Source organism: Acidobacteriota bacterium, assembly GCA_035471785.1.
In the GTDB taxonomy this organism is placed as follows: Bacteria; Acidobacteriota; UBA6911; order RPQK01; family DATIPO01; genus JANQFM01.
The window spans coordinates 1-57,671 of sequence record DATIPQ010000049.1 but is presented as its reverse complement, the minus strand read 5'-3'; the positions used below and the strand labels follow the sequence as shown (position 1 = coordinate 57,671).

At 62.1% G+C, this 57,671-nt stretch carries 43 protein-coding genes (1 of these 43 running past the window's edge); 27 read left to right on the top strand and 16 right to left on the bottom strand.

Annotated features, from left to right (window positions below):
• Both VLU25_07550 and VLU25_07545 read left to right on the top strand, forming a co-directional pair.
• On the top strand, positions 1 to 292 hold the 3' portion of the coding sequence (locus tag VLU25_07550) for a hypothetical protein (GenBank protein HSR67780.1). 1,025 nt of this gene lie to the left of the window's left edge; the window shows 292 of its 1,317 coding nt (coding positions 1,026-1,317); its start codon lies beyond the left edge, outside the window; the stop codon is at positions 290 to 292.
• On the top strand, positions 285 to 2,264 hold the full coding sequence (locus VLU25_07545; protein ID HSR67779.1) for an alginate lyase family protein: 1,980 nt from the start codon (positions 285 to 287) through the stop codon (positions 2,262 to 2,264). The genes VLU25_07550 and VLU25_07545 overlap by 8 nt, the downstream gene beginning before the upstream one ends.
• A gap of 21 nt (positions 2,265 to 2,285) precedes the next feature.
• Here the strand turns inward: VLU25_07545 and VLU25_07540 are convergent, their stop codons facing one another.
• Together VLU25_07540 and VLU25_07535 are read right to left on the bottom strand one after the other, a co-directional pair.
• On the bottom strand, positions 2,286 to 3,437 hold the full coding sequence (locus VLU25_07540; GenBank protein ID HSR67778.1) for a Gfo/Idh/MocA family oxidoreductase: 1,152 nt from the start codon (positions 3,435 to 3,437) through the stop codon (positions 2,286 to 2,288).
• A gap of 41 nt (positions 3,438 to 3,478) precedes the next feature.
• Entirely contained in the window at positions 3,479 to 4,837 is a 1,359-nt protein-coding gene (locus VLU25_07535) for a glycosyltransferase (GenBank protein ID HSR67777.1), read from the bottom strand.
• Positions 4,838 to 5,203: 366 nt separating this feature from the next.
• Here VLU25_07535 and VLU25_07530 point away from each other — a divergent pair, with 366 nt between their 5' ends.
• From VLU25_07530 to VLU25_07515, 4 genes are all read left to right on the top strand, one after another.
• Entirely contained in the window at positions 5,204 to 7,240 is a 2,037-nt protein-coding gene (locus VLU25_07530) for a bi-domain-containing oxidoreductase (protein HSR67776.1), read from the top strand.
• Positions 7,228 to 8,970 carry an alginate lyase family protein gene (locus VLU25_07525; protein HSR67775.1) on the top strand — a complete coding sequence of 581 codons (1,743 nt, stop codon included), beginning with the start codon at positions 7,228 to 7,230 and terminating at the stop codon, positions 8,968 to 8,970. Before VLU25_07530 ends, VLU25_07525 begins: the two co-directional genes overlap by 13 nt.
• Complete coding sequence (locus tag VLU25_07520; GenBank protein HSR67774.1) at positions 8,970 to 10,199, top strand: glycosyltransferase family 4 protein; 1,230 nt, start codon at positions 8,970 to 8,972, stop codon at positions 10,197 to 10,199. Before VLU25_07525 ends, VLU25_07520 begins: the two co-directional genes overlap by 1 nt.
• Before the next feature lie 184 nt (positions 10,200 to 10,383).
• Positions 10,384 to 11,430 carry an MraY family glycosyltransferase gene (locus VLU25_07515; protein HSR67773.1) on the top strand — a complete coding sequence of 349 codons (1,047 nt, stop codon included), beginning with the start codon at positions 10,384 to 10,386 and terminating at the stop codon, positions 11,428 to 11,430.
• A gap of 199 nt (positions 11,431 to 11,629) precedes the next feature.
• Here VLU25_07515 and VLU25_07510 read toward each other — a convergent pair whose 3' ends face one another.
• Positions 11,630 to 13,204 (bottom strand): hypothetical protein, encoded by a 1,575-nt coding sequence (locus tag VLU25_07510; GenBank protein ID HSR67772.1) that lies wholly within the window; start codon positions 13,202 to 13,204, stop codon positions 11,630 to 11,632.
• A gap of 348 nt (positions 13,205 to 13,552) precedes the next feature.
• Positions 13,553 to 14,938 (bottom strand): O-antigen ligase family protein, encoded by a 1,386-nt coding sequence (locus tag VLU25_07505; protein ID HSR67771.1) that lies wholly within the window; start codon positions 14,936 to 14,938, stop codon positions 13,553 to 13,555.
• 104 nt (positions 14,939 to 15,042) lie between these two features.
• Here VLU25_07505 and VLU25_07500 point away from each other — a divergent pair, with 104 nt between their 5' ends.
• A complete protein-coding gene (locus VLU25_07500; GenBank protein ID HSR67770.1) occupies positions 15,043 to 16,227 on the top strand; it encodes a DegT/DnrJ/EryC1/StrS family aminotransferase in 1,185 nt (394 codons plus the stop codon).
• A 26-nt stretch (positions 16,228 to 16,253) separates the two neighbouring features.
• Positions 16,254 to 17,954, top strand: coding sequence for a CRTAC1 family protein (locus VLU25_07495; protein ID HSR67769.1), 1,701 nt, complete (start codon positions 16,254 to 16,256; stop codon positions 17,952 to 17,954).
• Positions 17,955 to 18,181: 227 nt separating this feature from the next.
• On the opposite strand, the gene VLU25_07490 is transcribed toward VLU25_07495, so the two are convergent.
• Positions 18,182 to 18,631: a nuclear transport factor 2 family protein gene (locus VLU25_07490; protein HSR67768.1), complete on the bottom strand. Its 450-nt coding sequence runs from the start codon at positions 18,629 to 18,631 to the stop codon at positions 18,182 to 18,184.
• Positions 18,632 to 18,724: 93 nt separating this feature from the next.
• Entirely contained in the window at positions 18,725 to 21,139 is a 2,415-nt protein-coding gene (locus tag VLU25_07485) for an ABC transporter permease (GenBank protein ID HSR67767.1), read from the bottom strand.
• Between the two features lie 138 nt (positions 21,140 to 21,277).
• On the opposite strand from VLU25_07485, the gene VLU25_07480 reads away from it, so the two are divergent.
• Entirely contained in the window at positions 21,278 to 22,138 is an 861-nt protein-coding gene (locus VLU25_07480; protein HSR67766.1) for a CpsB/CapC family capsule biosynthesis tyrosine phosphatase, read from the top strand.
• A 214-nt stretch (positions 22,139 to 22,352) separates the two neighbouring features.
• The gene (locus VLU25_07475) at positions 22,353 to 24,848 is read left to right on the top strand and encodes a PAS domain S-box protein (protein ID HSR67765.1); all 2,496 of its coding nucleotides are present in this window, start codon (positions 22,353 to 22,355) and stop codon (positions 24,846 to 24,848) included.
• 12 nt (positions 24,849 to 24,860) lie between these two features.
• Here the strand turns inward: VLU25_07475 and VLU25_07470 are convergent, their stop codons facing one another.
• Positions 24,861 to 25,778: a Kdo hydroxylase family protein gene (locus VLU25_07470; protein ID HSR67764.1), complete on the bottom strand. Its 918-nt coding sequence runs from the start codon at positions 25,776 to 25,778 to the stop codon at positions 24,861 to 24,863.
• Positions 25,779 to 25,936: 158 nt separating this feature from the next.
• The gene (locus VLU25_07465; GenBank protein HSR67763.1) at positions 25,937 to 27,130 is read right to left on the bottom strand and encodes an FAD-dependent monooxygenase; all 1,194 of its coding nucleotides are present in this window, start codon (positions 27,128 to 27,130) and stop codon (positions 25,937 to 25,939) included.
• 274 nt (positions 27,131 to 27,404) lie between these two features.
• On the opposite strand from VLU25_07465, the gene VLU25_07460 reads away from it, so the two are divergent.
• The 10 genes from VLU25_07460 (at position 27,405) to VLU25_07415 (ending at position 38,966) form a co-directional block, all read left to right on the top strand.
• On the top strand, positions 27,405 to 29,252 hold the full coding sequence (locus tag VLU25_07460) for an FAD-dependent oxidoreductase (GenBank protein ID HSR67762.1): 1,848 nt from the start codon (positions 27,405 to 27,407) through the stop codon (positions 29,250 to 29,252).
• Positions 29,239 to 29,742: a Rieske (2Fe-2S) protein gene (locus VLU25_07455; protein ID HSR67761.1), complete on the top strand. Its 504-nt coding sequence runs from the start codon at positions 29,239 to 29,241 to the stop codon at positions 29,740 to 29,742. The genes VLU25_07460 and VLU25_07455 overlap by 14 nt, the downstream gene beginning before the upstream one ends.
• Positions 29,743 to 29,766: 24 nt before the next feature.
• Positions 29,767 to 31,098: a cytochrome b N-terminal domain-containing protein gene (locus VLU25_07450; GenBank protein HSR67760.1), complete on the top strand. Its 1,332-nt coding sequence runs from the start codon at positions 29,767 to 29,769 to the stop codon at positions 31,096 to 31,098.
• Positions 31,099 to 31,109: 11 nt separating this feature from the next.
• A complete protein-coding gene (locus VLU25_07445; GenBank protein HSR67759.1) occupies positions 31,110 to 32,300 on the top strand; it encodes a c-type cytochrome in 1,191 nt (396 codons plus the stop codon).
• A gap of 31 nt (positions 32,301 to 32,331) precedes the next feature.
• Positions 32,332 to 34,191 (top strand): Sec-dependent nitrous-oxide reductase, encoded by a 1,860-nt coding sequence (nosZ, locus tag VLU25_07440; GenBank protein ID HSR67758.1) that lies wholly within the window; start codon positions 32,332 to 32,334, stop codon positions 34,189 to 34,191.
• A 579-nt stretch (positions 34,192 to 34,770) separates the two neighbouring features.
• Entirely contained in the window at positions 34,771 to 35,400 is a 630-nt protein-coding gene (locus VLU25_07435) for a hypothetical protein (protein ID HSR67757.1), read from the top strand.
• A gap of 9 nt (positions 35,401 to 35,409) precedes the next feature.
• The gene (gene nosD / locus VLU25_07430; protein ID HSR67756.1) at positions 35,410 to 36,774 is read left to right on the top strand and encodes a nitrous oxide reductase family maturation protein NosD; all 1,365 of its coding nucleotides are present in this window, start codon (positions 35,410 to 35,412) and stop codon (positions 36,772 to 36,774) included.
• Positions 36,771 to 37,688: an ABC transporter ATP-binding protein gene (locus VLU25_07425; protein HSR67755.1), complete on the top strand. Its 918-nt coding sequence runs from the start codon at positions 36,771 to 36,773 to the stop codon at positions 37,686 to 37,688. The genes nosD and VLU25_07425 overlap by 4 nt, the downstream gene beginning before the upstream one ends.
• Positions 37,663 to 38,124, top strand: coding sequence for a nitrous oxide reductase accessory protein NosL (locus tag VLU25_07420; protein ID HSR67754.1), 462 nt, complete (start codon positions 37,663 to 37,665; stop codon positions 38,122 to 38,124). Before VLU25_07425 ends, VLU25_07420 begins: the two co-directional genes overlap by 26 nt.
• Complete coding sequence (locus tag VLU25_07415; GenBank protein ID HSR67753.1) at positions 38,121 to 38,966, top strand: ABC transporter permease subunit; 846 nt, start codon at positions 38,121 to 38,123, stop codon at positions 38,964 to 38,966. Before VLU25_07420 ends, VLU25_07415 begins: the two co-directional genes overlap by 4 nt.
• A gap of 14 nt (positions 38,967 to 38,980) precedes the next feature.
• Here VLU25_07415 and VLU25_07410 read toward each other — a convergent pair whose 3' ends face one another.
• From VLU25_07410 to VLU25_07390, 5 genes are all read right to left on the bottom strand, one after another.
• The gene (locus tag VLU25_07410; protein ID HSR67752.1) at positions 38,981 to 39,745 is read right to left on the bottom strand and encodes a succinate dehydrogenase/fumarate reductase iron-sulfur subunit; all 765 of its coding nucleotides are present in this window, start codon (positions 39,743 to 39,745) and stop codon (positions 38,981 to 38,983) included.
• A gap of 31 nt (positions 39,746 to 39,776) precedes the next feature.
• Entirely contained in the window at positions 39,777 to 41,690 is a 1,914-nt protein-coding gene (locus VLU25_07405) for a fumarate reductase/succinate dehydrogenase flavoprotein subunit (GenBank protein ID HSR67751.1), read from the bottom strand.
• Positions 41,687 to 42,394: a succinate dehydrogenase cytochrome b subunit gene (locus VLU25_07400; protein HSR67750.1), complete on the bottom strand. Its 708-nt coding sequence runs from the start codon at positions 42,392 to 42,394 to the stop codon at positions 41,687 to 41,689. Before VLU25_07400 ends, VLU25_07405 begins: the two co-directional genes overlap by 4 nt.
• Before the next feature lie 100 nt (positions 42,395 to 42,494).
• A complete protein-coding gene (locus VLU25_07395) occupies positions 42,495 to 42,968 on the bottom strand; it encodes an EVE domain-containing protein (GenBank protein ID HSR67749.1) in 474 nt (157 codons plus the stop codon).
• Between the two features lie 91 nt (positions 42,969 to 43,059).
• A complete protein-coding gene (locus VLU25_07390) occupies positions 43,060 to 44,229 on the bottom strand; it encodes an acyl-CoA dehydrogenase family protein (protein ID HSR67748.1) in 1,170 nt (389 codons plus the stop codon).
• An 83-nt stretch (positions 44,230 to 44,312) separates the two neighbouring features.
• Between VLU25_07390 and VLU25_07385 the strand changes: the two genes are divergently transcribed.
• The 3 genes from VLU25_07385 (at position 44,313) to VLU25_07375 (ending at position 48,657) form a co-directional block, all read left to right on the top strand.
• The gene (locus VLU25_07385; protein ID HSR67747.1) at positions 44,313 to 45,299 is read left to right on the top strand and encodes an isoaspartyl peptidase/L-asparaginase; all 987 of its coding nucleotides are present in this window, start codon (positions 44,313 to 44,315) and stop codon (positions 45,297 to 45,299) included.
• A gap of 103 nt (positions 45,300 to 45,402) precedes the next feature.
• Positions 45,403 to 46,863 (top strand): sulfatase, encoded by a 1,461-nt coding sequence (locus VLU25_07380; protein ID HSR67746.1) that lies wholly within the window; start codon positions 45,403 to 45,405, stop codon positions 46,861 to 46,863.
• Positions 46,864 to 47,277: 414 nt separating this feature from the next.
• The gene (locus VLU25_07375; GenBank protein ID HSR67745.1) at positions 47,278 to 48,657 is read left to right on the top strand and encodes an MATE family efflux transporter; all 1,380 of its coding nucleotides are present in this window, start codon (positions 47,278 to 47,280) and stop codon (positions 48,655 to 48,657) included.
• Positions 48,658 to 48,663: 6 nt separating this feature from the next.
• On the opposite strand, the gene VLU25_07370 is transcribed toward VLU25_07375, so the two are convergent.
• Positions 48,664 to 49,575, bottom strand: a complete 912-nt coding sequence (locus VLU25_07370; protein ID HSR67744.1) for a hypothetical protein — start codon at positions 49,573 to 49,575, stop codon at positions 48,664 to 48,666.
• Between the two features lie 217 nt (positions 49,576 to 49,792).
• Here VLU25_07370 and VLU25_07365 point away from each other — a divergent pair, with 217 nt between their 5' ends.
• Positions 49,793 to 52,159 carry a PKD domain-containing protein gene (locus VLU25_07365; GenBank protein HSR67743.1) on the top strand — a complete coding sequence of 789 codons (2,367 nt, stop codon included), beginning with the start codon at positions 49,793 to 49,795 and terminating at the stop codon, positions 52,157 to 52,159.
• A gap of 553 nt (positions 52,160 to 52,712) precedes the next feature.
• Here VLU25_07365 and VLU25_07360 read toward each other — a convergent pair.
• Together VLU25_07360 and VLU25_07355 are read right to left on the bottom strand one after the other, a co-directional pair.
• Complete coding sequence (locus VLU25_07360) at positions 52,713 to 53,759, bottom strand: FtsX-like permease family protein (GenBank protein HSR67742.1); 1,047 nt, start codon at positions 53,757 to 53,759, stop codon at positions 52,713 to 52,715.
• Positions 53,756 to 54,085 (bottom strand): PadR family transcriptional regulator, encoded by a 330-nt coding sequence (locus tag VLU25_07355; protein ID HSR67741.1) that lies wholly within the window; start codon positions 54,083 to 54,085, stop codon positions 53,756 to 53,758. The genes VLU25_07360 and VLU25_07355 overlap by 4 nt, the downstream gene beginning before the upstream one ends.
• A gap of 130 nt (positions 54,086 to 54,215) precedes the next feature.
• On the opposite strand from VLU25_07355, the gene glpK reads away from it, so the two are divergent.
• From glpK to VLU25_07340, 3 genes are all read left to right on the top strand, one after another.
• A complete protein-coding gene (gene glpK, locus VLU25_07350) occupies positions 54,216 to 55,733 on the top strand; it encodes a glycerol kinase GlpK (protein ID HSR67740.1) in 1,518 nt (505 codons plus the stop codon).
• A gap of 15 nt (positions 55,734 to 55,748) precedes the next feature.
• Positions 55,749 to 57,164, top strand: a complete 1,416-nt coding sequence (locus tag VLU25_07345) for a trypsin-like peptidase domain-containing protein (GenBank protein ID HSR67739.1) — start codon at positions 55,749 to 55,751, stop codon at positions 57,162 to 57,164.
• Between the two features lie 114 nt (positions 57,165 to 57,278).
• Positions 57,279 to 57,581, top strand: a complete 303-nt coding sequence (locus VLU25_07340; protein HSR67738.1) for a hypothetical protein — start codon at positions 57,279 to 57,281, stop codon at positions 57,579 to 57,581.
• Positions 57,582 to 57,671: the final 90 nt, after the last annotated feature.

The window sequence follows — 57,671 nt, the reverse complement described above, 5'->3', positions numbered from 1 at the left end:
CGGCAACCCCCTGGGGAACGTCAGCCTGGACATCTGGGGCAGCTTGTGGTACGACTTCCGTTGGTGGAGTTTGGGCTTGCTGTTCGCGTTCGGCGGCTTCAGCCACCTGTTCTACGTGAGGCTGCTGCGGGGGCCAAAGCGCTTCATCCGCGTGGTGACGCTGAGCTACGCCGGATTCATCCTCGGCTTCGCCACCGATCTACAAGTGCTGATCCTTCACGGATTTGTCACCTGCCTGATATTCCTTGCCATCATTTGGGCCGTTCGGCAGGTGAGGCGGATCCGTGGTTAGCGACCTGCTCCACTTGGCCCGTGAAACCCGGCGCCGTCCCTTCTCTTTCTTGTTGCGAAAACTGCGGGACCGGCTCTTTGCCAAAGCCCGCAGCGTTCTGGAGGCGGTAGGAGGACGGCCTTACGCAACCCAACTTTCATCAACTCGCCAGCGATCGCAGATACTGATTCTCGGTACCCGCGGCTTGGACCGGGCCCTGACTCATCTGCGTCAAAACCGTCCCCAAGCCCTCGACAACCTGTTGCGGCAAGCGGAGCGCATCATGGGCGGCCAAAGCAAACTGCTTTCGGTTGATGTCGACCTGCGGCCCCCGATTGACTGGCACTACGATCCCGCGTCAGGCCGGCGCTGGCCCTTCCGTTTCCACACTCGCTACCGCTATGCAGATATCCTCGATTGGGAACATCCCAGTGACATCAAGGTGCCATGGGAAATGAGCCGCCTGCAGTACTTGCCGGTGCTGGCTTTGGCCGCACGCGTCTCGGGAGAGGAACGGTTCGCCGGAAGAGCAGCCGAGTTGATGAAGGACTTTCGCCGCAACAACCCGGTCGGATACGGCGTGGGATGGGCCATCGGCATGGAAGCTTCGTTGAGGGCCATCAGTTTGATTTGGACGGCTGAGATCCTCTCCGGAACAGCATGGGAGGATCGATTTGACGGCCCTGAACTACGAAACCTCCTCGCCGAGCATGGCCGCTTCATATATCGCAATCTGGAATACAGCGACATCAGCGGCAACCACTATACAAGCTGCCTGGTAGGGCTGCTCTACCTCGGACTCTATCTCCCTGAGGAGCGGGAGTCCTCCAAGTGGGTGCGCTTGGCGCAGCGCGAGCTTGAAGGCGAGATCGTGAGACAAGTCTATCCCGACGGGGTATGCCACGAAGGGTCGATCCCCTATCACCGCCTGGTTTTAGAGCTGTTTCTCCATGCTGCGGTCGTTTGCCGCCGACGCGGAATCGAACTGGAAGACAAGTATCTTGAACGGCTTGAGCGCATGTTCGAATTCGTGGCCGCCTACAGCAAGCCGGACGGATTGGTTCCAGTCTGGGGAGATGCTGATGACGGACGTGTGCTTTCAGTCGGCCATCAGCCAATCAACGATCATCGGTACCTCCTTGGCATTGGCGCCGCATTCTGCGGGCGGGCAGATCTGTGGGCCCATGCAGACGGCTTGTCCCTGGACGCGCTGATTCTCATCGGAGCACTCGAAGGGGAAACGATCAGGAAACTGCCGCCAACGACTGCGCCGAAAACTAAGAGCAAGGGATTCGAGCAGGGCGGATTCTACGTAATCCGCCGTAAGGATGATTACTGCATGATCGACTGCGGCGATGTCGGTTTGAAGGGGCGAGGAGGCCATGGGCACAACGACGCCTTGAGCGTCGAAGTCTCAGTGGGAGGGCGAGATCTACTCGTCGACAGCGGATGTTCCTCCTACACGCGATCCATCGATGAACGGTTGAGATGCATCGCCGCCTCTGCCCACAACGTGGCCATCGTCGATCAGACCGAGCCCGCTCCGCTGAGCAGGCAGAGATTCCCTCATGCAACAGCCTGCCCGGTGCAAGTTCTACTCTGGGACGCCGCCTCCCGGGTCTTCGTCGGTCGCCACTTCGGATTCGCCTCCCTGGGGGTGGACTACTATGAACGGAGGGTCGAAACGGGCCGTCGGAATGTGGCCTTCGTCATCTCCGACCGAATCGCCGGGAAGGGCTCGCACGAAGTGCACTGGCACTTTCAACTGGCCGCCGGCTGGGAGGCGGAGCTGAGAGGAGAAGAGATCCGCTGCGCCAGGGCAACAGGACCCGAAGTCCGGTTGCGCTGGAGTGGGGCGACGTTGTCCTGGTCGATCCGAGAGAACGCACGTTACCCCCAGTATGGGAACCCTCAGAAACACTGTCGGCTGCGAGCTTCCACCGGCCAAATGCCGCTTCCCCTGTATGCCCGCTTTGAGATCGAGGCACTGTGACAAGATGAGCAGTCATCCCGCCTAATCTGAGGGAAACGAGCGGCTGAATTCCTCGATCTGGCGGGATTGCTGTGTCTCCAGCGCCTCCCTGGTTTCCAGGAAAAGAAGTCCGGTTTCCCAGATGTAGGCCACGTCCTCGCCCTCGTTGTCGCCGCGCACCATGCGGTAGCTGGCCAGGATGCGGCTCTCGTGGCCGTGGTCGCGGAACAACCCTGACCGGTTGAGCTTCCGTTCTCCGATCTCGATCGTCAAGGTCTTGAAGTCGTCCATAGAGACCAGCACGTCTCCTTTGTGGGCCGCGAAACGCTCGCGAACCCCCTCGAACGTATGGCCCTTGGCGGAGAAGGTGATTGCGGCGATCGAACCATCTCCAAACAGGTAGGTGAAGGCGATGTCGCAGTCCGAGCGGTCCGAGCGAGTCGGTGTGATGATGATCGGAAAGCGCTTCTGAGCCGGAACCAAATGGTAGACGAAATCGGTCCAATGACAGAGATTGCCCAGCACCCGGCCTCCCTCCTGTTCCTGAAAATACCAATGATCGGGATCGATCTGATGGCCTGCCAAAAACCAGTTGAAGATAGCTGGCCCCGACTGGGCGTCGAGATACTTGCGGATTAGGGTGCCGATGCGGCTGCAAGGACGGTTAAAGCCCAGTGTGGCTTTGCCGTTCGTCTCCAGGAGCGCCCGACAAAGGCGGGTCAGTTGGTCACGATTCACACAGTGAGGCTTTTCGATGTGAACAGCTTTGCCTCTACGAAGTGCTCTGATCGCATATTCGGCATGGGACGCATGGTTGGAAGCAACGTACACGATGTCGATTGCCGGATCAGCGAGGATCTGCTCGGCATCGGTTGTAAAATATTGCAGCGCAAAGCTGCGGCAAAGTGACGCTGCCCGAGCAGGGTTGATGTCCATACAGCCGCGCAGAATCTTGGAACCGAAATTCTGGCGCAGGTAGTATGCAATGTTGCTGTAGGCGAAGTTGCCGCATCCTATCAATCCCACGTGTCCGCCAGCCGCTGGATCGGACGGCGGCCGGTAAGCAACTGGGGCACTCCTTTTCATGTGATATTGAGCCCGCACCTTAATCCAAGTCCGCCGAATTCCATAGAGAAGAACATAGCGCAGGACCTTGCGGATTCTAAAGAGCAGGGGTTGTTGAGTGTAGTCCATGGGATCGCGGTCGTCCGGGAGTCACCGTCACCGACTTCGTCTCAAGCCGTTTGTTCGTTGCGGGCGGCGTTGTCTAGTTGTCGAGCGAGGTCCGCGGTGAGCGTGCGCCGTTCGAAGCGACGGCGCTGCTCTCGCCTTTCCGTGGGCGTCAAGGGGCCGGAACCTTCCATGTGCCACCTGAAGATTCGCTCTAGGGCGCAGACGGTACCCCGGCAATCCCCCTGGCGCAGCACCAGCCCGCCGGTCTTGCGGACGATTTCGGCGGCGTCCCCGTCAGGGCCGATCATCAGGATCGGGGAGTCGACAGCCACGTACTCGAACAGCTTCCCCGGGATGGTGATGACATGCCGTGCGGGGTCAAGCTCTTTGATCAGCAGCAAGAGCGCCGAAGCCCCTTTCAAATAACTCAGGGATTCCGAATGGGGAAGATAGCCCAGCACCTCGGCACACAGGTCCGCACTAGTTTGCCAGTGGGAGATCTCCTCTCTAATCTCGGGATCGCAGCGCCCAACCAGCCGAAGGACGGCCCGCTGCCGAAAGTCCTCGTTATCTCGGGCCAGTCGACTCCATGCCTTGCAAAATGCCCTCAGGGCGGGCTTGTGGTGCGAATAGAGAGAACCGGAATAAACCATCAGGAACTTCCCGCCCGGCTCCTGGGCTTTGAGGCGGTCCAATTCCTGTGCGTCATAGCCATTGGTAATCACTCGGACCTTGTCCTCCAAACCAGGATGGACCGCCAGAAGACGCTGTCGCATGGTTTCAGAGATCACAACAATGCGGGCAGCTTGCTTCATGGTGGCGCTTTCCAGTTTGCGGTCAACCGCAGCATGCAGCCAAGTAGCACTCGGCAGATACGGATCCAGGGTCCAAGGGTCGCGCAGGTCTAGGACAAGCGGAAGGCTGCTGAGTCGGCTGACAATCAGTCCAATGACTCCCGAGGAGTAGCTGGGCGCGGTTGCATAGATGGCCGATATCTCCGCGTGTCGGATTTCGCGAAGTGCAGCCCAGACGGCGAAGGGAGCCCACAACATCCGATCATCTGGCACGAAGAGCCAGCGCCTCAAGGCTCTTCCCCATTCGCGGGCTTTGGAGCTGACGGCCTGATCGGAACCGGGCGCTGCTTTGCCCGCAGCACCGTTCTTCGGCCGCCGTGCCCGCCGAATCAGCCATAACAAGCGCCGCAGTTCCAAGGTCTCCGTCCGAACGATTCGCACCTCTTCCGGCACTCGGGTCAACAACGTAGGGTCCTTTACGGGATAGGCGACCTCGCGCACCGTTAGGACGACAGGAAACCAACCGAACTCGGGCAGGTACTTCGCAAAGAAAAGAGGTCTTTGAATTCCAGCACCTCCGATAGGCGGGAAATCGTTTGCAATAAAGAGCACTCTCTTTTCACTCATCAGCATGCCTCTAAATTTCCAAGGTCCTCTCGCGTCAGCCCGAGCCGCCGCCGTTGCAGCGCTGAGGATTGCGGTATCCTTGGGTCGTGGCTCAGAGTCCCCTCAGTCAAGCGGGGGTTCCGACTTCGATCCGGCGGTTTCACCGTGCTTGCCATCAAAGGCGCGCCGGACTCGATTATCATACGGTTTTTTAACCAGTTTCGTGAGAAAGTAGAGGCGGCGCAAATGAAGCAACTCGTTCAAAACATCCGAAACGGTCAGATCCGGCTGCTTGACGTTCCAGCTCCTTTGGCCGAGGCGGGGTATGTGGTTATCGCGAATCTCGCGTCTTTGATCTCTGCGGGCACGGAGAAGGCCCTCCGGGAGTTGGCCAAGAAGTCGCTGCTTCAGAAGGCCCGAGGACGGCCCGACCATGTCCGCAGAGTGCTTGAAAAACTCCGGCAGGAGGGTCTGATCGCGACATGGAAGCAGGTGCGCAGCCGGCTAGAGGAGCCGATGCCTCTGGGTTACAGTTCGGCAGGGGTCGTGCTGGCTTGCGGCAAGGGGATCGGGCACATCAAGCCTGGGGACCGGGTGGCTTCCAATGGTTGCCATGCCGAGGTGGTGAGCGTTCCCCGTCATCTCTGCGCTCGAATACCTGATGGAGTGGACGATGAACATGCAGCCTTTACCGTGCTGGGGGCGATCGCTCTGCAGGGTGTTCGCCTGGCGAGGCTTTCCCTGGGGGAAAGCGCGTTAGTCATCGGACTCGGACTGGTCGGCCAGCTCACGGTCTCGCTGCTCAAGGCCGCGGGCTGCCGGGTTGTCGCAACCGACCTGGAAAAATCGAAGTGCGAATTGGCCTTGCAGATGGGCGCCGACGTCGCACAGCCCGATCTGAGCGCTTCCGATGTTGAAGACCTGACGGGCGGTCTGGGAGCCGACGCGGTTCTGATCGCCGCGGCAACCTCCTCTGACGGCCCGATCACCCTCGCAGGAGAGGCGGTGCGAAAAAAGGGCCGGGTAGTCATCGTCGGTGCGGTGGGGACTCGCTTTCCCCGCGCTCCCTATTACTTTAAGGAAGCCGAGATCGTCGTTTCCAGCTCCTATGGACCCGGGCGCTACGATCCCCTGTATGAAGAGAGGGGCCGGGATTATCCTGCGGCCTATGTGCGTTGGACCGAACAGCGCAACTTGCAAGCGGTCCTCGACCTGATGGCTTCCGGTCGTCTCGATGTGGGCCCGCTGATCACACACCGTTTCCGTCTGGACCAGGCCGAGGAAGCCTACCAGCTCATCGAGAAAGGCTCCGAACCTTTCATCGGGGTGCTCTTAGGATACCCGAGGGAGATTCCGGACAAGTCGGAGCGGAGGATCGTGTTGCGGGCCCCGGCAGCCTCGGGGACCATCGGAATCGGATGCGTGGGAGCAGGCAACTTCGCCCGAGCGGTTCTGATTCCCGCTTTGCGGGAGGTGTCGGACTTCAAGCCTCGGGTCATCTGCTCGGCGGGGGGCCTGTCGGCGGCCGAGGCTGGCCGCAGATTCGGATTTGAAACAGTTACAACCGATGAAGAAGCCATCTTCACTGACCCTGAGGTAGACGCGGTATTCGTTGCCACGCCTCATCACCTGCACGCATCGCAAGTCATCCGGAGCTTAGAGGCCGGCAAGCATGTCTTTGTCGAGAAGCCGCTGGCGCTGAGGACGGAAGAGGTCCTGGCCATTGAGGAGCAGCTTGCAGGCCACGAGGGGCGGGGGCCCCTGCTGATGGTCGGCTTCAATCGCCGATTCTCGCCGGCGGCGCGGAAAGTGGCCGAGTTCTATCAAGAGCGTTCCGCCCCTTTGACTCTGTCCTTCCGCTTTAACGCAGGCCCGCTGCCCGCCGATCACTGGATTCAGGACGAGGAGCTAGGCGGGGGACGAATCGTCGGGGAAGCCTGCCATGCCATCGATTTGGTGACCTTTCTGACCGGTTCGCCTCCCGTTCGGGTATTCGCCGAGTCCATCGGGGGGAGCGACTCGTCAAAGGTCACCGACGACCAATGTTTCATCACTCTTCGCCACGCCGACGGGTCTGTTTCAAGCATTGGCTATCTCGCCGGGGGGGACCGTGCCTTTCCGAAGGAGCGTCTAGAGATCTTCGGCGGCGGCAAAGTCGCCGTGATCGACAACTGGCGTGAAGTGACAACCACGGCAGGCGGCAGGATGCGGCGGGAGAAGAAGTTTCGGCAAGACAAGGGGCACCGCGACGAAGTACGGGCATTCGCCCAATCCATCCTGACAGGCGGGCCAGCCCCCATCCCTTGGCTTCATCTGCGCAGCGTAGCCCTGGCCTCTATTCTGGCGGTGCGGAGTTTGCGGGAGGGGACGCCGCTTGATGTCCCTTCGAGCCCGGGGAGTCTCAGTCGACTATGCCCCAATTGAAACTTTTCGCCTTGCTACGCTTCCTGCGAACCATTCGGCATCTCAAGCCAAGCCAGTTATTCTGGCGGCTGAGGTATGCCCTGGAGCGGAGGACGAAGCCCCAAGTCGGATCTTGGCCTGAAGAGGTAGGCTCGAGTCTGCGGGACGATTTTCCCGAGTTGCCGCCCATCCAGCCTTCGGGACCATCCGGGACCGCTCTGGTTGAGAGGCTTGAGAAAGGAGTCTTCGAGCATCTCGGGCGGGCGGTTGAGATTGGCCGAGAGAATCCTCATTGGCATCTCGGGGAGGTGAGACGAGAACGGCTCTGGGTGATCACGCTCCACTACCATGGCTGGGCTTTCGCGCTGGCCCAGGCAACGAGCGCAACCTCCGCGGCTGCCGATCTCTTTTGTCACTACATTGACGATTGGATCACCCGTTGCGCCCCGCAACGGGCAGGAACGCCAGCCTTGGCCTGGAACAGTTATGCGATCGCCACACGGCTGGGCTGGTGGATCCGCTCATATCGTCTAGCAAGCTGCCGGATCTTCGCCCCTCAGCCTCAACTCAAAGAACGCTTTCTAAGCAGCATTTGGCAACAGGCCGAGCATCTAGCCCGGCATCTGGAGTGGGACCTTCGCGGCAATCATTTGCTGCGCGACGCGGTCGGTTTGGCCATGGCCGGACGCTTTTTCCGACACCCTGCAGCCGAAGCCTGGTTGCAGACCGCCACGAGACTCGCGTCCGATCAAGTCGCCGAACAAGTCCTGGACGACGGGGGTCATTTCGAACGCAGCCCCAAATACCACATCGACGTCATGGAAGATATCCTCCTGCTTTTCAACTTGGTGGAAGATCCGGAGGTCAGACGGACGCTGCGCGAACGGTGGGCCGAGATGGCCCGTTTTTTGACTTGGACTTGTCATCCTGACGGCCAGATCGCCCGCTTGAATGACGGCGTTCCCGGAGCCGCTTGCCCCCCGCAGCGGATGCTTGATCATGGCAGGTTGATCGACCAGCCAATACCCCCGCCCCCCAGCGGAGGCCGTCATTTCCCCGAGACGGGACTTGTGGTTTGGCACGGCAAGGCTTGGAGCGTTTTCTTCGATGTGGGACCGCTTGGCCCAGATTACCAGCCGGGCCACGGACACGCGGATACGTTGACGGTGGAGGTATCGTTTCGGGGGTGCCGTTTGGTCGTCGACCCGGGAACCTACGGCTATGACGACGATGACCGGCGATGCTATGACAGGAGCACTGCTTCTCACAACACCGTTTGTATCGACGACCGAGATTCCAGCGAGGTCTGGCACATCTTCCGGGTCGGGCGACGGGCCCGCCCGCAAGACGTGAACGTCGAAATCGGCTCCGAGGCGATGACCGCCCAAGCCGGGCATGACGGTTATGCTCACATGCTGGGCTCACCGCTTCACCGGCGCTCCCTGCACATCCGGGAGCCGGATGAGATTGAAGTCGTGGACCGGATCGAGGGAGGGGGGCGGCACAAGGCGAGTTGCGGGCTGCTGATCGAGCCGTCTTGGAAGGCTAGTCCCAGGGCCGGAGGTTGGAATCTCGTCAATGGGGACCGTAGAGTGCTGGTAAGGGTCAGCTCTCCTGTCCGCCTCGACCTGTTCGCCGAGCCCCGACCGTACCATCCGGAAATCGGCCAGGAATGTCAGGTTCTTCGGGTGGGCTGGCGCTGGTCTGGTAAACCTCCTCTTGAGGTTCGAGTCCTTCTCCGGGGGAAGTAATGCGTATCTTGTATGTATCCCAGTACTTTCCTCCAGAGATGGGGGCACCGGCAGCCCGTGTCTTTGAATTGGCTCGCGAATGGAGGAAGGCCGGGGCGCAGGTGACGGTGCTGACCGGCTTCGCTCATCACCCGCTTGGCGTCAAGGCCCCAGAAGACCGATGGCGGATGACCCGTCGGGAGAGGGTTGAGGAAATCGATGTGGTACGGTCTTACATTTATGCTGCGCCGAACCGAGGAGTGGGCCGGCGGATGCTCTCATACTTCTCCTTTTTGATGTCCGCGGTCCCGCTGGGCCTGGCGCGCTGTCGGAAACCCGACGTAGTCATAGCCACTTCTCCCCAACTTCTGTGCGCCTGTGCAGGCTACACCTTGGCAAGACTTTGGCGCAGGCCCTTCGTTTTCGAGGTGCGAGATCTCTGGCCCGAGTCGATATTGGCGGTCAAGGCTATGAGCGACAACACGATCGTTCGCTCTTTGAAGCGGCTGGCCCATCACCTTTACCGACACTGCGACTGCATTGTCACGGTCGGCGAAGGCTACCAGAAGGAGATCCACCGACGCTACGGCATCAACCTAGACAAAATGCGCCTCGTTCCCAACGGAATCGATCCGGAGCTGTTCCATCCTGGGCCGAAGGACAATGAGATCCGGCGGAAATTCGGCTGGGGAGACCGGTTCGTGCTTCTCTATCTCGGTACTCTTGGAATGGCCCATGGCCTCCATTGCGTACTCGAAGCAGCGGCCTACCTCCAGGACGACCCCGATAAGCTCTTCGTCTTGGTCGGAGAAGGGGCCGAAAAGGAAGACCTCAAGCGGATGGCGGACCGTATGAAGCTCTCCAATGTTCAGTTTATCGACCAACAGCCCAAGGCGCTCGTGCCCCGGTTTTATGCCGCTTGCGATGTGGGGCTGGTCACTTTGAGGGACACACCCTTGTTTCAGAATGTTTTGCCCAGCAAGATCTTCGAGTATCTGGCTATGGAAAGACCGCTTTTGCTCAGCGTTGGAGGGCAGGCCCGTCAACTAGTGGAAAGTTCCGGCGGGGGGCTGTATGTGCAGCCGGATGACCCCATTGCCCTGGCTCGGGCCATCCGAAAGCTGGAAAGCCGCCAAGCTGAGTTGGAAAGAATGGGCCGTCGGGGCCGCGACTTCGTTCTGGCCCATTACAACCGCCGTGATCAGGCGCGCGGTTACCTCGAACTGCTGCGCGACTTGGCAGCAGGATGAACCGCCAGGCGTCACGCGCCTGGTCCTGACTTAACAGGGTACAATGAGTTTGCCGCTTTGACTTTCGTAATTCAAGAGTCTGGAGGACTACGATATCTTTGAACCAAGTCTCTGGATAGCCGCGATTCTCGCCGCTGGCATCGCAGGGCTGGTGACGCATCTACTCGTGCCACTGATCAGCCGCATGGCCCTAGCCATCAAGGCCGTCGACCATCCCAACGAACGCAAAAAGCACACCGCGGCAATACCTCGCCTGGGCGGGGTGGCCATAGCCATCGGCTTGCTTTTCGGTGTCTCTACGGTGGGTCTCATGTGGCAGCACTGGGAATTTCCGCTGGAGCGGCAAGCTGTGGTGAGCCTAAGCTTGGGCACCTTTCTGATCTTTCTCCTGGGTGTGGTGGACGACCTCATCGGCGTCTCGGCATGGAAGAAACTCCTGATAGAGCTGATCGCGGCGCTCCCGGTGGTTCAGGTCGGCTGGCAGTTCCACGAACTGGCCTACCCCGGAGGCGCGATACATCTCGGCCCACTCAGCGGCGCGCTGACCATGATCTGGATCGTGGGCGTGACCAACGCCATCAATCTCATCGACGGGCTCGACGGGCTGGCGTCCGGGGTCGTGGCCATCATCGGCCTGAGCCTGCTCATCTATTCGATGGCTTACCAGAGCCCCGTGGGAGTGGTGCTGACAGCCGGAATGGTTGGAAGCTGTCTTGGATTCCTGCCCCACAATTGGGAGCCGGCGCGCATATTCATGGGAGACTCGGGTTCTCTGACCCTAGGTTACCTGTTGGGGACTTTGAGTGTCTACACGACGCTCAAGTCGCCGGCCGCTGTCGCGATTCTTGTGCCTATCCTGGCGCTGGGAGTGCCCGTCATCGACACGCTGCTCGTCATGTTGGTGCGCTTCTTGGAACGCCCTAAGGGAGTTTTCACCCGACGCTTCCTGCGGATGTTCCACGCCGACCGCAACCACCTGCACCATCTGATGGAGGTCATCGTCGGCAGCCGCCGCCCAGTCGTCTACTGGGTCTACGGCATGGTCTTGGTTTCCTGCTCCATGGCGTTGATAGTGGCCTTGACCAAGCGCAGCGGGCTCGGCTTGATCCTGCTGGCCGTCGAACTTGGCGCGGTTGCCGCGGTGCGAAGACTAGGCTTGGCGAAGAAGGCGCGATCTATCGCGCGTCGGCAACGTGAAGAATCGGCTGAACTGAGGATCGACGCCCAATAGATTGCGCATCGTCTGCGTATTGCGATACACAAGCAATTCGCGTCCCCTCTCAGCTTGGATGCCACACGGTTCCTTCCATGCTGATCGCCAGGGACCCTGTCGCTCCGGGTAGAGGACCGTCCGATTGTCAGTCTCGCCGCATAAAAAGGAACCCGACCTCGGTAGAGGTCGGGCCTTGCAGGCACGGCTATTCGCCGCACTATTTCTCAGAATTGATCAATGACTCCAGACGCGCCAGACGCGCTTGGAGGTCTTCGATCTGTTGATCCTTGCTCTTCAAGTTGTTGTTGAGTTGCTCGATATAGATGTGGGCCTTCTCGAGCTCGTGCAGGATGCCCGTCGTCTTTTTCGTCAGGTTGAGCGGTTCGCCTTCGGGTGTGGGACCCACGCCCCAGAGGTGCTTGTGCTCCCACATGTAGGCGGAATGCTCTTCGATCGACTCCAGATCATAGTCGATAAAAACCCCGTCACAGGGTCCAGGATCACAAGCGCCCCCTCCTCCGGTAACGAGGTTGCCGCGGATGGTCATGTTGCCATTGACGTCGATGGCCATGTCAGCCGAAGGGGCAGAATCGCGGGTGAACTGGAAGTTAGGCCCTGTCGTACGCAACTCCCAGCGGCGGTTGGCAGCACTGGTGTCTTCCAACGCGAAGCGCACTTCCCCGGCATTGAGCAGTTCCATCGCATCGAGAATGGCATCGCCGCCTGTATCCTCCACACGCAGAGTCGCCGAAGCACCCGAACCTCGCAACACGTGAAGGGATGCGCCCGGGGACGTTCCCGCGCCCATACCGATATTTCCGTCTGGGTCGATGACCAAGGCGTTGTTGTCGGCGCCGGGACGGATCTTGAAGGGCAACGGGCTGCCGTTGGTGGCGTCGCGAACGAAGAAGTTGGTTTCGTTCCCGGCCACGTCCCAAGTCTGAGCCGCGAATCCAGAGGAGGTGTTCTGCTCCAGCCTGAGAGTGGGCGTGTCGCCGTCGGATATGTGCAACTCTACAACAGGATTACTCGTTCCGAGGCCGACGTCTCCTCCCGAGTCGACGCGGAGGGAATTTGAAGGGGCGTTGGCGTCGACCTGGAAGACACCGCGGCCGGTGTCGGCGTCCTGGATCTGAAAGAAGCTGCCGCCGCCATTGTTTTGCGAGTTTGCTACGATGCGCCAGTTAGTGGTGGGAAAACTGGCCGAGTTGGAGGTGTCGTCGAAGTGGATGCGGAGGTTGTTTTCCTTGAGGCGGATAGTATCGGCCCCGAAGGACTCACCGTTGATGCAGTCGAAACCCACGCACAGGCTGCCGCCGTTGATGATGACGTCATCGGCGTGAATGATGTCCCGCGCTCTCAGACCGCCTTCTCGCAGGTCGGGAGAAACGGCCAGACCCGACTCGATGCGGAACTGTCCCGATTGAGCGGGAATGATGCGTCCGGTTTGGACGGACTCGTCGCGGACCCGCACAGAACCGGCGGGGGCAAGAACGATCTCCCAATTGTAGAGGCCGTCTTCCAAAGTGGCGCCGCTTTCGTCGATGAATTCAAAGTAAACGGGATCGCCGGAGGCGAAGCTGGCTTCATGGACGAAACCCTGCGGACCCGTCACGCGAAGCGTTACGCCGCTGTTGGAGGCCCGGACGTTCCAACTGGCGAGATCCGGCGACAGATCCAATTCAACAATTTCTGCGGTCTCTCCCAGGCTGGGCCGGGCCACCTGGGCGCTGGCGATGCCTCCAACGAGGCACGCCACGAAAACTATCAAGGCGACTCTTCTCAAATTCATGAACTGATGCTCCTTCCCTGTCCATGGGTTGAAAAACGAGGTAACTGGCCAGAGAGATTATTACGACTCGTCCTCAATGTCAATACTGGATCGCATTTATCCGGCATAATTTCCAACGCTGGCTGCTCTTCTAGAGTTTCGGCCCTGTTCTGAGACTCGGCGGCTGCGTCAGTGGCGACTGTTAACTTCTCAAGATCGAAGGGACTACGTTCGCAGCAATGATAGCCACTGGCCCCACTTGGTCGGTTATGTCAGCAACTTGGAGGCGGCGGCTAAAGGCGTCAAACGTGAAGCCATCTATTCGCTGTTGCAGATGAGCGATATCGGATTTCGCGGCGAGGCGCCCGATCATCGCTCGACGATACTGGAAAGAGGTTTTCCGTCCCTCTGCCCGCTGGCCGCCCCGGCCAAGAGGATGCCCAAAATCCATCCTGTCTCCATAGCCAGGGACGGAAACAGCGAATCCAACAGGTTGTTGGCGCCAAAAGTCAACAGCAAGGCAAGGCCCGCAGCCGACATCGTCCCGTCGCCTCGGGCGAAGGCCTTCCACCAGCGGATCCCTGCATAACCGAAAGCGGCCAATCCTAACAGGCCGTAGAGAGCCGCGAGTTGGAGCGGCAGGCTGTGCGCGTGGGCTAAGAAAGCATGAGATTCGCTCATGGCCCTAGAATCGACAAGAGCTTCGCCTTCCCTCGCTGAGGCCAACCACCAGCCCAGCTCATCATCCCATCGGCCCGGCCCGATGCCCACGATCGGGCTTTCCATCCAGAGTTCCGCTGCAACTCCAAATATCTGGATACGGGCCTCCATGCTGCGCCACATTCCGGCGCCCATCCGATCGATCCAGTTTTCAGCCGCCGCCTGCAGTGAGGAAGCCTGAGTAAGGAGCAAGCCGCCTAGACTCAAAAGCACGAGCAGAAGAAGGGCGGTACCTCCGATCCGGCTCAAGACAACACGCTTGTTCCCACGGCGGGCCAAGCCGCTTCCCGCCAAAATGCCCAGGCTGCAACTGCCCAAGGCCAAGCGGGAGCCTGACAGCAGGATTGCCAGCAGAGCGCCGAGGGCGGTGGCTCCCCTCAAGAGCGCCCACCTGCCCGGGTTTGCACCGGTTTCCTTGCAGCGACAAGCCAGAAGGCGCGTGGAGGAGAGGACTGCTACCAATCCCATCAATCCTCCGAACTGATTAGGGTTTGACAATGAACCCGACATCCTGGGCAAACTTTCCTGAAAGAGCAGATGCTGAAAGACCAGGCAAAACTGAAGTGCCGTCGTCGCCGCAAGCGCCCAGTCGAGCCACGGTCCCGCATCACTCTCTCGATAAGCATAAAGGGTCAAGCAGGCCACGACGGCCAGTTCGGCATTGCGCAACGTATGGGGAACGATCTTGAACCATTCGATGTTGACGAAGCCGGAAATCGCCACCGACGCCAGCAGTGGCCACCACCAGATCAACGGTCTCCAGTCCCTTACCGGAAGCCCGCCCGCCCGCAGCACCAACGCTGCACAGCAAACCGCCAAGTGCAATTCACTGAAGGAAACGACCACACCCCCCGGCAAAGGCCGAGCCCAATCGAGCGGGAGCGTGACGAAAAGAACCGCTAAACCGGCTTTGGGGTATCGGCAGACGAACAGGGACTGAATCAGGAGGCCTATTCCCAACAGAGGATGAAAACAAGCAAACCCGGCTGCACTCAAAGCAAGGATGGAGATTGCAGCTCCCAGGCGGAAAATCATCGTTTGACTCTAGCTCAAGCCGCCGCTGATTAACAATGCACCGTCGTGTCGGGTCCCCTGATGCGATTTGATCAGGGCAGAGGATTTTTGATCTAATCCTCTCCATGGCCAAGGCCTGGCGAATACCCCTTGCAGCGCCCGATCTCGGGGCCGAAGAAATCGCTGCCGTAACCCGTGTCCTGCAAAGCGGGATGCTAAGCCGAGGCCCTTATCAGGAAGAGCTTGAAAGCGCCTTTGCCCGCTATCTGGGACGCCGCCACGCTATCGGCGTCAATTCCGGGACGAGCGGTCTTCACCTCGCCTTGCTGGCCGCCCGGGTGGCGCCGGGAGACTTGGTCTTAACTACGCCCTTGAGCTTCATCGCCTCTTCCAATTGCATACTTCATTGCAGGGCCACCCCCGTATTCGTCGACGTCGACCCGCAAACCGGCAACCTCGACGAAGCCCAGGCCCTTCAGGCCATGGGCGACCTGGCGGGAGGCGGCACTGCTGGCAGACGATGGCTGCCTCCACTCGTTGGGCGAAGCAGGCGCCTCAAGGCCGTGCTTCCGGTTCATCTGTTCGGCCAGCAGGCACCGCTGGGCGCTATCGTCGATTCGGCGGGGGAACTCGGCGTTGCCGTCATCGAGGACGCCTGCGAGGCCCTGGGAGCCCGGCGCCAAGGCCGGCTGGCCGGCGGTTGGGGTGACGCCGCCGTCTTCGGGTTCTACGCCAACAAGCAGATCACCATGGGCGAAGGCGGGCTGGTGGTGACCGACCATGAGGACTGGGCAGAGCGAATCCGGCACTGGCGAAATCAGTATCCCTGCCAGCCCAAAGGCGGCTGCGACAGGCTGCAGGCCGGATTCAGCTATCGCCTGGATGAAATGAGCGCGGCCCTGGGGCTGACTCAGTTGAAGCGGCTGGAATCGCTGCTGGCCATGCGCAGGGAAGTGGCCCGCCTCTACCAGGACCACTTGGGGGAGATCGAAGGCGTTGAACTGCTCAAGCCTTCGGCAGGCCGCCAAAGCCTCTCCTGGTTCGTCTACCTGATCCGCGTCCGGCGCCGCTTCAGGGACGTCTTAATCGAACGTCTGGCCCAGGAAGGCATTCCGGCCAAGGTGTATTTTCCGCCCATCCACCTGCAAGAGCCCTTCCGATCCCTGCTAGGATATCGGGAAGGGGCCTTCCCGGTTGCTGAAGAATGGGGCGCAACAGCACTTGCTCTTCCCTTCTTCCCCCGGATGGCGCCTGAACAGGTGGCCGGAGTGTGCCGCACGGTGAGAGAAGTGGTGACGTCGAGCGGCTAGCGGGCAGGGATACGGCTGGAAGGGTGATGAGAAACAAGCGCCTGATCACGGTAATGTGCCTCTTGGTCCTGTCGGCGGCGGTTCCTGGGCAAGAGACGGACGGGAAGGTCTTCTTGGACGCCACGGTTGCCTCGGGGCTTGACTTCGTGCAACGCCACAGCGGTTCCCAGATCAAATTGCTGCCCGACATCATGGGAGGCGGGGCGGCTTTCATCGACGTCGATCAGGACGGCGACCTCGACATCTACCTGACCCAGGCCCGTCTGCTGGGCGAGGCGCCGGACCCTGCCCTTTCCGATCAGCTCTTCTTGAATGTCTCGGTCGGTGGCCAAGGTCCGCAGTTCAAGAACGTGACCGCCTCAGCCGGAATCGCCGCCACCGGATTCGGCATGGGCGTAGCCTGCGGCGACGTCGACAACGACGGTTACCCGGACCTCTACGTCACCAACTGGGGCCCCAACCAGTTGTGGATGAACAAGGGAGACGGCACCTTCCGCTTGGCCCCGGCCCAAGGCGGACTCGACGACCCCCGCTTTTCAACCTCGGCCTCCTTTTTCGACTACGACCGGGACGGTTTGCTCGACCTCTTCGTGACCAACTACGTCGACATGAGTCTGGAAAACAAGGTCGACTGCTTCGCCGACAACTCGGCTCCCGACTACTGCGGCCCCGACGCCTACAAGGCCGTCCCCGACCGCCTCTTGCGGGGCAAGGGCGGAGGCGAGTTCCAGGACGTCACTTCCCAGGCCGGCATCGACTCGGCCTTCGGGGCGGGATTGGGGGTGGTCACGGCCGATTTCAACGGCGATGGATGGATCGACATCTACGTGGCCAACGACGGCGATCCCAATCAACTGTGGATCAATCAGAAGGACGGAACCTTTCGCGACGAAGCCCTGCTGGCGGGCGTCGCCCTCAACGCCGGCGGTCAAGCGGAGGCCGGCATGGGGGTGGACGCTTCAGACTTCGACGGAGACGGCGATCCCGACATCTTCGTGACTCATCTGATGGAAGAATCCAACACCCTCTACGTCAACCAGGGCCAGGGCTTTTTCGAAGACGGCACCATCGCCTCAGGACTGCATCTGCCCAGCCTGCCCTACACCGCTTTCGGAACCGCCTTTCTGGACTATGACAACGACGGGAATCCCGATCTGCTTTCCCTCAACGGAGCGGTGCGCGTCGATCAGCGCTTGCTGGCCGCCGGAGATCCCTTCCCGCTGGGCCAGCCCAACCAACTCTTCCGCAACACGGGCGGGGGCCGTTTCGAGGATGTCAGCCGCCATGCGGGAGAGGCTTTCCAGCTCTCGGAAGTGAGCCGGGGAGCGGCCTTGGGCGACGTCGACAACGACGGCGACACCGACCTGCTGGTCGGAAACGTCAACGGTCCGGCCCGGCTCTTGATCAACCAGGTCGGCACCCGCCAGTCCTGGATCGGCTTGCGGCTGCTGGGACGGGGCGGACGCGACATGCTGGGGGCTCAGGTCACCGTCCGTCCTTCTCAAGGCACGCCGCTGGTCCGCCAGAGCCGAAGCGACGGAAGCTACTGCTCTTGCCGGGATCCCCGCGTACTGGTGGGACTGGGGGCGAGAAAAGGCCCTTTCAAGGCCGAGATCCTGTGGCCGGACGGGTCACGCGAGAGCTTCGGCGACCTGGCTTCACAGCGCTATCACACCTTGCGTCAGGGAGAGGGGCAGGGGGTGCGGGAAAGCACCGGTGCCCGATAGGGCGTGGGGGGTCAGGGTCAGGCGGACCTGGTAAGGTTTTCATCATGTCCCGTTGGATCTGCCCTGTTTGCGGAAACGCCATGCTGGAGCGGCGCTGCAAACTGCACTGCCGCAACTGCCGCTACAGCGAAACCTGAAGCGATCTGGGTCTGCCGGTGTGGGCGGACGAACAGCCACCAAAACCTCCGGCCCGAGAAACGGGTTCCGGCAACTGACGGCGGCGCTTCCTACTTGATCTTGACCGGCTGAGGAGCCGGTTCGATGGCGTGATCGGGCTGGCTGCTGTTCCAAATCGACCGGACCACCATCCAACGCCCCTCTCGGCATCGCCAGATGCGCATGTACTTGTAAGAGTAAGTGGCGGCGGGATCGAGCGCGGCGCCGACAGACTTGGGCGAGGCGGTTCCCACGCCGCGTCCCCGTTCAAAAGCCCATTTCCCGGTGACCACCAACTCGTCGATCACCAGTTCGGTCCTCTGATCGACCTCATCGAAGAAGGCCTGCAGTTCGTCAACGTCGCCCCTGCCTACGGTGAGAGGCTGCTCGGGGTTCATGGCGATGCGGTCGGGCGCGATGTTTTCCAGGAAAGCGGCGGCATCGCCCCGATTGTAGGCTTGAACTTGCTTCTTGATCAACCGCCGGATTGCCTGTTCAGCGGATTCGGGCTTGCCGTCCATGCATCCCTTTCTGCCTTGAACTTGAGCGCCCCGAAGACTCCAGGTTACTAGCTTGGTTATGCTCCCGCAAAACACGCGCGAGGGCCGAACTGCTCAGGGCGCGCGCAGCACCTCCTGAGGGTCGATGCGGGTGGCCCGCAGCGCAGGGCGCAGGCAGGCCAGCATGGCCACGCCTGTCAGAAGCGCGGCGGCCAGAAGATAGGAAACGGGATCGAGAGGGCTGATCTCGAAGAGGCGCTCCGAGAGTAAGCGCGTGAGCAACAGGGAAGCTGGAATCCCGATGACGAGTCCCAGCAGCAGCAGGCGCGCGCCCTGAGCCAGGATCATGCCCAGGACTCGCGAGCGGGGCGCTCCCAGCGCCATGCGCAGGCCCATTTCCCAGGTCCGGGCGGCGACCTGATAAGACACGACTCCGTAAACCCCCACCGCCGCCAGCAGTACCGCCAACACGGCGAAGGAAGCCGTCAGACGCATGAAAAAGCGGTCGGGCGCCACCGACTGCTGAAGCAAGTCCTCCAGGCGCTGAAGAGAGGTTACCGGCACGTTGCCGTCGATCCCGGCCACTTCGCTGCGCAACAGGCGGGCCACCGTCTCGGAAGGCGCCGAGGAGCGCACGACCAGATTCATGTTGCGGGCGGGAAAGAGGCTCTGTGGAAGATACATTTCAGGACGCGGCGCGGACTGCAGCGAATTGTGGCGCACGCCTTTGACCACTCCGACGATTTCCACCTCGCGTCGGCCCAGCAGCAGCCTTTCCCCCACCGCCTGGCGCGGCTCCAGGGCCGGAAAGTAGCGCTCCACCAGGGCGTCGCTGACGATGACCACCGAGGCGTTGCTGTCGCGGTCGGCGGCCTCGAATTCGCGCCCGGCCAGCAGTTGCAGACCAAGGGTGCGGAAATAGCCGGGAGTGACCTGGCGATACCAGGCCGTCGGCTGGTCCTCTCCGGACCCCTCCTGAGGACGTCCGGGGATGTCGAAACCTGTGTCGGTATCGGCCCCGCTGAGAGGAAGCACCGAGATGGCAGCCGCCTCTTCCACTTCCCCCCGAGCCTGCAGACGCTGCAAGAGCTGGTCCCAGAAGGCGTTGATGGCGGGGGGGTCGGGAAAGCGGTCGGGGGTGAGCGAGAGCTGCAAGGCCATGACGCGATGGGGACGAAAACCCACGTCGACGCTCATAAGGCGGTCGAAGCTGCGCACCAGCAACACGGCCACCACCAGCAGCAGCACCGCCATGGCCATTTCCCCGGTCACCAGCACGCTCCTCATCCAACTCCCCGCCGAGGTGCCTCCCGAGCGGTTGCCTTCCTGCAAGACTTGCGAGACGTCGGTTCGGGAAGCGGTGCGGGCGGGGACGATTCCGAACACCAATCCCGTCAGCAATGAGACGGCGGCGGTGAAGAGCACCACCCTCCAGTCGAGTTGCACGGCCTCGAGACGAGGAATAAGGGGAGGCGCCAGAGCCGTCAAGGCTTGTACGCCCAGCCAGGCCAAAAGGAGTCCGCCTACCCCGCCCAGCAGCCCCAGCAGGGTACTCTCGGCCAGCAGTTGGGCTACCAGCTCGCCCCGGCGGGCGCCCATGGCGGAGCGGACTGCCATCTCCCGTGAACGCGCGGCGGAACGGCTCAGCATCAGTCCGGCCACATTGGCGCAGGCGATGAGCAGCACCACCGCCACCACTCCCAGAAGCACCCAAAGCGCCTGGCGTGCCGGCGCCACCAGTTGGTCGAGGAGGGGCACGACCTGTATGCGCACGCCTTCATTCTCGGGGAACTGAGAGCCGATGCGCGCCATCATGGCGTCCAGTTCCTGCTTGGCTGCATCCACCCCGACTCCGGCCTTGAGACGGGCCACGCAGCGCAGGAAGAAATTGCCCCGGCGTGCCTGTGCCGGATCGAGCCTGAGGGTGGCCCACAGATCTGGAGCCGGTCCCAAAGGGGTGCGGAAGCCCTCCGGCAAAATGCCCACTACGGTCATCATCTCACCATTGATGCTGAGGCGCTCGCCGACCGCCTCGCTCCTCGAGCCCAACCTGCGTTTCCAAAACGCCGATGAGAGCAAGACCACCGGCTCGGCGCCAGGCTGATCGTCGGAACGCCGAAAGTCGCGTCCCGCCACCGGCTCGACTCCAAAGGTGGCCATGTAGTCCCAGGAAACCATGCCCATGACCAACCGTTCCGCTTCGCCCTCGATCAACAGGTTGGCAGGCTGAAATCCCCAAGCCGACATGGTTTCGAAGGAATCGCTGCCTTGCTTCCACTCCAGGAAGTTAGGGACCTCGATCCACTCTTGTTGGGGGCCGCCCCGCGATGAGAAGTCCTCCCACAGGGTGACGATGCGATGAGAATCGGGAAAAGGCAGGGGTTTGAGGAGGATTCCGTCAACCACGCTGAATATGGCGCTGTTGGCTCCGATTCCAAGCGCCAAAGTAAGCACGATGACGAGGCTGGTCAGGGGGCTGCTCCACAAGGCTCTGCGAGCATAGCGGAAGTTACGGATCAGGCCTTCCATTCGAATGTCCGTTTCTTACGTTCTGCGCCCGGCGAGCCGCAAACATCCACTATAGGGCAGGATGAGGCAAAAGAAAAGAGCATTTCTCGCCGTGGGGACGACCGGCAAGGCAGAGTATGGTAAAAGCGCAACAAGAGCATGCGCTTGAAGGAGTACCTCGAGGGGAGTAAAGCCGCCCGTCCCGAATACGGCTTCGTCGACCTGCACGGTCATCTGATTCCGGCCGTGGACGACGGGCCCCGCAGTCTTGCCGAGGCGCTGGAACTGCTGCGCGGCGCTCACCGCCATTCGACCCGCCAAGCGGTAGCCACGCCTCACGCCTTTACCTCCAAGTGGGGGCTGGCCGATCCCGCTGAGGTGGTCAAGGCCTTTACCCGTTTCCGCCGCCAACTGCAAGCCAGGAAAAGCGATCCGCGCTACCGCTTCCTCGACTCGATGGCAATCTCGGCGGGAGCCGAAAACAAGGTCTGCCCGCGCTTCCAGCGTGCCCTTCAGAAGAGACGCGTGATGACCCTCAACGGCAGCCGCTATGTCCTCACCGAGTTCCACTCCTACCGGGATGAAGGGGAATTGGACGGCGCGCTTGGAGTCATCTGGGGCGCCGGATTGATTCCCGTGTTGGCTCATCCTGAGCGGTTGGTTTCGCGCCGCCGCTGCCGGGAACTCTTTCCCCGCCTGGCCCGAGACGGCTGCCTCTTTCAACTCAACGCGCCCAGCCTGAGCGGAACCTTCGGGCCGGAGGCGCGCCGCAACGCACTCCACCTGCTGCGCCATCTCCCCCAGTCCTGCCTGATCGCCTCCGACGGTCACCGGCCCCGCACCCGTCCCCTCAAGCTGCTCGACACCTGGCGCAACCTTTCGCAGGAATACAGCGCCCAGCAGGTCAGGAACTGGATGCACCTGTTCCCTTCGCGAATCCTTCTCAATCAAGACCTGAAGGAGGGACGGGAACTCGATTCCTTGCCCCAAGACTTCCCGCAAGCCGCCTCATTCCCTTAAGCCAGGCAAGATTTTTGCCGAAAAGCTGGCAAAAGGAGGCACACTGTATCTAGGGAGCAGCCTCATACCGCCGGGAGCATTGGCCCTTCACCGCGGTCACTGAAACTTGGCGCGACGTGCGTGAATTGTTAGCCACCTAGTGGCCCTCGGGAGAGGACGCAGTCGAGCGGCTCGCTCCTTGGGGCAGCGAAGCGGAACAGCACTGAATGGAAGCATGAACGGTATCCAGAGCCGGGAACTCGGCAATCTCAGTCGCGCCCAGTTCGCCTTCAAGGGCGAGCGCTGGGGAGAGTTGCGCGAGGGCTCGCTGCTGGCTGGAGGCGTCTATCTGGCGGGCTTCGTCCTGTTCGATCTGCTGGGACGCAGCGCCGAAATCTGGCCCGGAGTAGGCGTGTGGGCCCCGGCGGCCGGCTTGAGCCTGGCTGTGCTCTTGGCTTTCGGGCTGCGCTGGACGCCTCTGGTGGCCTTGGCCTATTTCTTCTCGGCCCTGACTTCGGGGCCGGGAACCGCCCATCTGGCCCAGTCGCTTTTGTGGTCCGCGGGGGCCGCCTTGGCCGTGAGCGCCGGCGCCTGGGTTCTCATGCTGCGTCTGGGCTGGGACGCCCGGCTGCGCCAAATGCGCGACTTGGTCCTTTTCCTCTTTGTCATCGCCTTTTTATCGCTGTTGCTGGCCCTCCTGAAAATCGGAGTGCTCAGCACCATGGGGGCGGACTACGGGATGGAAGGCCTGCGAATCCCGGTGATGTCGTGGGCGGCGGAAGCCCTGGGCTTGCTGCTGGTCACTCCCTTTCTGCTCCTCGTCTTCTTTCCGGGAGTGCGCAAGGTGGCGGGAAGGCGCCTCACACGCCAGTCACTCGCTTCTCGCTCGCCAAACGTCTGGTTGCACGCCTGCAGTCTGACCGCGGTGACCGCCTTCACGCTCTGGCTGGTGCTCTTCCTTACTTCTCCGGCCAAGACCTCACTGGGGCATCTGATCTTCCTGCCCTTGATCTGGGGCGCACTGCGCTTCGGACTGGAAGGCGCCGCTACCTTGCTGCCCGGCATCGGCCTGGCTTCCCTCTTCTCCAGCTCTTCCTACGGGCTGCAGGGTCCTCACGTCGACGAGGCGCAGGCACTGCTGCTCACGCTGGGCTTGACGGGCCTGGTGCTGGGCGCGGTGGTTTCACAGCGTCATCGGGTGCTGCACCAGTTGGGTATCGAGAAAGCCTACTTGGAACAACTCTTCCAAAGCGCTCCCGAAGCCGTCGTCATCGTCGACAACCAGAGCCGTATCCTGCGAGCTAACGCCGAATTCACCCGCATGTTCGGCTATGAACAAGAGGAATACCTGAACCGCCGCGTCGATCATCTGATCGTACCCGCCGATTTTCGCGAAGAGGCCCTGACGGTGACCGGCAAAATCATGAACGAAGGCAGCGTCAGCCTTGAAACCGTGCGCCGCCGCAAAGACGGCAAGATGATCAACGTCTCGATTCTGGGCACTCCCATCAAGGTCGATGGAGGGCAGGTGGCGGTATACGGCATCTATCGCGACATCACGGAGAGGCGCGAACTTGAAGAGCAACTGCGCCAGTCGCAAAAGATGGAAGCGGTGGGACGCCTGGCGGGCGGCATCGCCCACGACTTCAACAACCTGCTTACGGCCGTGCTCGGCTACAGCGACCTGCTGAGGGAAAACAAGTCGACACCGGCGCGATTCGATCACTACGTCGAAGAGATCCGCAAAGCGGCTGACCGGGCCAAGTCCCTGACCAGCCAACTGCTGGCTTTCTCGCGCAAGCAGGTTCTCTCCCCGAAGGTGGTTTCGTTGAGCGAGATCGTCTCAAACATCGAGCCGATGCTTCGCAGGCTGCTGGGAGAGCGCATCGAAATCAAGATGACGCTGGACAGGCACGCCGACCGGGTCGAAGCCGACCCCGGCCAGATCGAGCAGGTCATCGTCAATCTGGCCGTCAACGCAGGCGATGCCATGGACGGCGCCGGCAACATCAGCCTCAGGGTTAAGCCCATTTGCCTGGACGAGGCCTACTCGCAACGCCACAGCATTCTTCCGGGACAATACGTGCTGCTGGAGTTCCAGGATGACGGATGCGGCATGCCTGCCAATGTCCAGCACCGGGCCTTCGAACCCTTCTTCACGACCAAGGAACCGGGCAAGGGGACAGGTCTGGGACTGGCCACCGTTTACGGCATCGTCAAGCAAAGCGGCGGACATATCGACCTGCGCAGCAACAGCGGCCAGGGAAGCTGCTTCAGCATCTATTTCCCCCAGGTGACCGACCAGCCGGCGCTGGGCAGAGTGAGGCCTCAGGCCAGGGACGACTCCACTCGAGCAACCGTCCTGCTGGTGGAGGACGAGGAGGGCATTCGGGAATTGATCGCGGAGGTGCTGCGCGAGAACGGCTTGCGGGTGCTGGAAGCCCGCAACGGCTCCCACGCCCTGCTCATGGCCGAAGCCTACGGGGGAGTCATCGACTTGCTGCTGACCGATGTGGTCATGCCCGAAATGAGCGGCCGCGAACTCTCTCACCGGCTGCAAGCTCAACGCTCCGGCATCCTCACCTTGTTTATGTCGGGCTACACGGGACGCGATCTGATGCGCGAGCACGATCTTCCCATCGACGATTTCATTCAGAAGCCTTTCGCACCCTCCGACCTGCTCGAAAAAGTGACTTCTCTGCTCCCCCGTCACGACAGTCAGGCCGTTTGAAGACCCGCCCCCTCAGGCGCTCAAGGGAGCGCGGCCACTCACTCTCTGCAAGATTTCAAGGGGAGCCTGAGCCGGATCGACCAGCGACTTGCGGGCCACCATGAAGGTTTGCTCCAGCGCATACTGACCGGAGAGGGCGGCGTGGGCCACCCGGTCGGTAAAAACCATCCAGCAGGAGCCGGGCGGGAACTCCAGGTGGATCTTGGGCGTGGTGTCCTGAAACTCGCGGTCTTCCTTCATGGCATGGTGCAGGCGCAGCATGAAGTCGTCATAAGGGGGACGCGCCGCCACGGGCAGGCCAACCGCCTTGCCGGCCTTGAGCAACGAGTAGCGAAGCCGGGTCCAGCCCTCCAGGGGCGAGGGGTAGTCGAGTCCGCCGCGGGAAGTGAAGCGTTCAACCAACTCCTGGTAGGAACTGGTGGTGATCCAGCGGCGTGACTCCTGCGGATTGATGTTGGTGAAAAAGCGCAAGATCAAGTCGCCGTTAGTGGGGCGGGTGGGAAAGTTGTCGAGGTGGAGCAAGTCGTTGCGGGCCCGCCGGCGCAGGTTGCGTCCCTTTTCCTGAAAGGGGCGGAAGCTGGCGTAATCGAGCCTCCAGTGCCCGGCATAGGGCGCCAGGAAACCGCCCAGGAACTGCTGCACGCTGTTGGAATAGCGCCGCATGATCTGGTGCAGGCGGCGGGAATCGTCCGCCGACAACCCGGCCGCTCCCGTGACCTTGTCGCTCAGGGGACGGTAAGCGATGTTCTTGTGAAACTGGGCCGAGGTCTGCTTCTGTTGCAGCAGGAACTGGCGGTCCGAGTCTGGGAATTCGAACGGAGTACGGGGAAAGAAGACGATCTTTCCCTCCTCCAGCCAACTGCAGTGGCGACGGGCCGCCTCAGGGCCCGCCTGAGGACTCTCGACACTGACGATGACGTCCTTTTCCATGGCCCCCGAGTGTATCACCGGCGCCCCCGGCGAATGAAGGAGGCGGGGCTGCTGCCTCGTTAGATATAGCGAGCGGCCGCATACCGCCGAGAGCAATTAGGCCTCCAGGGCGGTTGCTGAAACTTGATTGGTGTGAACTTGTTGGCCACCTAGTGGCCCTAGAAGCCCATGACCAGGCGCAGCTTGTCGGTCCATGCCAGCGCCGCCGGGGGGCCGTCCTGGGCGGCTTGGGCCAGAATCTTGCGGCGCAGATCCAGATTGCGGTTCAGGGAGCGCAGGGTGCGGCGGGCCAGGAAAGGATGGCGCAGCGCCGAAATGAGGTCTTCGGCCATCCGGTAGGCAGGCAGAAAGTACTCGTTTCGACGGCGGCTGAAATCGCTCAGGTCGGCCTCATCGAGGCGTCCCTCCGGCAGCCTCCGGGCCAGCAGGTCGGCGGCCAGGCGGGCGTCTTTGAGAGCGATGCTCATACCCTGTCCGGTCACCGGATCGACGGCCCCGGCCGCATCTCCCAGGAGCAGCAAACGGCGCCCATGACAGCGCTCCAGGCGCTGGCCCAGGGGGGCGGCGGCCTGCACCTGTGAAGGCGTCCGCGAGCCTTCGAGTTCAGCCTGCAAACGGGGGAAACCGTCCAGCAACCGCAGGAAGGACTGGGGCTTGGCGCCTCCCAGAGGACTCCCGCGATGATGCAGCAGCATGGTGACCAGCGCTCCGCCCTGGGGCTGGGGAGCCACGTAGGCTTCGCCCGCGCGATGGCAGTGGACGTCCACCATGGTGGTATCGCCCCGGTAGCGGTCGAAGCGGGCCCGCAAGGCGAAGCGGCGATGGCGGGCGATATGTCGCTTGATGGCGAAGCGGCGGGGCAGGCGGGAACGGATTCCGTTGGCGCCGATAAGCAGGCGTCCTTGGATGGTGCGGCGTCCGCCGCGGCGGCGGATGCACACCTCCACACCTGATCGATTCACCCGCACCGAGTCGGCCTGGGTCTCCTGCATCCACTCCACGCCGGGACTCTCGGCGGCGAATTCAGCCAGCGCGCCGTCCAGCGCCAGGCGGGGAAACGCGCGGCCCCGCAGATCCGGCGAGATGAGGGAAAAATCCAGCTCGACTGTGGCCCCGCTCTCGGCTTCGATAAAGCGTATGCCCTGGAATGACTGTCCGCAGGTGAGGCGCGCCAAGACTCCCATCTCACGCAGGATGCCCACGCCGGCCGGCATCAGTCCTTCACCGCACACCTTGTCGCGGGGAAAGCGGGCCTTGTCGAGCAGGGCGATGCGCAAGCCTTGCCTGGCCAGCAAGGCGGCGGCAGCCGCCCCCGCCACGCTCGCACCCACAATCACGGCGTCGTAGCGCATCCTTCGATGGTACACGAGAGAAGAGGAAAGGACCCGCAGGCGGTTGGCCGGCATAAACCAGATGGGGCTTAGACCCCACCTCTCAGGCATTTGGCGCAGCAGCGGCCAATCGCACATGCCACCAGCGACAGTGGCGGAAGGGCCGGTCCCGAGCGGGGCGCCCCAGACGCAAAGCGCTCTCTCAGCAGGCAAGCGAGGCTGGCACACGCGTTGCTTCGCTTGAACCTCGATGGTCCATGCAAGGCTTCCAAGTGTTGACTATTGGCTGGGCCGCGTGCCTTGTCAGATGGCCTGCCCCGTCAAGACGGATTGCGGCCGCTATGTCCAACTGATCGCCGAGGGCAATGACCGCAAGGCCTACTTGACGGCCCGCTCGCCCAATCCCATGGCCTCGGTGTGCGGACGCATCTGCGCCGCTCCTTGCGAGGACTTCTGCCGCCGAAAAACCGTGGATGCTCCCCTCACCATCCGTGCCCTCAAGCGCTTCGTAACCGAGCGCTTCGGAGTGGAGTCGCCCCATTCAGGGACATTCAAGGAGTTGTTCCAAGGCCGTTTGCCGGAAGGCAACCGCTGGCCCGGACACCTGCCGGAAGCCCCCGCCCCCGCGCCCTCGGGCCGGAGAGTGGCCGTCATCGGGGCCGGTCCTGCCGGTCTTTCCTGCGCCCACGACCTGGCGGTGATGGGACATCAAGTGACCATCTTCGAGGCCTCTCAGCGAGCCGGAGGCATGGCCTTCCACGGAATTCCCGAGTTCCGGCTCCCCAGTACCCTGCTCGACCGCGAAATCGGCGCCATCGAAGAGATGGGAGTTGAAATCCGCTACAACACGCCTCTGACTGAGGAAATGGGTCTGGCGCAACTCAAGGCACAGGGATTTGAGGCCTTCTTCATCTCGGTCGGCGCTCAAAAGGGGCGCCTGCTGGACTGTCCCGGCAGCGAGTTGGACGGGGTGGTGCGGGCTGTCGACTACCTGCTCAACATCAACAACGGCTTCCGTATCCCCAGGGCCAAGAAAGTCCTGGTGGTCGGCGGCGGGTTCGTGGCCTTCGACGCCGCCCGCATGGCCTTGCGGGCAGGAGCCGGAGAAGAGCCGGAGGCAGGCGCGGAGGGAGGAGACATTAAAACCGCTCTGGACGCCGCCCGCCTGGCAGCGCGCGCCGGAGCCGAAGTCACCCTGGCCAGCCTGGAGAGCTATGAGGAAATGCCCGTCACCCGCAGCGAGCAGGGACGGGAAGAATTCGAAGAAGCGCTGCGCGAAGGCATCCGATACCTGCCCCAGCGCAGCGTGACCCGCTTCCAAGGGGAGAAGCGCGTCGAACGGGTCCAGATGATCGGCGTCAAGCGCACTTACGACGAGGAGGGCCGCTTCGCCCCCGTGATGGACGACTCGATCCATGACGAGGCTGAAGCCGATCTGGTCATCCAGGCCATCGGACAGCAGGTGGACGTCGGCTTCCTGCGTCCTCAGGATGGAGTGGAGCTGACGCCCTCGGGCGCCATCAAGGTCGATCCCGAAACCCTGGCCACCAGCGCGCCGGACGTTTTCGCAGGGGGCGACGCGGCCTTCGGGCCCCGCAACCTGATCGAAGCGGTGGCCAACGGAAAGCAGGCCGCGGCAAGCATCGACGCTTTTCTCGACTCGGACTTGCAGGCCGCTCAGCCCTCCTTCGTATTCCGCTTCGAAAAGATCCCTACGCGGCGCTTCCAGCGCACTCCAGGCTACGAACAGATCGGCCGCAGGCCGCCGCCGACCACCGACCTCGACCGTCGCAGCGGCGTCAGCGAGGTGGAGACCGGCTACGCCGAGGAGGAGGCGCGCCTTCAAGGGGAACGCTGCCTCCACTGCCACGTCCAGACCATCTACGACCCGGTCAAGTGCGTTCTCTGCAACCGATGCGTCGATATCTGCCCGGTAGACTGCCTCAAACTGGTCCCGCTGGAAGAACTGGATATGCCACCCGAGCAGATCGAGGAGGCCCGCCGGGCCGGCCAGGTGGACGAAGGCCAGGCGGCATCGGCCATGCTGAAGGACGACGACATCTGCATCCGCTGCGGACTGTGCGCCATCCGCTGTCCCACCGACGCCATGACGATGGAGGTTCTCTACTATGAGCCGCAATGAAGACCAAGAGAAAGGCCGACCCATCAAGCGCCGCCAACTGTTCAGCAAGCTGGGAGCCGGCATGGTGGGAGCTTCGCTAGGCATCCCCGTCATCATGTCGGCCCGGGCCCTGGTCCCCGACGCGCTTTACGAAAAGCCCCTCCGCTTCAAGGCGGGGCAGCCTGAACAGTTCACCCAGGGACCTACCTTCATCGCCGATCAGAACGTCTTCGTCTTCCGCGAGGACCAGGCCTTCTACTGCATCGGGGCCACCTGCACCCATCTGGGATGCACGGTGCAGATCGTCAATGTGGGACGGGGAGTTTCTCAGACCATCGAGTTTCACTGTCCTTGTCACGGCAGCAAGTTCCGCGCCGACGGAACCAACTACGCAGGCCCCGCGCCGCGCCCGCTCAGCTATTTCAGGCTGGCTCTGGCGCCTGACGACCGGCAACTGGTCGTCGACCTTTCCCAACAGGTTGAGAAGGGTTGGAGGTTGAGCTTGAGTTAGAGCCGATCAACACGGAGGGCCGACATGCCCGATACGAGAGCCCCAAATCGCAAGTTCACGCTCCGGGACCTGACCTGGACCTGGACGCCCAGAAGCGCGCGCGAAGCCGGAGATGCAGTCGTCCGCAACTTCTATCTCCACTGGTTTCCCAGCAAGGTCAACAAGCGCTCGGCGGCCACAACCTACTCCTTCTGGCTAGGGACCGTCTCAGCCTTTCTCTTCCTGCTGCTGACCCTGACGGGCGTGGTCCTGATGTTCCTCTACGTACCTTCGGTGGAACGCGCCTACGGCTCGGTCAAAGACCTTGAATACGCCGTCAGCTTCGGAGCCTTCCTGCGGGCTGTCCACCGCATAGCCGCTCACTTGATGGTGGCCGTAGTCTTTCTCCACATGGTGCGGGTTTTTCTGACCTCGGCCTACAAGAACGGAGTCATGGCCAACCAGAACCGGCCCCTCAATTGGTATCTGGGCTTGGTACTTCTGTTGCTGACCCTCCTTCTCAGCTTCACGGGATACCTGCTCCCATGGGACCAGTTGGCCTACTGGGCCATCACCGTAGGAACCAACATCGCCCGAGCCGTGCCCCTGATCGGGGAGGAACTGCGCTTTCTGCTCTTGGGGGGACACGAGATCAATCAGAATACCTTGATCCGCTTCTATGTGCTGCACTGCGTTTTTCTGCCCCTCATTCTGACCCTGATCTTCGTCTGGCACATGTGGCGCATCCACAAGGACGGCGGGCTGGCCAGCCACGATCAGACGGCCTTGCAGGAAAAGGCCGAGCCGGCCGAGCCCTCGCCCAACAAGACCTACACCCTGATGGGAGTGAGCGGAGGAACGACGGCGACGGTGCAGTCGGCGCTGGTGCGGGAAGACCGCCATCAGGTGCAGACGGTTCCCGGCCTGGTGAGGCGGCTGCTGGCGGTGGGGCTTCTGACCATGTTCGTCGCGGGAGTGCTGGCCGTATGGCTGGGAGCGCCGCTGGAAGAAGCCGCCAATCCCCAGGTGACGCCAAACCCGGCCAAAGCGCCCTGGTACTTCCTTTGGCTTCAGGAACTGGTGACGATCACGACCGTGCGTATCGGCGCATGGACCCTCAACGGCGCACTTGTGGGCGGCGTCCTGATTCCCGGACTGCTGCTGCTATGGGCCTTCTTGGTTCCTAGCCTGGACCGCAGCGGACCGTCCACCGTGGCCGTGTGGTTCCATTCCCGCCGACGCCTGGCCAATACGATTTTCTTGCTGATTTGCCTGGCGCTGGTGGTCCTGACCGTAGTGGCCACCTTCATGCGCGGGCCCTTCTGGGATTTCTACTGGCCCTGGCAACAGTGGCCCTCGCATCCCAGCCGTCTTTAGGAGACAGCACCGTGTTCTCAAAGGACCGTCCCCTGCTGTGGGCTTTCAGTTTTCTCTCCCTGCTGGTCTGCCTCTGGGTCATCTGGGACCAGGCCGCTCCCCCCTACCAGGCCTACCAGCAAGAGTTCCGCGCCCTTATCGAGGAGCGCTTCGGACCAGAGCGGGCCGCCGCCACGCCCATGGGCCTGCAGCAAGTGTGGCTTGAAGAAGCCCGGCGGGTGGACCGCTGTACGAGCTGCCATCTGGGCGTGACCTGGGAGGGCCTGGGCAACGCCCCTCAGCCTTTCAGCTCCCACCCGCCCGGCTATCTCGACAAGCATCCCGTGGAGGACTTCGGCTGCACTCTGTGTCACGGCGGCCAGGGCTTCGCCACCCGCCTGCCCGACGCCCACGGATGGGTGGCTCACTGGGAGGATCCGCTGCTGGACAGCCAGTTGGGAAAAGACTACCGCATGCAAGACGAGTGGACCTTCACGCAAATCAAGTGCAACACCTGCCACCGCTACGACAAGCAGACCGAGGGGGCCGAACAGATCAATAAAGGGAAGCGGCTGATCCGGGATAAGGGCTGCCGGGCCTGTCACGTGATCAACGAGCGGGGCGGCTCGATCGGCCCCGACCTGACCTTCGTGGGAGACAAATCGCCCGAGCACTACGACTACTCGCGCCTGACAACCATCCCTTCCTTTTTCTCCTGGCAGGTGGCGCATTTGCAGAAGCCCAAGAGCTATTCGCCGGACACGGTGATGCCCGATTTCGGCTTTAACAGCGAAGAGGCCCGCAGCATCGGGCTGCTGCTGATGAGTTGGAAGGACGTCGAACTGCCTCTGGAGATGTATCCGGGGGGAGTGATCCGGGACATACCCACCGAGGAAGAACTGGAACGCGAACGCATGATGATGGAAGGCGAGGGCCGTTTCTTCGTGGAGAACACCTGCTTCATCTGTCATGACGTGTCCAGCCTTGGGGTCGAATCGGCCACCAAGATCGGTCCCGACCTGGCCCTGGCCGTGGAGGACGCGCCCAGACGCTTCGGGCGCACCCTGGAGTCGTTTCTTCTCAATCCCACGGGAACCATGCAAGTGGTGCTTTCCAAGCAGATCGAGCTGAGCCGCGAGGAGCGGCTGGAGGCCGTACGGCTGCTGGAAATCGCCTATGAGAGATACCAGGCTCAACAAGCCGAGAGCCAAGAAGAGAATTAGCCTCAGAGGCCGAACCAAGAGGAGGTAAGTGATGTTTGGCAAGACGTTAGGAGTCCCCAGATGGGGATGGACTTTGATTGTTGTGGCGGCGCTCGCTTTGGGGTTCTTCGCCTGTCAAGGAGGAGAACCGCAAAGACGCGGAGCCGCCACGGGAAGCGCTGCCGATGCCGCCACGGCGGCCTACGTGCCGCCAGGCGACCTCGACCAGCACTACCTGTTTTACTCGGGCGGACATTCCGGAAACGTCTACGTGGCCGGAATCCCCTCCATGCGCCATATTTCCACCATTCCGGTCTTCGCGCCCTATCCCGCGACCGGATACGGGTTCGACGACGAGAGCCGGGAAATGCTGGGCGACTTCACATGGGGCGACGTCCACCATCCCTCGCTCTCCAAGACCGAGGGCGTCTACGACGGCCGTTGGCTTTTCGTCAATGACAACGCCAACGCCCGTTTAGCCCGGATCGACCTGCGCGATTTCAAGACCAAGCAGATCTACGGTCCCATCGCCAATCTGTCGGGCAACCACGGCAGCGCCTTCGTGACCGCAAACACCGAAATGATCCTCTTCGCCTCGCGTTTCGGCATCCCCATACCCAAGGGGACCTACGCCACCATCGAAGGTTACGCGACCGACTACAAGGGCCTGGTGGGAGCCGTCAAGGTCGATCCCGACAGCGGGGAGATGAGCATGGGGTTCCAGATCGTGACTCCGCCTTTCGATTGGGACCTGGGCTCCACCGGACGCGGCCCTTCAGCCGAATGGGCGCTGTGGACCTGCTACAACTCCGAGCGGGCCATCGGCGAACTGGAGAAGACGGCCAGCGCCAATGACCGCGACTACGCCATCGCCGTCAACTGGAAGCTGGCGGCTCAAGCGGTCGCCGACGGCAAGGGACAGAAGATCGGTGGTGTAGACGTGCTCGACCCCGCCGAGAATCCCGGAATCGCCTATCTGATCCCGGTGGCCAAGAGCCCTCACGGAGTCGACTTCGGCCCTGACGGCACTTTCTTCGTCACCAGCGGCAAGCTGGAAGCCATCACCACCGTCTTCAGCTTCGACAAGATGCTGCAGGCCATTCAGGACCGGGACTTCAGCGGCGACGAAGACGGCATCCCCGTCCTCACCTACGAGAGCGTGATGGAGCGCGAGGTGCAGATCGGTTTGGGTCCGCTGCACACCCAGTTCGACAACCGGGGCAACGCCTACACCAGCCTCTTCATCGACAGCGCGGTGGCCAAATGGGACCCGCAAACGGGCGAGGTGCTGGACACCATTCCCGTCAGTTACAACATCGGGCATTTGTTGGTTCCCGGAGGCGACTCCATGCAGCCTTCAGGCGACTACCTCATTGCCCTCAACAAGCTCTCCCATGGACGCCACCTCAACGTAGGACCGTCCCAGCCCGAATCGAGCCAACTGATCGATATCAGCGGCGAAAGCATGCGGCTGCTCTATGACGCCTTCACCGAACCCGAGCCTCACTATGCCCAGGCCTGCCCGCGCGAGCTGCTCAATCCTATCGAGGTCTACCCTCAGGCGGAGAACGACGATCCAATGGCCATCTTCGACATCGCCGACGCCGGAGTGACCCGTTCAGGCAACCGTGTCGACGTCAAGATGGCGGCGGTGCGCTCGACGATGCATCCCACCAGCTTCGAGGTGCGACGGGGCGACGAGGTGAGCATCCACATCACCAACATCGAGCAGACTACCGACGAGCTTCACGGCTTGGGCATCAACGGCTACAACATCAACATCGTGGTTGATCCGGGAGAAACAAAGCATGTCACTTTCATCGCCGACAAGCCGGGAGTCTTCGCCTACTACTGCACCAACTTCTGCTCGGCTCTTCATCAGGAAATGCAAGGCTACATGCTGGTGCGCTAGTGCTGCCGGTCATAAGTTCTGAGCCAGGGCCGCCGTTCTTGTCCCTGACAGGGACAGACTCGCCAGCCCAGCGACTATGTTAGAAGTCAAGTCCGGGCTCGCTGAAGGCGAGCGATTCGCCAGCTCAGCGACTGTGTTAGAAGTCAAGTCCGGGCTCGCTGAAGGCGAGCGATTCGCCAGCCCAGCGACTGTGTTAGAAGCCAAGTCCGGGCTCGCTGAAGGCGAGCGATTCGCCAGCTCAGCGACTGTGTTAGAAGTCAAGTCCGGGCTCGCTGAAGGCGAGCGATTCGCCAGCCCAGGGTCAGCCCCGGCGAGCGCAAGCGAGACGGCGGCGCCACCCTGGGTTTCAGACGGCAAATGTGCGAACGCTGAAAGCGTGGGATAACGCCACAGAGTGGCTCAAAACCTTTGACGCACTGCACTAGGGCCGGTAGGTGGCCAACAAGTTCACACACGCGTCAAGTTTCAGCGACCGCGCTGAAAGCCCAATGCTCTCGGCGGTATGAGGTCGCTCGCTAGCTCCAAACACGATGGCCGGGGGGAGCCGCCCTCCGGCGCATCCAACCTTGGAGGACTGAAATGGGCAAACGTTTAGAAGCTCAACAAGCCGTTCTGCAGTCTCCGATCAACTCCAAGGCCCGCCTCTTTCTGCTGCTGGCATTGTTGGCGGCGCCCTTCATCTTCTACTTTCCGCTCTGGACCATGTCCTTTCAGTCCAACCAGTATCCCGATCCGCTGCGGCTGGCCATCTATATCGACCACCTGGAAGGCCAGAAGACGCCCAACCGCGATGATCTTCGCGAGATCAACTCGCTCAATCACTACATCGGGATGCGTCCTTTGCTGGAAAGCGACTTCTCCGAGTTTCTTTGGATGCCGTTCGTGGTCGGTTTCCTGCTGCTCATCATTTTGCGGGCCCTGGTCTTCGGCAGCGTCAAAGACCTGGTGGACATCACGGTCCTCTATCTCTATTTCGGAGGATTCGCGGCCTGGACCTTTTACTCGCGGCTCTACGAATACGGACACAACCTCGACCCCACCGCCGCCGTCACCGTCGCTCCCTTCACCCCGCCCTTCTTCGGACGCGTGCAGGTGGCCAATTTTTGGATCGAGAGCTACCCGGGAGGCGGAAGCTACGCCATGCTGATCTTCGGGCTCTTTCTGGCCGCCGCGCTGTTGACCGCCTACCTGGGCGGTCGTCAAGAGTGAGAATCATCCATGAAGACGTTGTTGACGATGACGCTCGCCTTGTTCACCACGCTGGCTACGGGAGGAACTTCGGTTCAACCGGTGGAGGTCGGTCCGTCCGGCGAATTCACCTCCATTCAGGAGGCCATCGAGGCGGCCGCCCCGGGACAAGTCATATCCGTCCTTCCCGGCGAGTATCGGGAGAATCTGATCGTAGACAAACCCGTTACTCTCTTGGGCGGCGGACAGGCGCATCTTCGGGGGCAAGGCAGCGGCGACGTGGTTCTGGTTCTGGCCGACGGGGTCCGTATTGAAGGCTTCACCATCAGCGGGTCGGGCAACAACATGATGGTCAGCGATGCCGGCGTGCGCGTCAAAGGACGCCAGGCTGAAGTTATCGGCAACCACATTCTCGACAACCTCTTCGGCATTTATCTCGACGGCTGCCGGCGGGCCCTGATCGAAGGCAACCGCATCCGGGGACGCGCCCACAAGCCGCTGGGGCAGCGGGGGGCCGGCGTCCACCTCTATGACGCCTACCACAACTTGCTGCGCCGAAACGACGTGCGCCAAGTCCGCGACGGAGTCTATTTCGACCACGCCGACTTCAACACGGTTGAGGACAACGAGTTCGCCGATCTGCGCTACGGCGTCCACTACATGTACTGCAGCGACAACACCTTCAGCCGCAACGTCTTCCGCGACAGCATAGCGGGTGTGGCGGTGATGTACACCGAACGGGTGCGCTTCAACCACAACTTGATTGTCAACAACCGGCGCGGCTACAACGCTTTCGGCTTGCTCCTCAAGGAATGCATCGACTCGGTGGCCGAGAGCAACCTGATCGTCAACAATGGACGCGGCATCTTTCTCGACAGCTCCCACCGCAATGTTTTCCGCCGCAACCTGGTGGCCTACAACGACATCGGACTGGTGCTTTACGCCAGTTCGCTGGAGAACCGCTTCACGCTCAACGACTTCATCGACAACTCCAGCACCCTGCATACGGTGGGCAGGGCCAAGGCCGACTGGAGTCCGCAAGGACAAGGCAATTACTACTCCGACTACCGCGGCTACGACCTCGATGACGACGGCGTGGGCGACGTTCCCCACCGCCTGCAGGACGCCTTCGAATACTTGCAGGGCAGCCGTCCACTGCTGCGCCTCTATCTCTCCAGCGCAGCAGCCGAGACCCTGGCGGCCGCCGAGCGCAGCTTTCCTCTGGTACCCTCCAGCCAGCAGTTCGACGACGCGCCCCGCCTGAAGCCGGTAAGCGGAGTTGAAAGCATGCCCGCCCTGGCTCAGTTGAGCCGCCGCAGTTGGCCGGCGGGAGTGGCGGCGGCCCTGGGATCCCTGCTGGCGGGATGTCTGGCCTGCTGGAGGTTGCGCCGATGAAGCCGCTGCTGCAAGTGCAGGGACTCAGCAAGTCTTACCAGGGGCGTCCGGCCGTGCAAGAGGTGTCCTTCTGCGTCCAGGCGGGACAATCGGTGGCCCTGTTGGGACCCAATGGCAGCGGCAAGACCACCATCCTTCGCTGCGTGGCGGGACTGTTGAAGGTGGACTCGGGAAGCATCTCCATCGCCGGCTTGCGCCAAAGCCGCAACAACCGGCAAGTCCGCCGCCATTTCACTTACCTGCCTCAACAAGCTTCTTTCCCCCCCGTCTTGAGCGCCTCAGAAATCATCGCTTTTCATGCCCGCCTGCGCGGGCTGGGGGAAAGAGAACGCCGCCAGGCCCTGCAGGAAGCCGGTATCCCGCAGCGCGATCAAGCCCGCCCCGTGTCCGGGCTGTCGGTGGGAATGCGCCAGCGCCTCTCGCTGGCCGTGGCGGGAATGGGCCAGGCCGAGCTGATGCTTTTCGACGAACCCACCGCCAGCCTGGACGTCGAAGCCGCCCTTCATATGCGCGAATTGGCAGGCCGCTGGCGTGAGCAAGGCCGGGCTCTGCTCTTCTCGACCCACGTTCTGGCCGACGTCGAAGGCCTGGCCGAGAAGGCCGTGATACTGGTGGATGGACGGGTCGTGGCAAGGCAAGACGTCGCCGCCTTGCGGGCTGAGTTGAGCCGCCGCTCTCTATTGCGGGTAAGAATGAAGAGCACGAGCCCCGCCCTGGCACAGGCGGCCAAAGAGGCCGGGGCAATCGAGGTCGGACTCAACGGCCGCTCCCTGCTGGTCACGGCTTCGCCTCGCCGGCGCTACCAAATCCTGGCCAGGCTGGCCGAGCTGGGCCAGGTCGAGAGCTTTCAAACCGAGGAACCATCAATCGAACGAGTTTACATGAGCTATGTGGATAAGCGAGACCAAGGCTGAGGTCAGGCGGATGGTGCTGTGCGCGGCTGCCGCGGCCATCCTGTCGGCCGCTTGCGGCGGCGGGTTGGAACCGCAACGGCTGCGCCTCGACGAAGACATCTGCAACCGCTGCCGCATGGCGATTTCCGAAAAACGCTACGCCGCCCAGGCGGTGCAGCCCTCGGGCGCGGCCTTCTTTGACGACATCGGATGCATGGCGCTCTGGCTGCGCGAGAACCGCACGGATCCGTCCACGGCCCTTTACGTGGTTGACTACCGCACTCAGCAATGGATGCCGGTCCACCAGGCCGTCTTCGTGCGCTCCCAGAGGATTCCCTCTCCAATGGGCTACGCAACGGCCGCTTTGGCCGATGCGGCAGGAGCCCGCCACTGGGCCCGAGAAATGGACGGGAGGTTGCTCACGTGGCAGCAGTTCCGTCGCGAGGTGGAACCTTGAAGGACTCTTTGCCTCAACCCGGCGTTGTGGCCGCTATCGCCCGCCAGGAGCTGCGCCTCACGCTGCGCAACCGCTGGTTGGCCTCCTACGCCGCCGTCTTGGCAGTCCTGACATTGGCGGTCAGCTACTTCGGGCTGGCAGTCATTGAATACACCGGGTTTCAGGGTTTTGACCGCACCGCCATCAGCCTGCTCAACCTGGTTCTCTACATCGTCCCCCTGGCGGCCATGATGATGGGAACGCAGAGTTTTCGTGCTGAAGGGGGAGCCACCGAACAGCTCTTCACCGAACCGGTCTTGTCTTCCGAAATCGTGCTGGGCAAACTGGGCGGGCTGGCCGCTTCTCATCTGCTCGCCACTCTGCTGGGGTTTGGACTGTCGGGCGCGCTCATCGCTTTCAAGGTGGGCAGCCGAGGATTTCTCAGCTATCTCTACCTGGTCGGATTCACTTTGGCCGTAGGCTGGGTCTTTATCGCACTGTCCAGCCTGCTCTGCATCCTGTCGGGACGCACCACACGAGCCTATGCGGTGGTCTTGGTGGTGTGGTTCTTCCTGGTTCTGCTATTCGACTTGCTGGTGATCGGACTCAGCTTTCTGCTCCCCGAGTTATGGGCCAACCGCCTGGCCGTGACGGCGGTCTTTCTCAATCCCATCGACGCCACCCGGGTAGCAGCCATGCTCAGCCTTGCGGGGAGCGAAGTCTATGGTCCGGCCGGAGCCCAGCTTCTGCGCTGGCTAGGAAGCTTGCCTCGTGCCGTGGCCCTGCTCAGCCTCACGCTGGCAGCCTGGTTCGCCCTCTCGGCCTGGACGGCTTCCTTCCTCCTCCGCCGCCGCGATCTTTAACGTGGGTGGTGGCCTCAGTCGTCGCGGCGGGTGAGGGCGGCGCGCATGTACTCGCGGCGCATGCGGGCGATGTTGCCGATGGAGATGCCCTTGGGACAGACCGCCTCGCATTCGGCGTGATTGGAGCAGTTGCCGAATCCGGCTTCGTCCATGGCGGCCACCATGCGCAAAGCCCGGCGTCGGCGCTCGGGCTGACCCTGCGGAAGGAAAGTGTACTGAGAGATCTTGGCCCCGGTGAACAAAGCCGCCGACCCGTTGGGACAGGAGGCCACGCAGGCGCCGCAGCCGATGCAGGTGGCGGAGTCCATGGCCAGATCAGCCATGTCCTTGGCGATGGGCAGGGCGTTGGCGTCGGGCGCATTGCCGGTGTTGATGCCGACGTATCCGCCCGCCTGCACAATCCTGTCGAAAGCGCTTCGGTCCACCACCAAATCGCGAATCACCGGGAAGGCCGCCGCCCGGAAAGGCTCGATGGTAATGGTGTCCCCGTCCTGGTAATGGCGCATGTGAAGCTGACAACAACTGACCCCGGCCACGGGCCCGTGAGCGACGCCGTCGATGGTGAGTCCGCAGGTGCCGCAAATGCCCTCGCGGCAGTCGCTGTCGAACTCCACCGGGATCTCCCCCTTCTTGATCAGCCGTTCGTTGAGCACGTCGAGCATTTCCAGAAAGGACATCTCGTCGGAAATGTCCTCCACCTGGTAGTCCACCAACCTGCCAGACGCCTGAGGACCGTCCTGGCGCCAGATCCGGAGCGTCAGATTGAGATTCTTGGCCATGTCTTCTTCCTGTCCGCCGCAGCGCCCGACGCTACTTGTAGCTGCGCTGAGAAGGGGTGACGTTCTCGTATTTCAGTTCTTCCTTGTGCAGTTCCCAACCCTGCTCCTCGCCCTTCCATTCCCAGGCCGCCACGTACATGTAATCGTCGTCGTTGCGCCGGGCCTCGCCTTCCTCGGTCTGATGCTCCTCGCGGAAGTGGGCCCCGCAGGACTCCTCACGCTTGAGAGCGTCGATGGCCATCAGTTCGGCCAGCTCAAGGTAATCGGCCACGCGGCCGGCGATCTCCAGGTACTTGTTGAGGGTGTCGTTGCGGCCCGGCACCGTCAGGTTTTCCCAGAACTCGCTGCGCAGCGCCCTGATCTCCTGCAAGGCTTCTTCCAGGCCTTGCTTGTTGCGCGACATGCCGACTTTGTCCCACACGATTTGGCCCAACTCGCGGTGATATTCGCGTGGGGTCTTGTTGCCTTTGATGGAAAGCAGCCGCTGCAAGCGCTCTTCCGCCTGGCGCGCCACCTCTTCGAACTCGCCGGCGTCGGGATCGACGGCGGGCAGATGGGCGTTGGCGATATAGTCCCCGATGGTGTAGGGAATCACGAAGTAGCCGTCGCACAGTCCCTGCATCAGAGCGCTGGCGCCCAGCCGGTTGGCTCCATGGTCTGAAAAGTTGGCCTCTCCCAGAACGTGCAGTCCCGGCAGGGTGCTCATCAGGTTGTAATCCACCCACAACCCGCCCATGGTGTAGTGGGTCGCGGGATAAATGCGCATGGGAACCTGGTAGGGGTCCTCTCCGGTGATGCGCTCGTACATGTCGAAGAGATTGCCGTACTTGTCCTCGATGACGTCGCGTCCCATGCGCTGAATGGCGTCGCGAAAGTCGAGGAAGACGGCTTTTCCGCTCTCCCCCACCCCGTATCCGGCATCACAGACCTCTTTGGCGCTGCGCGATGCGATGTCGCGCGGCACCAGGTTGCCGAAGGCCGGATACTTGCGTTCCAGGTAGTAATCGCGCTCGTCCTCGGGAATGCTGTTGGGCGAGCGGTCGTCGTCTTTCTTCCTGGGCACCCACACCCTTCCGTCGTTGCGCAGCGACTCGCTCATAAGCGTCAGCTTTGATTGATAGTCGCCCGAGACGGGAATGCAGGTGGGGTGGATCTGGGTGAAGCAGGGATTGGCGAAGGCGGCGCCCCGGCGGTGGCAGCGCCAGGCGGCTGTCACGTTGGAGTTGAAGGCGTTGGTGGAGAGATAGAAGACGTTGCCGTATCCCCCGGTGCAAAGAATGACGGCGTCCCCCGCGTGACGTTCCAGCTCGCCGGTGTCGAGGTTGCGGACGACGATGCCGCGGGCTTTGCCGTCCACCACCACTACATCCAGCATCTCGCGGCGCGGCAACATCTGCACCTGCCCGCTGTCGACCTGACGCATGAGAGCCCCGTAAGCCCCCAGCAAGAGCTGCTGGCCGGTCTGTCCCCGGGCGTAGAAGGTGCGCGAAACCTGGGCGCCGCCGAAAGAACGGTTGGCCAGGGTGCCTCCGTACTCGCGGGCGAAGGGCACGCCCTGGGCCACGCACTGGTCGATGATGCTGTTGGAAACCTGGGCCAAGCGGTAGACGTTGGATTCGCGGGAGCGATAGTCGCCTCCCTTAACCGTGTCGTAAAAGAGCCTCCAAATGCTGTCGCCGTCGTTGGGATAGTTCTTGGCGGCGTTGATGCCGCCCTGGGCGGCGATGCTGTGGGCTCGGCGAGGCGAGTCCTGGATGCAGAAGGCCTTCACATGGTAGCCCAGTTCGGCCAGGGAAGCGGCTGCCGATCCGCCCGCTAAACCCGTCCCGACCACGATCAGCTCGTGCTTGCGCTTGTTGGCGGGATTGATGAGCTTCATTTGGAATCGGTGGTTGTCCCAGATCTTCTCGATGGGTCCGCTGGGTACTTTGGAGACCAGTTTCATGCCTGCGCCCCTCCCGTCACGTAGATCCAAACCGGAATGAAGAGAAAGCCCACGGCCAGCAGCAAGGCCAAACCGATACCCAGGGCGCGGATCAGCGGCATGTAGCGGGGGTGGTTGGCGCCGAGCGACTGGAAGGCGCTCCAGAAACCGTGGCGGAGATGGACTCCCAGCAGGATCATCACCAACACGTAGAGTCCTGAGAACCAGGCTTCGCTGAAACGTTCGACGACCAGTCTGTAGAGGTCGCGCACAGGCCCGTCGACACCCTGCAAGCGGGTCACGTAACCGGCCTCCACCCCGCCCCCGAACTTCAAGGCGGCCAAGTGCCAGATGAGGAAGGCGAAGAGGATCAGCCCCGTCCAGATCATGGAAACCGAAGAGGTGTTTTTCTTGGACACGCCTCCGGCGTTTCCGCCCTTGCGGTACTTGACAGGACGCGCCCGCCGGTTGTGGATGGAGATGCGCACGCCGTTATAGATATGGACTCCGAAGACCAGGGCCAACCCGGCCTCGGCCAGGTAGAGCAGGACGCCCATGCTCTCCAGCGTATGAGCGTAGCGGTTGAAGTGGTCGGGATTGGGACTGAGCAGCAGCAGGTTGCCGGCCAAATGGCCAATGACGAAACCCACCAAGGCTAAGCCCGTCAGTCCCATGAGCACCTTCTTGCCGATGGTTGAAGACAATCCCCAGTAGGCATTGGACATGGTTAGCGGGCTCCTGGGTGTGCTCGACAGGCGGTTGAGGCGAGAGGGACAAAATCCAGCGACATGCCGAGATTAAAGATATCGGGAACAGGGGGCGAGTTCAAGAGTCGCCGAAGCCTTCCTTAGCCAAACGCAGAATGAGGTCGAATTCTTCTTCTTTGACCGGCTGCACGGAGAGGCGGGAGCGGTTGAGCAGGACCATCTGCTGCAGCGCCTCCACCTGGCGAAGGTCGGGCAGCGCAAGCAGCCTGGGAAACTTCTCCACGAATTCGATATCCACCATGAACCAGCGCGGATCATCCTGGCTGGCCTTGGGATCGTAGTGCTTGTCGTCGGGATCTTGCGCCGTGTGGTCGGGATAGCCTTCTTTGACCACCCGGGCCCGTCCGACAATTCCAGGAGGCTTGGCATTGGAATGGTAATAGAGGACTTCGTCTCCCGCCTTCATGTCGTCGCGCATAATGTTGCGGGCCTGGTAGTTGCGGACCCCGTACCAGGGAGAACGGCCGTCCCTTTTCAGATCGTCGATGGAGTACTCGTTGGGTTCGGACTTCATGAGCCAGTATTGCGCCATGCGTTTCCTCCTTCTGCTCTTTGCCTGCCATCCTGCTTCGCGGGTTAGGACGCCGCCGCCCTTTAGGGCGTTTCGGAAGGCCCGGCGAGCCCTACTCGTAGGCCGGGATTCCGGTGACGCTCTGGCCCAGGATGAGGGTGTGGATGTCGTGAGTCCCCTCGTAGGTGTAAACGGATTCCAGATTGGCCATGTGACGGAAGGGCGGATAGTCGCTGAGGATTCCGTTGGCGCCCAGGACGTCGCGGGCCATGCGGGCGATGTCGAGGGCGATGGAGACGTTGTTGCGCTTGCACATGGAGACATGGTCGAAACGCATCTTCCCCTGATCCTTGAGCCGGGAGAGGCGGAAGGCCAAAAGCTGCGCCTTGGTGATCTCGGTCAGCATCAACGCCAGCTTGCGCTGCACCAATTGGTGGGACGCGATGGGCCTGCCGGCGAACTGCTTTCTTTCCAGCGACCACTTGCGGGCCGATTCATAACAGGCCATGGCGGCCCCCACCGCTCCCCAGGCGATGCCGTAGCGGGCCTGAGTCAAGCACATGAGGGCGTTCTTCAATCCCTCGGTCTTGGGCAGCAGGTTGTCGGCCGGAATGCGGCACTGGTCGAAGATCAGCTCCGAAGTAATGGAGGCGCGCAGCGAATGCTTGTTGTGGTAATCCTTGGTCTCGAAGCCCTCGCTACCATTCTCAACCAGGAATCCGCGAATCTTGTCGTCGTCGCAGCGGGCCCACACCACGGCCACGTCGGCCAGAGAGCCGTTGGTGATCCAGGCCTTGGCCCCGTTGATGACGTAGGAGTCGCCGTCTTTCTTGGCGCGGGTGATCATGCCCGCCGGGTTGGACCCGAAGTCGGGCTCGGTCAACCCGAAACATCCGATGGCCTCTCCGCTGGCCATCTTGGGCAGCCAGCGTTCTTTCTGGGCATCGCTTCCGAAAGAGTAAATGGGGTACATGACCAGCGCGCCCTGTACCGAGGCGAAGCTGCGCAGTCCGCTGTCGCCGCGCTCCAGTTCCTGCATGATGATGCCGTAAGCGGTGCTGCCCAATCCGGCGCAGCCGTAACCCTCGAGATTGGCACCGAAGACACCCAGTTCGCCCAGCTTGGGGACCAGGTCCATGGGGAAGGTCCCCGCCATGTAGTGGTCTTCGATAACCGGCATCACCTCTTTATCGACGAAAGAACGAAGGGTCTCCTGGATGAGCCTCTCCTCATCGCTGTAGAGATCCTCCAAAAGCATGAAATCGACACCCTCAAATCCCATGAGGCGCACTATAGCACAGGCCCTATTGCCGTGAACGCGGGGCAGACTTCCCTTGAGGGGCCTTCTCGGGTAGGCTTGGAGATATGCGCAAACGAATACTTTTTGCGGCGCTTTCGGTGCTCTTGCTGGCGGCGGGATGCGGAGGCGCTCCGCCAGTTCAAGCCGAGAAGGAGGGGCAACCGTTGGACTACGCCATCGCCATCCACGGGGGCGCCGGGGTCATCCCCCGCGATATCGACCCAGAGATCCGCCAGGGCTATGAAGATTCCCTCAAGCAGGCCCTCGAACTGGGACGCTCCATGCTGGAGGAAGGCCGCGCTTCGCTGGACGTGGTGGAAACCGTCATCCGCACTCTCGAGGATGATCCCCGTTTCAACGCCGGCAAAGGCGCCGTTTACACCTGGGAGGGCCGCCATGAACTGGACGCGTCCATCATGGACGGCCGCGACCTGTCCTGCGGAGCCGTGACAGGAGTCAAGACCGTCCGCCACCCCATCACCCTGGCGCGCAAGGTGATGGAGGAAACCCGTCACGTCTTCCTCTCCCATGACGGCGCCGAGACGTTTGCCCGACAGATGGACCTGGAACGCGTCGAGAACAGCTTTTTCGACACCGAAAGGCGCCGCAAACAATGGCAGGAGATGCGCGACCGGGCCGAACAGGAAATGGGCACCGTCGGGGTGGCCGTCCTGGACAAGAACGGCGACCTGGCCGCCGGAACCTCGACCGGAGGCATGACCGGCAAGCGCTGGGGACGCATCGGCGATTCCCCCGTGGTGGGCGCCGGAACTTACGCCGACAACCGCAGCGTGGCGGTGTCCTGTACAGGAACCGGAGAGGAGTTCATCCGCAACGTGATAGCCTATCAAGTGTCGGCCCTGATGACCTTCAAAGGCTTGTCGCTTCAAGAGGCCGCCGAGGAAGTCATCCACAAGACGCTGAAGAAGGGCGACGGCGGCCTCATCGCCGTCTCTCACCGAGGCGAAATCGCCATGGTCTTCAACAGCGACGGGATGTTCCGCGGCGCCGCCGATTCCAGCGGACGCTTTGAAGTGGCCATCTGGGATTGAAGGGGCCGCCGCAAGCGTATTGTGAACCTATTCCGGCGATCCATCGTTTCACAGGATGCGACGTCGAAGAATCAAACCCAACAATCAGAGTAGTTGTTTGTCCATGATTGATCTCATCTCGATCCGTTACCGGCCGATAGCACTAGCCCTGAGCCTGACCTTGGGCCTTACCCCGGCGTTGGCTCAACGGCGGGCCCAAGACGACCGTCCCAACCTGCTGGTGGTGACTTTCGACACCACCCGCGCCGACCGTCTCCAACCCTATGGATTCGAAGGCGCGCGCACTCCCACCATCGACCGGCTGGCCCGCGAAGGCGTCCTCTTCGAGCACTGCAACAGCCAGTCGCCCCAGACCCTTCCCAGCCATAGCTCCATCTTCACAGGCCAGTACACCATCACCCACAACGTGCGCAGCAACGGGCAGAAGCTCGAGGAAGACGCCATTACCCTGGCCGAAATCCTGACGGTTGAGGGCTATCAGACGGGAGCCGTGGTGGCTACGGCCGCGCTGATGGAGACCTTTAACCTCGATCAGGGCTTCGCCACCTACGACGACGACTTCGAAGATCCGGCCTTGACCAAAGCGTTCAAGGGCTTTTTCCGCTTCTTCTCCAGGGGCAAGGTCAACATGACCACCACCCGTCCCGCCAACCGGGTGTCCCGCTTGGGACGCAACTGGTTGAACAAGGCGGCCAAGAAAAAGCGCCCCTTCTTCCTGTGGCTGCACTTTTTCGATCCCCATTCTCCCTACGTCTACTATCCCGATTTCGACCGTCCCTCGGTGCAGCGCGAGGACGGGCCGGAAAACGAGCATGGCGAACTGGAAGAGAACTACATCAACGAGATCGAATTCGCCGACTACTACCTTGGCAAGGTCATCGACCATATGGAAACGCTGGGCCTTCTCGACAATACCTTGGTCGTCTTCACCGCCGATCACGGAGAAAGCCTGGGAGAACACGACTACCAGGGACATCGCCAGGAGGTCTACGAACACATCATTCAAGTGCCCCTGATCATGCGCTTCCCCTCTTCGCTGCCCGCGGGCACCAGGCTCGAAACCCCCGCCATGCTGATCGACATCGCTCCCACCGTGCTCAAGCTGCTGGGAGTGCCCTATCCGGACAACGCCTTCCCCGGAGCCGATCTGATGGCGCTCGACCCTCGCCAGCCGCGGGAGCGTTTCGCTCTTGCCGTCAAGCTCTTTACCAAGTCTCCCATCCGCACCGCCATGTACTACGGCGAACACAAGTACGTGCTCTTCGACGACCCCGAGCTGAACCAGCTCTTCGCCTTCCGCAGCGACCACGACGAACTGCATAACCTGCTGTCCGGCGCGCGTCACGGCCTGACATCCTCCAACGGCGCCAACGGGGCCTCCTCAACCGCGGGTCCCTCCGGCGACGGCACCCTCGCCCCCGCAACCCACAGGTTGCCGGACATCGACTGGGAAGCGCGCATCCAGGAGTGGTTCAGGCGCTTCGAGGAACTGACCGTCAGCGACTTCAAGATGACCGTCGAGCAGATGGAGGCCTTGCGCAGTTTGGGGTACATTCAGGACTGAGCAGCCCGTATCGTCAGACCATCACATGAAAGCGGGAGCTCTCGTCGGAGCCTCGTGCAGTGCGTCAGAAGCTCTGAGCCACCCTGTCGCGTTATTCCACGCTTTCAGACCTTTGCCGTCTGAAACTTAGGGTGGCGCCGCCGTCTCGCTTTGCGCTCGCCGGGGCTGACCCTGGGCTGACGACTCGCTCGCCTTCAGCGAGCCCGGACTTGACTTCTAGCTGGGCAATGGAAGCACCTCTACAGAAACCCTTCTAAAGGGGTGGAATAACGAGCCTTCGAAGTGTCATGTTGAAGACTTTTGCGACACCCTCTTCCAGGGTTCTTTCGAACTTCGCATATCGCACCTCGAACTTGGCAAGGCCCCGGCTCAGAACTTATGACCAGCAGCACTAGCGGGGAGAAGAGCGGTTCAATGACGGCAAGCGCCAGCCCTAAGAGCGAGTTAAAGCCGCTGGTGAGGCTTGCCCTTCCTCTCATCGTCATCAACCTGGGCTACCAGTGCATGTCTCTGGTCGATACCGCTCTGGCGGGGCGCATCGACGAGCTCTCGCTGGCAGCCGTGGGGCTGGGGAGTACGGTCTTCTTCCTGGGCGCGGTGTTCGGAATCGGAGTCTCCGCCGGTGTCGACCCGCTGGCTTCCCAAGCCCTGGGAGGAGGACGCTTCAGAGACGCCCGCAAGGCCATGTGGCACGGCATCTACGGCGGACTCCTGATCGTGCTCCCGGTAGCCGCCTTCATCCTGGCGCTGGCTTACTCGCTGGAATGGATGGGAGTCGAGCCTCAACTGGCCGCCCACACCCGGCGCTACATTTGGGGCCGGATGCCCTCCCTGCCACCTCTTTTCACCCTGATGGCGGTGCGCGCCTACCTGCAAGCCTCTCACTACCCCCGTCCCATCGTGGTGGCCACCTTGACGGCCAACGTCTTCAACCTGACCGCCAACTGGCTGCTCATATGGGGCGATGAGGGACTGACCTACCTGGGACTCCCCGCCATGGGACTGCCTCCCCTGGGCGTCGTCGGCATTGGACTGGCCACCGCCGTGGCCACCTTTTCTCAACTGCTTATCCTCATCAAGCCGCTGAGCAGCCTCGATCCCGGTCCCGGAGAGGGATCTGTGTCGGCCTTTCGGGCACGGCGTCTCAGACGGCACTTTTCCATCGGGCTTCCCATCGGCTTTCAACTGATGGCCGAAATGGGGATCTTTGCCGCCGTGGGAATACTGGCCGGGACGCTGGGGACCTTGCCCATGGCCGCCCACCAGATCGCCCTGCAACTGGCCGCCTTCACCTTCATGCTTCCCCTCTCCCTGGGGGAGGCCACCTCGGTTCAAGTAGGACGCGCCATCGGCCGCGGCGACACGCCCGCGGCCCGCTGGGCGGGTCTTTGCGGAATCCTGCTGGGGGGCGGCGTGATGCTGATGGCCGCCATCTTCATGTGGACCCTGCCCCAGGCTTTCGCCAGGATCGTCAGCAGCCAGCAGGAAGTCATCGAACTGGCCTCCGGACTCATCATAGTGGCCGGATTCTTCCAGATCTTCGACGGTATCCAGGCCGTCAGTTCGGGTTGCCTGCGAGGAGCCGGAATGACCCGCTGGGCCATGCTGGCCAACGTCTTCTGCTACTGGATCATCGGATTCCCTGCAGCCTTCCTGATGGCTCTGCCGCTGGGGTGGGGCGCACCGGGACTGTGGTGGGGACTGACCGTGGGATTGGGGATGGCGGCCGTCATCCTGAGCATCAAGTTCGCCTGGGTGAGCCGGCGGCCCATTGCCGCCCTGGAAACGGCCTGACAGCCGTCACTTCTCGACCGGCAAAGACGACCAGCGCGAGCGAAGCTCTCTCAAGTCCTCGACCAATCGGTCGAAGCGCTGCTGCAACTCGCCCAGCCCCTGGGGAGTCAAGCGGCCGAAAGGCCGGGCCAGCAGAGTCTTGTCGTGATCGAGAATGCGGACCTGCACCTCGATCTGGCCCTTGGCCCACAGGTTGACCGGCATGGAACTGACCATGGCCCGGTCAAGCACCTTGGCCAGCCGTGAGACCTGTGCATCCCCGAGCGGCAGCGGCGACTCTTGGCCCAGTTCTCGCCCCGGATAATAAGGGCGTACCCAGGCCTTTCCCTTCTCGACTTGCATGATCTGGCCGGGCTGGCTGCCCTCTTCGGGCAAATCGACGAAGAGCAGACGCAGCGCCTCCAGGCCCAGGACGCCCTCACTCAGCTTGCTCAATCCGTCGCTAAGATCGTCCGCCGTTACCCCCCGCTTCTGAGCCAGGGGGGCTATCCGGTCCAACAGAACTCCAGCCAGGGGGACCAATCGCGCAGACTGCTCGCCGTCGGCCAACTGGCGGGAGACCTTACGCCGCTCCTCGACGCTCAATTCCACCTGACAGGAAATGCGCAGCGGTCCCTCTCCTTCCCCGGACTCCTTTTTGCCGCCGTAAAGAGGTTTCAGTTCGGCGAATCCGCGCTCCAGCAGAATCCCCAACAACTCGACCCGCTCGGAGTCCTCCAGAGGGAGCTGGACGCGCTGGTCCCAAATGGCCACGCCGGAAGGAAAGACCTCCAGGTTGCGGGCGCCCCTCTCGTCGGTGCAGTCCACGCGCAGGTAGTAGGGACCCGCCTCCTGGCGCACCCGTCCAATGACCTCGGACAAGTCCTCGGAGTGGCCCTCGGCTTCCTGCTCTTGCCGGGCCGACAAGCTCACCGTCACCAACAGGGCGCCTATCAAAGCCCAAAAGGTTAGGGAAAATCGGCTCATGACCGCGCGAGGATACCAACAGAATCTCTCCGGTGACAAGCGGTCCCTGCCTTAAACTTATTGACAAAACGGGCCGAAAAGGGTAGAAGGGAGCGAACTTTTGATTGGTTTTTCCAATGCTTGAAGCATTGGAAAGTGCATACACTGCTTGCTAGAGAAAGGTCAACCAATGTATCATTCGCGAACGGCTCTTGTCGTTCTCTGCGGCCTGTTGCTGTCCTTCGGCGCCCTGCCGGTGTTGGCGCAGAGCGATGTGGCCCTGGAGAAGATCCAGAAACACGCGGCCAACCGCCCCCTCGAGTCTCTCAGGTCGGCGGCGGCTGAAGCGCGGCTCTTAGGATATCGGCCCGGCCCCCCGCGCGAGATCATCAACTACCGCGGCGAGCCCGTCGGCCCTTCTCAGGACGGCGGACCTTCGCTGCCCGACGTCCTGTTGCAGGAAACCACAGGCAACGCCCTCACGTCGGTAAGCTCAGGTTTTCCGGGAGCTGGCAACGATGACAACGCCAGCGTCCTGGGATTCCTGGTTGCGCCCCCGGACACCGACGGCGACGTGGGCCCCAATCACTACGTGCAGATGATCAACCTGCTGACCACTATTTATGACAAGAACGGGAACGTGCTCATGGATGGTCCCTTTCCCAGCAATGCTTTTTGGGCCGGTATCGGGGGGAACTGCCAGGCCTTCAACCAGGGGGACCCGATCGTCCTCTACGACGATCAGGCTGACCGATGGCTGGTGAGCCAGTTCGCTTTCCCGAGTAACCTGAGCAGCTTCTCCCAGTGCGTGGCCATCTCTCAGACCGGAGATCCCACCGGCGCCTACAACCGATATGAATTCTCATTCGACAATATCGGCTTCAACGACTATCCCAAGCACGGAATCGTATCCGACTCCATCACCATGATCGCCAACCTGTTCCGTCCGCGGGGGCCCTTCTTTAACTTCGACGGGACCTTTCTGGGAGTGATGGACAAGGATGCCATGTACGCCGGCAACCCGGCCACCCTGATCGGCTTCAACATCGGCCGCAACGAATTCGGTTTCGTGGCCGGCGATCTGGACGGTGCGGGAAGCGCGCCGGCTCTCTTCGGCACGGCCATGTCGCAGAGCAACCTCTTCGACATCTGGCAGATCGACGTCGACTGGAACACCGAGAACGCCTCGGTGTCGCGAATCGCGGAAATTCCCATCACGCCCTTCGACGCCGACCTGTGCGGGGCTTCGCGGGAAGCCTGCGTACCCCAGCCCGACAACGGTCCGGCGCTGGAAGCCCTTTCCGACCGGCTTATGCACCGCCTCCAGATCCGCGACTTCGGGACTCACCGCAGCATGGTGACCGCCCACACGGTCGACGTGGGCGGCGGACGCGCCGGAATCCGCTGGTACGAAATGCGGGAGACGGGCGGAACCTGGTCCCTTTACCAGGAAGGCACCTTCGGACCCGCCGACGGAGAACACCGTTGGATACCCAGCGCGGCCATGAACGCCGCCGGAGACATCGGCATCGGCTACCTGATTTCAAGCCCCAACACCTTCGTCTCGACGGCGGTTGCGGGTCAGTCGGCCGCCAACAGCGGCAGCGGCGTCCTCGACGCCGAGGAAGTGATCTGCGCCGCCGGATCGGGCGTCCAGACCGACGTCAACCGTGCCGGCGACTACTCGGCCACGGCTGTCGATCCGGTCACCGACTCCTTCTGGCACACCAACGAAGTCTTCGAGACCACCGGAGCATTCCAGTGGAGCACCTTCGTGTGCGAGTTCAGCGTGGGCGACGGCAACATCCCGCCCACCGCCTCCTTTACCTTCAACTGCAACAACCTGGATTGCAGCTTTGACGGCAGCGGTTCCACTGACAGCGATGGAACCATAGCCAGCTACGACTGGGATTTCGGCGACGGATCCTCGGCCAGCGGCCAAACGGCCAACCACAGCTACGCGGCCGAAGGCGATTACACCGTCACGTTGACCGTCACCGACGACGGCGGCGCTACCGGCAACGATTCGCAGACAGTCAGTGTCGATGACGGGATCAACTCGCCTCCCACCGCTTCCTTCACCTTCAACTGCACCGATTTGAGTTGCAGCTTCGACGGCGGCGGATCGAGCGACAGCGACGGAACCATTGCCAGCTACGACTGGAACTTCGGAGACGGGTCCTCGGCCAGCGGTGAGACCGCCAACCACACCTATGCGGCGGAAGGCGATTACACCGTCACGCTCACCGTCACAGACGACGGCGGCGCCAGCGACATCGACTCGCAACTGGTTTCGGTCACCGAGCCTCCGGTCGTCCCCATCAGCCTGAGCGCGGTGGGCAGCAAGGAGAGGGGTCTGCAAAAGGCTGACCTGACCTGGAGCGGAGCCACCACCTCCAACGTCGATGTCTTCCGCAACGGCGTGCTCATCGCCACCACTGCCAACGACGGAGCCTTCCGCGACAACATCAACCAGCGCGGCTCAGGCACCTACGTCTACCAGGTGTGCGAGGAGGGAACCTCGGTCTGCTCGAACGAAGCGACAGTCAACTTCTAGTCGAGCTGCCTCATATCGCCGAGAGCAATTAGGTCATCACCGCGGGCGCTGGAATTTGACCCGTGTGTGAACCTGTTGGGCACCTAGTGCTGCCAGTCATAAAACTCTGAGCCAGGGCCTTGCCAAGTTCGAGGTGCGATATGCGAAGTTCGAAAGAACCCCGAAGGGGCGCAATTCGCCAGCCCAGAGACTGTGTTGGAAGTCAAGTCCGGGCTCGCTGAAGGCGAGCGATTCGCCAGCTCAGCGACTGTGTTGAAAGTCAAGTCCGGGCTCGCTGAAGGCGAGCGATTCGTCAGCCCAGGGTCAGCCCCGGCGAGCGCAAGCGAGACGGTGGCGCCACCCTGGGTTTCGAGGGCAAAGGTCTGAACGCTGAAAGCGTGGGATAACGCGACAGGGTGGCTCGAAACTTCTGACGCACTGCACTGGTTCAGACCGCTTCCAACGAATACCCCACGGGCGGTGCCGGCAGATCCGTCGGCACCGCTTTTTCGTGGCATGAGGGTTTTTGTGGAGGGCGCTTAGTCGCCGCGCAGAGCCACCACCGGATCAACCTTCAGGGCCCGCCGCGCCGGGCGCAGTCCGGCCAACAACGCCGACAACAGCAGGACGGCCAGCACTCCCAACAGCGTGGGAGGATCGAAGGAGTCGACGCCGAAGAGCAATCCCTCCATCGCTTGACCCAGCCAGAGGGCCCCGACCACTCCCATCGCCGTCCTTGCTCGCGAAGGGCCTCAGAGACATCCAGGCCCCAGGCGCGGCGGGCTGGAGCCAAACCAAAGAGCAAGGCCGAGAGCAGGGTCAAGAGCAAAGTCAAAGCCAGGGCCCGTTCATCCACAGCCACTGTCTGCAGGCGGGGAATCCCCGGAGGATTCAGCGTGCGTAGCCAGGAAACGGCTCCAAAGGCGATCAGCACGCCCGAGATTCCGCCCAAGGTCGACAGCACCAGGCTCTCGGAGAGCAGTTGCCCGGCTAATCGCAGGCCTCCCGCGCCCAGGGCCCCCCGAACCGCCAGTTCCCTGCGCCGTGCCTCGGGCGGGCCATCCCCCGCGCTCAGGTTGAGGCCGCGGACGTTGTGCAGCCCGATCTGCTGCAAGCCGGGAAGTCCTTGGCGAAAGTCCTCGTACTCGGGAACGGAGATCGAACCCCGCGGAAAATCAGGCCAGTGGTTCCAGATCTTGACCAGCGTGGACGGCTGCCGATAGGGCAGAGGCTCCAGAAGTACGCCGCTGATCACACTGAAAATGGCTGTGTTGGAACCTATGCCCAAGGCCAGGGTGAGCACGGCAATCAACGAGAAAACGGGGTTCTTGACGACTTGGCGCAATCCGAAGCGCAAGTCCTGATGCAGGGTTTGCATGACGACTTCTCCTCTGTGACGAAAGGTGGACGTCCCCGGACGCTTGCCAGGCCCGGCCAGAGCGGCTAACGCAGCCAGGGTCTGCTTCCAATACCAGATGCGGGCGGCAGCTCCTCCGCTGCGACGCTCATGCCGGCAGGCCTCTTCTTCCAGATCTCCCAGCAGGAATTCCTGCTGGGCTGAAGGGATGCCCCATTGCAGAAGGCGGCGGGCCAGAACGGGCGGACGGAAGCGGCGGCTCATGGGGTCTCCGTTTTCTCGTCCAAGCCCTCGGCCATGCGGCGCAGGGCCTGCAAGGAACGCTCCAGCGCCCTGGCGCCCAGAGGCTCGACGCGATAGAACTTCTTGCGCCGTCCGCCCCTTTCGGCCGTGGGCTGGCCGATGCGGCAGGACACGCATCCCTTCTCCTGCAAGCGCTCCAGAGTCTTGTAGACGGTTCCCAACGAAGTCTCGCGCCCAGCCTGGCTGAGCAGCTCTTCGCGCACCGTTACTCCATAGGCGTTCTCCCCCAGACGCATCAGCGCCAGCAGCACCAATTGTTCGAATTCCCCGAGATGAAAATCAGTCACGCGGCCTACTCTGCTCTATTTGTCCGACAAAGTCAAACAAAAGGCGGCTTGGCCTGCCCGACCGCGTCTTGCTAAGATTCCAGCCTCACCTTATGACCTCTCGATTGGGCGAAGCAGAGAAAGGGCGAGCATGAGCGATTTCGTTGCGGCAGTGGACCAGGGGACGACCAGCACCCGCTTCATGATCTTCAACCATCAGGCCAAGGAGATCGGCAAGCACCAGTTGGAACACGAGCAGATCATGCCCGAGCCGGGCTGGGTGGAACACGATCCCGTCGAAATCGCCAACAATATCGCCACCGTCATCGAAAACGCCCTCAGCCGGGCTCAACTCACCTCCGACGACCTGAGCGCGGTGGGTGTCACCAACCAGCGCGAGACGGCCATCGTCTGGAATCCCAAGACGGGACGCCCCTGGTACAACGCCATCGTGTGGCAGGACACCCGCACCCAGGACATGGTTTCCCGCCTCAACCGGGAGGGGCAGGCCGAGCTCATCAGGGCCAAGACCGGCTTGCCGCCCGCCACCTACTTTTCGGCCACCAAGGTGCGCTGGATCCTGGACAACGTCTCGGGGGTAAGGGAGGCGTCCGAGAGGGGCGAGGCGGTCTTCGGGAATCCCGACACCTGGGTCATTTGGAACCTCACCGGAGGTCCTCGGGGAGGCAAGCACATCACCGACGTCACCAATGCCAGCCGCACCCTGCTGATGAACCTTCAGACGCTGGACTGGGACGAGGAACTGCTGGAGATCTTCGACATTCCCCGGGCCATGCTGCCCGAGATTCGCCCCTCCTCCGATCCCGAGCCTTACGGGCTGGTGCGCAGCAAGGTACCGGGCAGCAAGGAGGTCCCCATCTGCGGCGATCTGGGCGATCAGCAGGCGGCCACGGTAGGGCAAGCCTGCTTCCATCCGGGCGAGGCCAAGAACACCTACGGCACGGGCAACTTCATGTTGCTCAACACCGGCACCGAGATCTGTACCTCTCAAGCCGGACTCTTGACGACACCCTGCTATCGGCTGGGCGATGAGAAGGCGGTCTATGCGCTGGAAGGCTCCATCGCCGTCACCGGATCGGCGGTGCAGTGGCTGCGCGATCAATTGGGCGTTATTCGCGAAGCCGGCGAGGTGGAAAGCCTGGCCAATTCGGTAGAAGACAACGGCGGCACCTATTTTGTGCCGGCCTTTTCGGGCCTCTTCGCGCCTTACTGGCGTCCTGACGCCCGCGGGGCCATCGTGGGACTCTCGCGCTTCAACACCAAGGGACATTTGGCCCGCGCCACCCTGGAGGCCATCTGCTATCAGACCCGCGACGTGGTGGAGGCCATGGAAAAGGACTCGGGGGTGGCCCTGGAAGTCCTCAAGGTGGACGGAGGCGCCACCGTCAACGACACCCTGATGCAGTTGCAGGCCGATATTCTGGGCGTCCCGGTAGAGCGTCCCAAGGTGCTGGAGACCACCGCCCTGGGAGCGGCCTACGCGGCTGGATTAGCGGTAGGATATTGGGGAGGAACCGAGGACCTGGCGGCCAACTGGCGCAGCGACCGCCAATGGGACCCGCGCTGGAGCGATGAGCAGCGGGAAGAAGGCTACGCGGGTTGGAAAAAGGCCGTCCAGCGAACTCTGGACTGGGTGGAAGAAGAGTAGCCGGGAGAGAAAGAGATGAATCACATGGTGAGGGCGGGGGTCTTGCTGGCCGTCCTTTGGCTCACGTGTCCTTCCCCCCTGGCCCAGACGGTGGAGAGCCGGCTGGGGCTGCAGGAACTCAACCAGGATTTTCAGGACCTGGTCGAGAAGGCCAATCCCTCCATCGTGCAGATCTTCGTCACCGGCTACGCGCCGGTCGAGGACGGCGCCTTCGTGGGTTCGGGCTTGCCGCGCCTGCGCAGCGGCGGATCAGGGGTGGTTGTCGATTCCTCGGGCTATATCCTGACCAACCACCACGTGGTGGAAAACGCCACCAAGATTCAGGTCCGCCTGGCCCGGCCGCCGCTTGAAGGAGACAGCGACCAATCCATTTTGCGCCCTCTTATGCCCGCCCAGGGCGCCCACCTGGTGGGGTTCGACCGGGAGACCGACCTGGCCCTGCTCAAGGTGGAGGGGGAGGACTTGCCCTCCCTGCCGCTGGGTGATTCCGACCGGCTTCGCCAGGGTCAACTGGTGATGGCGTTCGGCGCTCCTCTGGGACTGGAGGGATCGGTGACGCTGGGCGTGGTCAGTGCCGTGGCCCGCCAACTGGAGCCTGAAGACCCCATGGTCTACATCCAGACCGATGCCCCCATCAATCCCGGCAACAGCGGCGGTCCGCTGCTCAACATGGAAGGCGAGATCGTGGGCATCAACACCCTCATCTTCAGCCAGTCGGGAGGCAATGAGGGAATCGGCTTCGCGGCCCCTTCCAACATCGTCCGCAACGTCTATGAGCAGATCAAGACGCACGGACGGGTGCGGCGGGGAATCATCGGCGTCCACGCCCAGACCATCACTCCCTTGCTGGCCCAGGGTCTGGGGCTGGAACGCTATTGGGGCGTCATCCTGGGCGACGTATTGCCCTCCAGCCCGGCCAGCCAGGCGGGGCTGCAAGTCGGCGACATCGTCCTCACCCTGGACGGCAAGCTGATGGAGAACGGACGCCAGTTCGACGTCAATCTCTACCAGTATTCGGTCGGCGACAGCGTAACGCTCGAAGTGCTGCGCCAGGGTGAAAGGCTGACCCGCAGCGTTCAGGTGATCGAGCGTCCCGAAGACCCCGAGCGCTTCAGCCAGATGGTCGACCCCGAGCGCAACCTGGTTCAGCCCCTGGGCGTGCTGGCCATCGACATTTCCCCCGAGATCGCCGCTTTGCTGCCCTCTCCCCGCAAGCTGGGAGGCGTCCTGGTAGCCGCCCGCGCCCTGGATGCGCCCCAGTACAACGGCGGCCTGCGGCCCGGCGACATCCTCTACGGTGTCAACCGTACGGACATCACCAGTCTGCGCCAACTGCGCCAGGCCCTTTCCGACATCAAGACGGGGCAGCCCATCGTGCTGCAGGTGCTGCGCCAGGGCCGTTTCCGCTACCTGGGCCTGATCAAGGAATAGGGCGAAAGGCAGGCCCGGATGGCGAGCCAAAGAACCGGCCGCCCGTCCGGTGAAGAGAAAGGGGTCAAAAAATCAGGCTGAGATTAAGGCCATCTGTGCTAGAATTCGACGCCGATGAAAGTAAGGGCACTCGCACAAAATCTACGCCACCAGAGTAACCTCGATTCCCGCTCCGAGCGCAATTTGGCAGTCGCTATCCTGCGCCAGGCCTGGCATGAAGCCGTGCTCGACCTGACGGCCGTCAAGCGTCACTCGCGCAAGGACTACCGCCAACTCAAGAAGCAGGCCATCGACTGGATCAGCAGCGATGAGGACGGTTTTACCTACTGGTGCGAGCTGGCCGACGTCGATCATCGCGCCATCCGCCAAAAACTCAGCGCCCGCCTGAGCGTCCAACGCCCCCCTCTGCAAGCCTAAGCCAAGAGTCGCAGGTCAACTCCCCCGCTGCCTGCCGTGCCAGCAAGCCGCCAGGCAACATCCTGCATTTGGGCAGACCTTCGAAATCGG

Bases quoted from the DNA above. Each gene is read 5' to 3' on its own strand.
- VLU25_07540 (HSR67778.1), bottom strand. From the start codon at position 3,437: ATGGACTACACTCAACAACCCCTGCTCTTTAGAATCCGCAAGGTCCTG.
- VLU25_07535 (HSR67777.1), bottom strand. From the start codon at position 4,837: ATGAGTGAAAAGAGAGTGCTCTTTATTGCAAACGATTTCCCGCCTATC.
- VLU25_07525 (HSR67775.1), top strand. From the start codon at position 7,228: ATGCCCCAATTGAAACTTTTCGCCTTGCTACGCTTCCTGCGAACCATT.
- VLU25_07520 (HSR67774.1), top strand. From the start codon at position 8,970: ATGCGTATCTTGTATGTATCCCAGTACTTTCCTCCAGAGATGGGGGCA.
- VLU25_07515 (HSR67773.1), top strand. From the start codon at position 10,384: ATGGCCCTAGCCATCAAGGCCGTCGACCATCCCAACGAACGCAAAAAG.
- VLU25_07510 (HSR67772.1), bottom strand. From the start codon at position 13,204: ATGAATTTGAGAAGAGTCGCCTTGATAGTTTTCGTGGCGTGCCTCGTT.
- VLU25_07505 (HSR67771.1), bottom strand. From the start codon at position 14,938: ATGATTTTCCGCCTGGGAGCTGCAATCTCCATCCTTGCTTTGAGTGCA.
- VLU25_07500 (HSR67770.1), top strand. From the start codon at position 15,043: ATGGCCAAGGCCTGGCGAATACCCCTTGCAGCGCCCGATCTCGGGGCC.
- VLU25_07495 (HSR67769.1), top strand. From the start codon at position 16,254: ATGAGAAACAAGCGCCTGATCACGGTAATGTGCCTCTTGGTCCTGTCG.
- VLU25_07490 (HSR67768.1), bottom strand. From the start codon at position 18,631: ATGGACGGCAAGCCCGAATCCGCTGAACAGGCAATCCGGCGGTTGATC.
- VLU25_07485 (HSR67767.1), bottom strand. From the start codon at position 21,139: ATGGAAGGCCTGATCCGTAACTTCCGCTATGCTCGCAGAGCCTTGTGG.
- VLU25_07480 (HSR67766.1), top strand. From the start codon at position 21,278: ATGCGCTTGAAGGAGTACCTCGAGGGGAGTAAAGCCGCCCGTCCCGAA.
- VLU25_07475 (HSR67765.1), top strand. From the start codon at position 22,353: ATGAACGGTATCCAGAGCCGGGAACTCGGCAATCTCAGTCGCGCCCAG.
- VLU25_07470 (HSR67764.1), bottom strand. From the start codon at position 25,778: ATGGAAAAGGACGTCATCGTCAGTGTCGAGAGTCCTCAGGCGGGCCCT.
- VLU25_07465 (HSR67763.1), bottom strand. From the start codon at position 27,130: ATGCGCTACGACGCCGTGATTGTGGGTGCGAGCGTGGCGGGGGCGGCT.
- VLU25_07455 (HSR67761.1), top strand. From the start codon at position 29,239: ATGAGCCGCAATGAAGACCAAGAGAAAGGCCGACCCATCAAGCGCCGC.
- VLU25_07450 (HSR67760.1), top strand. From the start codon at position 29,767: ATGCCCGATACGAGAGCCCCAAATCGCAAGTTCACGCTCCGGGACCTG.
- nosZ (HSR67758.1), top strand. From the start codon at position 32,332: ATGTTTGGCAAGACGTTAGGAGTCCCCAGATGGGGATGGACTTTGATT.
- VLU25_07435 (HSR67757.1), top strand. From the start codon at position 34,771: ATGGGCAAACGTTTAGAAGCTCAACAAGCCGTTCTGCAGTCTCCGATC.
- nosD (HSR67756.1), top strand. From the start codon at position 35,410: ATGAAGACGTTGTTGACGATGACGCTCGCCTTGTTCACCACGCTGGCT.
- VLU25_07425 (HSR67755.1), top strand. From the start codon at position 36,771: ATGAAGCCGCTGCTGCAAGTGCAGGGACTCAGCAAGTCTTACCAGGGG.
- VLU25_07420 (HSR67754.1), top strand. From the start codon at position 37,663: ATGTGGATAAGCGAGACCAAGGCTGAGGTCAGGCGGATGGTGCTGTGC.
- VLU25_07410 (HSR67752.1), bottom strand. From the start codon at position 39,745: ATGGCCAAGAATCTCAATCTGACGCTCCGGATCTGGCGCCAGGACGGT.
- VLU25_07405 (HSR67751.1), bottom strand. From the start codon at position 41,690: ATGAAACTGGTCTCCAAAGTACCCAGCGGACCCATCGAGAAGATCTGG.
- VLU25_07400 (HSR67750.1), bottom strand. From the start codon at position 42,394: ATGTCCAATGCCTACTGGGGATTGTCTTCAACCATCGGCAAGAAGGTG.
- VLU25_07395 (HSR67749.1), bottom strand. From the start codon at position 42,968: ATGGCGCAATACTGGCTCATGAAGTCCGAACCCAACGAGTACTCCATC.
- VLU25_07390 (HSR67748.1), bottom strand. From the start codon at position 44,229: ATGGGATTTGAGGGTGTCGATTTCATGCTTTTGGAGGATCTCTACAGC.
- VLU25_07385 (HSR67747.1), top strand. From the start codon at position 44,313: ATGCGCAAACGAATACTTTTTGCGGCGCTTTCGGTGCTCTTGCTGGCG.
- VLU25_07380 (HSR67746.1), top strand. From the start codon at position 45,403: ATGATTGATCTCATCTCGATCCGTTACCGGCCGATAGCACTAGCCCTG.
- VLU25_07375 (HSR67745.1), top strand. From the start codon at position 47,278: ATGACGGCAAGCGCCAGCCCTAAGAGCGAGTTAAAGCCGCTGGTGAGG.
- VLU25_07365 (HSR67743.1), top strand. From the start codon at position 49,793: ATGTATCATTCGCGAACGGCTCTTGTCGTTCTCTGCGGCCTGTTGCTG.
- VLU25_07360 (HSR67742.1), bottom strand. From the start codon at position 53,759: ATGAGCCGCCGCTTCCGTCCGCCCGTTCTGGCCCGCCGCCTTCTGCAA.
- glpK (HSR67740.1), top strand. From the start codon at position 54,216: ATGAGCGATTTCGTTGCGGCAGTGGACCAGGGGACGACCAGCACCCGC.
- VLU25_07345 (HSR67739.1), top strand. From the start codon at position 55,749: ATGAATCACATGGTGAGGGCGGGGGTCTTGCTGGCCGTCCTTTGGCTC.
- VLU25_07340 (HSR67738.1), top strand. From the start codon at position 57,279: ATGAAAGTAAGGGCACTCGCACAAAATCTACGCCACCAGAGTAACCTC.